Origin of the sequence: Flavobacterium magnum, from assembly GCF_003055625.1 — a bacterium.
Classification (GTDB): domain Bacteria; phylum Bacteroidota; class Bacteroidia; order Flavobacteriales; family Flavobacteriaceae; genus Flavobacterium; species Flavobacterium magnum.
This window is the reverse complement of sequence record NZ_CP028811.1, coordinates 2,595,219-2,652,889: the sequence shown is the minus strand read 5'-3', so window position 1 is coordinate 2,652,889 and position 57,671 is coordinate 2,595,219. Positions and strand designations below refer to the sequence as shown.

At 47.1% G+C, this 57,671-nt stretch carries 50 protein-coding genes and 1 tRNA gene (2 of these 51 cut by a window edge); 34 read left to right on the top strand and 17 right to left on the bottom strand.

What is annotated here, in order from left to right:
- A protein-coding gene (locus HYN48_RS11220) for an NADP-dependent glyceraldehyde-3-phosphate dehydrogenase (RefSeq protein ID WP_108371749.1) crosses the window boundary here: on the top strand, window positions 1-126 show its 3' end. Its footprint begins 1,506 nt before the window's first position; 126 of the gene's 1,632 nt are visible here — the last part of the coding sequence; its start codon lies beyond the left edge, outside the window; it ends in the stop codon at window positions 124-126.
- 130 nt (window positions 127-256) lie between these two features.
- On the opposite strand, the gene HYN48_RS11215 is transcribed toward HYN48_RS11220, so the two are convergent.
- The 5 genes from HYN48_RS11215 to HYN48_RS11195 all read right to left on the bottom strand — a co-directional run bounded on the left by HYN48_RS11215 (window position 257) and on the right by HYN48_RS11195 (window position 4,681).
- Window positions 257-649 carry a hypothetical protein gene (locus HYN48_RS11215; protein ID WP_108371747.1) on the bottom strand — a complete coding sequence of 131 codons (393 nt, stop codon included), beginning with the start codon at window positions 647-649 and terminating at the stop codon, window positions 257-259.
- A 31-nt stretch (window positions 650-680) separates the two neighbouring features.
- Entirely contained in the window at window positions 681-2,084 is a 1,404-nt protein-coding gene (locus HYN48_RS11210) for a sensor histidine kinase (RefSeq protein ID WP_108371745.1), read from the bottom strand.
- Window positions 2,085-2,096: 12 nt separating this feature from the next.
- Window positions 2,097-2,528, bottom strand: coding sequence for a response regulator (locus HYN48_RS11205; RefSeq protein WP_108373584.1), 432 nt, complete (start codon window positions 2,526-2,528; stop codon window positions 2,097-2,099).
- Between the two features lie 53 nt (window positions 2,529-2,581).
- Window positions 2,582-3,136 carry a helix-turn-helix domain-containing protein gene (locus HYN48_RS11200; RefSeq protein ID WP_108371742.1) on the bottom strand — a complete coding sequence of 185 codons (555 nt, stop codon included), beginning with the start codon at window positions 3,134-3,136 and terminating at the stop codon, window positions 2,582-2,584.
- A gap of 285 nt (window positions 3,137-3,421) precedes the next feature.
- Window positions 3,422-4,681, bottom strand: coding sequence for an NAD(P)/FAD-dependent oxidoreductase (locus HYN48_RS11195; RefSeq protein ID WP_108371739.1), 1,260 nt, complete (start codon window positions 4,679-4,681; stop codon window positions 3,422-3,424).
- 220 nt (window positions 4,682-4,901) lie between these two features.
- Between HYN48_RS11195 and HYN48_RS11190 the strand changes: the two genes are divergently transcribed.
- Window positions 4,902-9,305, top strand: coding sequence for a T9SS sorting signal type C domain-containing protein (locus HYN48_RS11190; RefSeq protein ID WP_108371737.1), 4,404 nt, complete (start codon window positions 4,902-4,904; stop codon window positions 9,303-9,305).
- A gap of 119 nt (window positions 9,306-9,424) precedes the next feature.
- Here the strand turns inward: HYN48_RS11190 and HYN48_RS11185 are convergent, their stop codons facing one another.
- The 3 genes from HYN48_RS11185 to HYN48_RS11175 form a co-directional block, all read right to left on the bottom strand.
- Window positions 9,425-10,963: a DEAD/DEAH box helicase gene (locus HYN48_RS11185; protein ID WP_108373581.1), complete on the bottom strand. Its 1,539-nt coding sequence runs from the start codon at window positions 10,961-10,963 to the stop codon at window positions 9,425-9,427.
- A 302-nt stretch (window positions 10,964-11,265) separates the two neighbouring features.
- The gene (locus HYN48_RS11180) at window positions 11,266-12,642 is read right to left on the bottom strand and encodes a GAF domain-containing sensor histidine kinase (protein ID WP_108371735.1); all 1,377 of its coding nucleotides are present in this window, start codon (window positions 12,640-12,642) and stop codon (window positions 11,266-11,268) included.
- A gap of 82 nt (window positions 12,643-12,724) precedes the next feature.
- Window positions 12,725-13,246, bottom strand: a complete 522-nt coding sequence (locus HYN48_RS11175; protein WP_108371733.1) for a DUF6155 family protein — start codon at window positions 13,244-13,246, stop codon at window positions 12,725-12,727.
- A 97-nt stretch (window positions 13,247-13,343) separates the two neighbouring features.
- Between HYN48_RS11175 and HYN48_RS11170 the strand changes: the two genes are divergently transcribed.
- The 3 genes from HYN48_RS11170 (at window position 13,344) to HYN48_RS11160 (ending at window position 17,148) form a co-directional block, all read left to right on the top strand.
- A complete protein-coding gene (locus tag HYN48_RS11170) occupies window positions 13,344-13,619 on the top strand; it encodes a DUF3817 domain-containing protein (protein ID WP_108371731.1) in 276 nt (91 codons plus the stop codon).
- Window positions 13,620-13,622: 3 nt separating this feature from the next.
- Window positions 13,623-14,915, top strand: coding sequence for a mechanosensitive ion channel family protein (locus tag HYN48_RS11165; RefSeq protein ID WP_108371729.1), 1,293 nt, complete (start codon window positions 13,623-13,625; stop codon window positions 14,913-14,915).
- Between the two features lie 67 nt (window positions 14,916-14,982).
- Entirely contained in the window at window positions 14,983-17,148 is a 2,166-nt protein-coding gene (locus HYN48_RS11160) for a M12 family metallo-peptidase (RefSeq protein WP_108371727.1), read from the top strand.
- Between the two features lie 58 nt (window positions 17,149-17,206).
- On the opposite strand, the gene HYN48_RS15300 is transcribed toward HYN48_RS11160, so the two are convergent.
- Complete coding sequence (locus HYN48_RS15300) at window positions 17,207-17,374, bottom strand: hypothetical protein (RefSeq protein ID WP_181248466.1); 168 nt, start codon at window positions 17,372-17,374, stop codon at window positions 17,207-17,209.
- A gap of 289 nt (window positions 17,375-17,663) precedes the next feature.
- On the opposite strand from HYN48_RS15300, the gene fumC reads away from it, so the two are divergent.
- Window positions 17,664-19,061, top strand: coding sequence for a class II fumarate hydratase (fumC, locus tag HYN48_RS11155; RefSeq protein WP_108371724.1), 1,398 nt, complete (start codon window positions 17,664-17,666; stop codon window positions 19,059-19,061).
- A gap of 91 nt (window positions 19,062-19,152) precedes the next feature.
- Here fumC and corA read toward each other — a convergent pair whose 3' ends face one another.
- Window positions 19,153-20,235, bottom strand: coding sequence for a magnesium/cobalt transporter CorA (corA, locus tag HYN48_RS11150; RefSeq protein WP_108371721.1), 1,083 nt, complete (start codon window positions 20,233-20,235; stop codon window positions 19,153-19,155).
- 68 nt (window positions 20,236-20,303) lie between these two features.
- Here corA and hutI point away from each other — a divergent pair, with 68 nt between their 5' ends.
- On the top strand, window positions 20,304-21,542 hold the full coding sequence (gene hutI / locus HYN48_RS11145; RefSeq protein ID WP_108373579.1) for an imidazolonepropionase: 1,239 nt from the start codon (window positions 20,304-20,306) through the stop codon (window positions 21,540-21,542).
- Between the two features lie 53 nt (window positions 21,543-21,595).
- Here the strand turns inward: hutI and HYN48_RS11140 are convergent, their stop codons facing one another.
- The gene (locus HYN48_RS11140; RefSeq protein ID WP_108371719.1) at window positions 21,596-22,486 is read right to left on the bottom strand and encodes a hypothetical protein; all 891 of its coding nucleotides are present in this window, start codon (window positions 22,484-22,486) and stop codon (window positions 21,596-21,598) included.
- A 134-nt stretch (window positions 22,487-22,620) separates the two neighbouring features.
- Here HYN48_RS11140 and HYN48_RS11135 point away from each other — a divergent pair, with 134 nt between their 5' ends.
- The gene (locus tag HYN48_RS11135; RefSeq protein ID WP_108371717.1) at window positions 22,621-23,664 is read left to right on the top strand and encodes a formimidoylglutamase; all 1,044 of its coding nucleotides are present in this window, start codon (window positions 22,621-22,623) and stop codon (window positions 23,662-23,664) included.
- A gap of 51 nt (window positions 23,665-23,715) precedes the next feature.
- Here the strand turns inward: HYN48_RS11135 and HYN48_RS11130 are convergent, their stop codons facing one another.
- The gene (locus HYN48_RS11130) at window positions 23,716-25,449 is read right to left on the bottom strand and encodes a DUF885 domain-containing protein (RefSeq protein ID WP_245945949.1); all 1,734 of its coding nucleotides are present in this window, start codon (window positions 25,447-25,449) and stop codon (window positions 23,716-23,718) included.
- 141 nt (window positions 25,450-25,590) lie between these two features.
- On the opposite strand from HYN48_RS11130, the gene porX reads away from it, so the two are divergent.
- From porX to HYN48_RS11060, 14 genes are all read left to right on the top strand, one after another.
- Window positions 25,591-27,141 carry a T9SS response regulator signal transducer PorX gene (gene porX, locus HYN48_RS11125; RefSeq protein WP_108371715.1) on the top strand — a complete coding sequence of 517 codons (1,551 nt, stop codon included), beginning with the start codon at window positions 25,591-25,593 and terminating at the stop codon, window positions 27,139-27,141.
- Between the two features lie 77 nt (window positions 27,142-27,218).
- On the top strand, window positions 27,219-27,626 hold the full coding sequence (tsaE, locus tag HYN48_RS11120; RefSeq protein WP_108371713.1) for a tRNA (adenosine(37)-N6)-threonylcarbamoyltransferase complex ATPase subunit type 1 TsaE: 408 nt from the start codon (window positions 27,219-27,221) through the stop codon (window positions 27,624-27,626).
- A gap of 196 nt (window positions 27,627-27,822) precedes the next feature.
- Window positions 27,823-29,016 (top strand): alanine dehydrogenase, encoded by a 1,194-nt coding sequence (locus tag HYN48_RS11115; RefSeq protein ID WP_108371711.1) that lies wholly within the window; start codon window positions 27,823-27,825, stop codon window positions 29,014-29,016.
- A 36-nt stretch (window positions 29,017-29,052) separates the two neighbouring features.
- The gene (locus tag HYN48_RS11110; RefSeq protein WP_108371709.1) at window positions 29,053-29,427 is read left to right on the top strand and encodes a DUF4258 domain-containing protein; all 375 of its coding nucleotides are present in this window, start codon (window positions 29,053-29,055) and stop codon (window positions 29,425-29,427) included.
- 60 nt (window positions 29,428-29,487) lie between these two features.
- Window positions 29,488-29,562: transfer RNA gene (locus HYN48_RS11105), tRNA-Val, on the top strand.
- Window positions 29,563-29,756: 194 nt separating this feature from the next.
- On the top strand, window positions 29,757-31,097 hold the full coding sequence (locus HYN48_RS11100) for a sigma-54-dependent transcriptional regulator (RefSeq protein WP_108371706.1): 1,341 nt from the start codon (window positions 29,757-29,759) through the stop codon (window positions 31,095-31,097).
- A gap of 165 nt (window positions 31,098-31,262) precedes the next feature.
- Entirely contained in the window at window positions 31,263-31,544 is a 282-nt protein-coding gene (locus HYN48_RS11095; RefSeq protein WP_108371704.1) for a DUF7674 family protein, read from the top strand.
- A 148-nt stretch (window positions 31,545-31,692) separates the two neighbouring features.
- The gene (kdpF, locus tag HYN48_RS11090) at window positions 31,693-31,770 is read left to right on the top strand and encodes a K(+)-transporting ATPase subunit F (protein WP_108373575.1); all 78 of its coding nucleotides are present in this window, start codon (window positions 31,693-31,695) and stop codon (window positions 31,768-31,770) included.
- A gap of 33 nt (window positions 31,771-31,803) precedes the next feature.
- Window positions 31,804-33,525, top strand: a complete 1,722-nt coding sequence (gene kdpA, locus HYN48_RS11085) for a potassium-transporting ATPase subunit KdpA (RefSeq protein ID WP_108371702.1) — start codon at window positions 31,804-31,806, stop codon at window positions 33,523-33,525.
- 9 nt (window positions 33,526-33,534) lie between these two features.
- Window positions 33,535-35,580 (top strand): potassium-transporting ATPase subunit KdpB, encoded by a 2,046-nt coding sequence (gene kdpB, locus HYN48_RS11080; protein ID WP_108371699.1) that lies wholly within the window; start codon window positions 33,535-33,537, stop codon window positions 35,578-35,580.
- A gap of 48 nt (window positions 35,581-35,628) precedes the next feature.
- The gene (locus HYN48_RS11075; protein WP_108371697.1) at window positions 35,629-36,183 is read left to right on the top strand and encodes a K(+)-transporting ATPase subunit C; all 555 of its coding nucleotides are present in this window, start codon (window positions 35,629-35,631) and stop codon (window positions 36,181-36,183) included.
- Window positions 36,184-36,212: 29 nt separating this feature from the next.
- Complete coding sequence (locus HYN48_RS11070) at window positions 36,213-37,295, top strand: porin (RefSeq protein ID WP_108371695.1); 1,083 nt, start codon at window positions 36,213-36,215, stop codon at window positions 37,293-37,295.
- On the top strand, window positions 37,295-38,425 hold the full coding sequence (locus tag HYN48_RS11065; RefSeq protein ID WP_181248465.1) for a sensor protein KdpD: 1,131 nt from the start codon (window positions 37,295-37,297) through the stop codon (window positions 38,423-38,425). Before HYN48_RS11070 ends, HYN48_RS11065 begins: the two co-directional genes overlap by 1 nt.
- A 79-nt stretch (window positions 38,426-38,504) precedes the next feature.
- Window positions 38,505-40,223: a sensor histidine kinase gene (locus tag HYN48_RS11060; protein ID WP_108371691.1), complete on the top strand. Its 1,719-nt coding sequence runs from the start codon at window positions 38,505-38,507 to the stop codon at window positions 40,221-40,223.
- Window positions 40,224-40,326: 103 nt separating this feature from the next.
- Here HYN48_RS11060 and HYN48_RS11055 read toward each other — a convergent pair whose 3' ends face one another.
- Window positions 40,327-40,770: a response regulator gene (locus HYN48_RS11055; protein WP_108371689.1), complete on the bottom strand. Its 444-nt coding sequence runs from the start codon at window positions 40,768-40,770 to the stop codon at window positions 40,327-40,329.
- Between the two features lie 307 nt (window positions 40,771-41,077).
- On the opposite strand from HYN48_RS11055, the gene HYN48_RS11050 reads away from it, so the two are divergent.
- From HYN48_RS11050 to lpxD, 4 genes are all read left to right on the top strand, one after another.
- The gene (locus HYN48_RS11050; RefSeq protein ID WP_108371686.1) at window positions 41,078-41,794 is read left to right on the top strand and encodes an energy transducer TonB; all 717 of its coding nucleotides are present in this window, start codon (window positions 41,078-41,080) and stop codon (window positions 41,792-41,794) included.
- Window positions 41,795-41,805: 11 nt separating this feature from the next.
- On the top strand, window positions 41,806-42,645 hold the full coding sequence (locus HYN48_RS11045; protein WP_108371684.1) for an endonuclease/exonuclease/phosphatase family protein: 840 nt from the start codon (window positions 41,806-41,808) through the stop codon (window positions 42,643-42,645).
- Window positions 42,645-43,193, top strand: coding sequence for a DUF1697 domain-containing protein (locus HYN48_RS11040; RefSeq protein WP_108371682.1), 549 nt, complete (start codon window positions 42,645-42,647; stop codon window positions 43,191-43,193). The genes HYN48_RS11045 and HYN48_RS11040 overlap by 1 nt, the downstream gene beginning before the upstream one ends.
- 106 nt (window positions 43,194-43,299) lie before the next feature.
- Window positions 43,300-44,298: a UDP-3-O-(3-hydroxymyristoyl)glucosamine N-acyltransferase gene (gene lpxD, locus HYN48_RS11035; RefSeq protein ID WP_108371680.1), complete on the top strand. Its 999-nt coding sequence runs from the start codon at window positions 43,300-43,302 to the stop codon at window positions 44,296-44,298.
- Between the two features lie 98 nt (window positions 44,299-44,396).
- Here the strand turns inward: lpxD and HYN48_RS11030 are convergent, their stop codons facing one another.
- Together HYN48_RS11030 and HYN48_RS11025 are read right to left on the bottom strand one after the other, a co-directional pair.
- Window positions 44,397-45,671 carry an inorganic phosphate transporter gene (locus HYN48_RS11030; RefSeq protein ID WP_108371678.1) on the bottom strand — a complete coding sequence of 425 codons (1,275 nt, stop codon included), beginning with the start codon at window positions 45,669-45,671 and terminating at the stop codon, window positions 44,397-44,399.
- Between the two features lie 18 nt (window positions 45,672-45,689).
- The gene (locus HYN48_RS11025) at window positions 45,690-46,334 is read right to left on the bottom strand and encodes a DUF47 domain-containing protein (RefSeq protein ID WP_108371676.1); all 645 of its coding nucleotides are present in this window, start codon (window positions 46,332-46,334) and stop codon (window positions 45,690-45,692) included.
- A gap of 174 nt (window positions 46,335-46,508) precedes the next feature.
- On the opposite strand from HYN48_RS11025, the gene HYN48_RS11020 reads away from it, so the two are divergent.
- The 8 genes from HYN48_RS11020 (at window position 46,509) to HYN48_RS10985 (ending at window position 55,456) form a co-directional block, all read left to right on the top strand.
- A complete protein-coding gene (locus HYN48_RS11020; RefSeq protein ID WP_108371675.1) occupies window positions 46,509-48,137 on the top strand; it encodes an acyl-CoA carboxylase subunit beta in 1,629 nt (542 codons plus the stop codon).
- A gap of 1 nt (window position 48,138) precedes the next feature.
- The gene (locus tag HYN48_RS11015; RefSeq protein ID WP_108371673.1) at window positions 48,139-49,770 is read left to right on the top strand and encodes a M1 family metallopeptidase; all 1,632 of its coding nucleotides are present in this window, start codon (window positions 48,139-48,141) and stop codon (window positions 49,768-49,770) included.
- A gap of 76 nt (window positions 49,771-49,846) precedes the next feature.
- Entirely contained in the window at window positions 49,847-50,245 is a 399-nt protein-coding gene (locus tag HYN48_RS11010; RefSeq protein WP_108371670.1) for a glyoxalase, read from the top strand.
- A 191-nt stretch (window positions 50,246-50,436) separates the two neighbouring features.
- A complete protein-coding gene (locus HYN48_RS11005; RefSeq protein ID WP_108371668.1) occupies window positions 50,437-51,150 on the top strand; it encodes an esterase family protein in 714 nt (237 codons plus the stop codon).
- A 21-nt stretch (window positions 51,151-51,171) separates the two neighbouring features.
- Complete coding sequence (locus HYN48_RS11000; RefSeq protein ID WP_108371665.1) at window positions 51,172-52,122, top strand: ATP-grasp domain-containing protein; 951 nt, start codon at window positions 51,172-51,174, stop codon at window positions 52,120-52,122.
- Between the two features lie 75 nt (window positions 52,123-52,197).
- Window positions 52,198-53,310, top strand: a complete 1,113-nt coding sequence (locus HYN48_RS10995) for a carboxylate-amine ligase (RefSeq protein WP_108371663.1) — start codon at window positions 52,198-52,200, stop codon at window positions 53,308-53,310.
- A 49-nt stretch (window positions 53,311-53,359) separates the two neighbouring features.
- Entirely contained in the window at window positions 53,360-54,190 is an 831-nt protein-coding gene (locus HYN48_RS10990) for a type 1 glutamine amidotransferase (protein ID WP_108371661.1), read from the top strand.
- A 69-nt stretch (window positions 54,191-54,259) separates the two neighbouring features.
- On the top strand, window positions 54,260-55,456 hold the full coding sequence (locus HYN48_RS10985; RefSeq protein WP_108371659.1) for a hypothetical protein: 1,197 nt from the start codon (window positions 54,260-54,262) through the stop codon (window positions 55,454-55,456).
- Window positions 55,457-55,523: 67 nt separating this feature from the next.
- On the opposite strand, the gene HYN48_RS10980 is transcribed toward HYN48_RS10985, so the two are convergent.
- Window positions 55,524-56,738, bottom strand: coding sequence for an ATP-grasp domain-containing protein (locus HYN48_RS10980; protein ID WP_108371657.1), 1,215 nt, complete (start codon window positions 56,736-56,738; stop codon window positions 55,524-55,526).
- 2 nt (window positions 56,739-56,740) lie between these two features.
- Window positions 56,741-57,671: the 3' portion of a leucyl aminopeptidase family protein gene (locus HYN48_RS10975; RefSeq protein WP_108371655.1), read on the bottom strand. Its footprint extends 500 nt past the window's final position; 931 of the gene's 1,431 nt are visible here — the last part of the coding sequence; its start codon lies off the right edge, out of view — the gene reads right to left on this strand; it ends in the stop codon at window positions 56,741-56,743.

Genomic DNA, 57,671 nt, shown 5'->3' with positions numbered 1-57,671 from the left:
GCGATCCGGTCATTTTCAATCCGATCGCTCGTAGCGTTCAAGATGACCGAAAACAATACACGCTTAATCAATGAGGTGGTTAACGAAGACAAGTCAAATTTCCTGAGTACGAAGTTTATCTTTTGAAATAAGACCTTGATTTCAAAAAGCAAAGCCATTCCGATGCGGAGTGGCTTTTCTGATATTCAAGTACAGTAAACTGTTTCTGATACAATTTCTATTTTACATAATATAAATTATAGTTCAGAATGATATATTATTTTTTTGAAAGCCTGAGCGTTTTCGGTATATCGGCGTTTTCACCATTTAATGTGAACGTCATTATGCCATCTTCAAGCGTTACGACCGCTGAGGCCAACGCTACGTTGTCTTTAAGCAACTGGATATGCCCTTTGTCATTTTGCACATATCCTGAAATCTTATAGTCAGTCGTGTTTTTTCTGGCCGGGTCCTGATAATTGAGTTCGCCGGTCAGAACTGTTTTTACCTGGCGTATGTCAAGCGTCATTCGTCCGAGACCAACTGCAGTATTTTTCGAATCGTAATGTCCTGTGAATACGGTTACTTTGGGTTTGCGTATTGTGGTAACATTCTGTGCATAATTGCTGCAGTAACAAAGGATTATGCCGATAATTAGTAATTTTTTCATGGTTTACTGCATTTTCTATTTTACAATAAATTTATTTCGGAAGATAAATGTGAAATGCAGCGCCTTCGTTTTCCTTTCCAAATGCGCTGATAAATCCGTTGTGGTTCTCGGCAATTTTTTTGCAGATAGCCAAACCCAGTCCGGTGCCTGAATATGTAAGTTCCGTTTCAAGCCGTCTGAACAGCATAAAAATATTTTCTGCATACTCCTGGCGAAAACCAATCCCATTGTCTGCAACCACAATTTTAATAAATCCGGAATCATTAATCTTTTTTCCATTCTTTGAGACATGTTCCGCGATGGGTTCCTGTGAAATGTTAATCTCAGGCGGGACGCCTTTTTTTGAATATTTGATTGAATTCGAGAGTAAATTTACAAAAAGCTGCTGTATCTGGAACGGGATGGCATCAATGACAGGCAGACTGCCGATGGTAATTACTGCTTTCTTTTCCTCTATGTCCAGCGAGAGCTCGTCAACCACTTCCCTCATCAAAAGGTTCAGGTCGATTTTTACGAAGGGCCGGTCGCCTTTTACGGCCCTCGAGTAATTGACCAGGTCGATCATCAGGTTCTGCATCCGATTGGCACACATCCTGATCCTTGCAAAGTAATTTTTACCCTGATCCGACAGATGCTGCGTTTCATTGCCGTCAAGCCTTGAAATAAACATCTGGATTTTACGCAGCGGTTCCTGCATGTCATGGCTTACGATGCTGTTAAATGACTCCAGTTCCGCATTGATCTGTACCAGCTTGAGGTTGTTTTCGCTGAGTGTCCGTGCAGACTTTTTAAGGCTCACCACATCGGCATTCATCTTGGCATACGCAAGCAGGAATACGACCAGGGACAATATGGCAAGGATGCCGGCAGTCCAGCTCGATTCGCTGATTTTATCACTGTGGTACTGCTCCTGCCCTCTTATTTTATATTGCTGGGTATTGATAAGTTTGTTGGTGAAATCCTGTAAATTGTCGCTATAAGTAATACTTTTTAACAAATTGAAATTCAATTTATTATTGTCATACTTCGTGTGAGCTACTGTCCGGAACGTATTTTCAAAAGCGCTATCCCAGCGGTGTAACAGCCCTGTCAGGCTGTCGATTCCGGAACTGAATTCAGGATTTTTCAGGCTAAGCTTCTGCAATCTGGAAATTCCGATCGCAAATGCTTCTTTTTCTAACTGGCGGTCCCTTAAATAAAGGCTGTCCCTACTGATGATGAAACTGCGTAAGGCCGATTCGTTTTTGTTTACCGCGGATGAGATATGCTCGAGTTCAAACCGGACCGCATTCGAATTTTCGATGGTTTTTACCGAATCGCTCAGATCGGTCATCTGGAAATAAAATTTCGTAGTAAGGTATCCGATGGCGATCACCAGTACGCAAAGCACAAGCCGGAGCAACATCTGGAATCGGAATATACCGGGAAATTTCATTGATATACATTGTTAAACGCTGTAAAAAAACGTTTCTTTATTGAGTCCTGACGTGTGAAACTGCCAATTCATGTTGACCACATCCTTGATCACTTTCTTGAGCTTCGAAAAATCATTGGGCTTCTTAATGTAAACGTTCGCACCCCCGATAAAAGTATCTTCTACATCTTTTTCGGATGACGAGGTGGAATAAATGGCAATGGAAACGTCCTTTAATTTTGGGTTTTCGCGAATTTCCTTAAGACAGTCGAACCCGGTTTTGCAGGGCATATTCAAATCCAGGAAAATGATATGCGGCAGAACGGTTTCGTCTGCTTCCAGATAATCGATGAGTTCCTTTCCGTCCTTAAAAGTGGTCAGCGTGCTGTTCATTTTCAATTCCTGGATCGCATCGCTGAAGAAATTCCTGTCATCCTCATCATCATCCGCGAGGATAATGTGCATTGGTGCTTTGTTGTCGATATACATAAGATTGGGGAAGTATGTTTTCGTATAAATTAACTGTTCATGCTTCGTCGGCGGTCGACGATCCTCTTAAACATTGAGGGAGTGAGTCCGGTTACTTTCTTGAATTGGGCAGAAAGATAAGCGACGCTGCTGTAATTCAGTTTATATGAGATTTCTGTTAACGTAAGCCCATCTTCAATGATCAGCTTTTTAGCCCTTTCAATTTTCTGGATAATGATAAAATTCTCAATTGAGGTGTACGTATATTCAGAAAATATGTTGGCAATGTAGCCGTAGCTCAGGTTAAGCTGGTCTGACAGGTAATTTGAAATGGTAGACAACGGCAATTTGTCCTTCTCATAAATCATCTCAATTATCGTATCCTTAATACGTTGCACGAGCTGGCTTTTCTGATTGTTTATGATCTCTATACCGTAATGCGCAAGAGACTGCTGCAGTTCAGCGAGGTCTTCATCAGAAATATTATCAATAAGTTCTATCTCACCGAATTCCAGCAGGTTATACTTCAATCCGAGTTTCCCTATCTGTTCCTGCATGATGACGCGGCACGCCATATTGATATCATATTTGATGTACAGTTTCATTAAAAAGCAAGTTTTAGGTTAAATAGACGGTTAAATATAGCAAAAAATTGTAAAAACGTCGTTGAATATTTTAAGAAATTTAACATTAAACTTCTCACTAATTTGAGGTTGGAAATGTTTCTACTCCACAAAAAAAAGGAGTTGATTCGGATACAAACTCCTTTTTTTAGTCACTTCGAAAAATCGTAGTGAGGAAAAATATAATCGCTTCGACAGGCCAAAATTAATTAGAAAACAGCCATCGTTTGTTTATACAATTTCGGATAAATGTTACAGGATTCCCACTTACTGTTTTTTATCGGGTCGTATAATCATACGCAATGACTGGTCTTTTGAAAAATAAGCAACCATCCAGTTATAGAAAGTCTGCAGCCTGTTCCGGTAGCTGATCAGGGAAATCAGGTGTATAAAAAGCCATGCGAGCCACGCAATAAAACCGTTAAGATGAATTTTCGGTTTCGGGATGTCGACTACCGCCTTGTTCTTACCGATGATGGCCATCGAGCCTTTGTCATTGTATGCAAACGACTTTAAGGATTGCGACTGCAGCATCGACTTAAAATTTTTAGCAAGGGTTCTCCCCTGCTGTATTGCCACCTGCGCCACCTGCGGATGTCCTTCAGGAAAGTTCTCGTCGCTGGTTTGCAGGCAGGTATCACCTATGGCGTAAATGTTATCCGTACCGGCAACCTTATTGTATTGATCAACCACGAGCCGTTTACCGCGGCCATAGCTTTCGGCAGGAATACCCTCAAACTGTCTGGCACTGACGCCCGCCGCCCAAATCAGGTTTTTGGTTTGTATCGTTTCGCCGTTTCCGAAAAAAACAGTGTCATCCTGATAATCGGTAACACGGGTGTGCAGTTTCACCACAACGCCCAGTTTTGTGAGTGCTTCCAGCGTATCCTGCTGCGACTTGACGCTCATGGGTGACAACAGCGCATCGCCGCCGTCAACCAGATATACGTTACTTGCCGTAGTGGCCAGTTCAGGATATTCTTTAAGTAATATGCTTCGGCGCATTTCCGCAAACATTCCGGATACCTCCACCCCTGTAGGCCCACCTCCAGCAACAACAATGGTCAATAGTTTTCTACGTTTACGAATGTCCTTACAACTTGAGGCTTTTTCGATATTCTTCAGCAGGGTGTTGCGCATTTCGATGGCGTCATTCAGCGTTTTCATCGGAATGGCATTTTTCTTCACATTTTCCATTCCAAAGTAATTCGTCTCGGCGCCGGTTGCGAAAACCAAAGCGTCGTAACGCAGTTCCCCATTGTTCAAAATGACCTTATTTTCAGACGGAACAACACTTTGCAGTTCGCCAAACCGGAACTGGAGGTTTTTCTTCCCTGCGAAAAACTTACGGAAAGGATAGCTGATGCTTGAAGGCTCGAGGAAAGCCGTGGCAACCTGATAGATCAGCGGCGGGAAAAAATTATAATTGTTCTTATCTACGAGGGTCACCTTTATCTGTTTGTGATTCGCGAGTTCATTACACAGGTTTATCCCCGCGAATCCGCCACCAATTACGACAATTTCCATAGTATATACGCCTTTTTTTAAGCACCTTAAATTTACGTATTTTTATTCGTCCAATTCCTTCAGATTACAGATTCTATCCGATTTTAAGAAAACTTTAGCGTAACTGCCCCGGGATTAAAATACGGCATCTGCCCTATTTCGTTCACCGGGGCCGTACCTTAATTTTGACCGATGCAGTAGATGCCAGGCGCGTTGCTGTCAAAATATAAAAGGGGAAATCATGAAAAAAAATTTACATCTCTACCAGGCAGCGCTGATCCTGATTTGCTGCCTCTTCCTGCAGCCGTTGCGCGCACAATCGGCCGGATTCGACTCGTCTTTTATTGTACTGAGCATCAACAATGGTGGGAACGCGTATTACGATCTTCAGGGAAATACAGGAAATCCCGATTTTGAAGGCGCCGCACTGGGCACGTTCTGTGAAGGCAGTGCAGGCCTCGTGCTCAAAGGGGCAGAACACAATGTGTACAAATGCGGCGGTTGTGACTTGAGCAGTACACGGTTGTATTATCGGATTTATCCTGCAGGAGGCAGTCCGGGTGCCTTTATTTCGAACAATATAGGGTTTGCATCAGGCGGCGCCAATGGTTGCGGCGGCGCCAATCAGCAATGGGCTGTAACAGGTTATAGCACAAATCTTTTGTCCGGACTCACACCCGGAAACTACATTATGGAGGTCTATTCTGACGCGACGGTAAGCTGCTCGGGAGGAACCGTTTATGCAGGCAATTTTGGAAACAATTTCAAAGCAGCTTTTACCGTAAACGGCGTGGTCAATTATTACGCGGATAATGATAATGACGGATTTGGGAACTATTATGCGCAACAGTCGTCATGCATTGGTGCGCCGATTGGATATGTCTCAAACGCAACAGACTGCAATGACAACCAAATCCAATATCTTGATGCCGACGGCGACGGATTCGGTTCCCTGACACAGGTCGCCTGCGGCTTGGCCAATAACGTGGATTGCAATGACAACCAATTGCAATACCTTGATACTGACGGCGATGGTTTCGGTGCCAATATTATGGTCGCCTGTGGCGTAACCAATAATTCGGATTGCAATGACAACCAACTGCAATACCTTGATGCCGACGGCGATGGATTCGGTTCCACGACACAGGTCGCCTGCGGCTTGGCAAATAACGTGGATTGCAATGACAACCAATTACAATACCTTGATGCTGACGGCGATGGGTTCGGTGCCAATATTATGGTCGCCTGTGGCGTAACCAACAATTCGGATTGCAATGACAATCAGATCCAATATCTTGATGCCGACGGCGACGGATTCGGCTCACTCATACAGGTCGCCTGCGGCTTGGTAAACAACGTGGATTGCAACGACAACCAATTGCAATATCTTGATGCTGACGGCGACGGTTTCGGTGCCAACATTATGGTCGCCTGTGGCGTAATTAACAATTCGGATTGCAATGACAACCAACTGCAATATTTTGATGCCGACGGCGATGGATTCGGCTCCACGACACAGGTCGCCTGCGGCTTGGTAAACAACGTGGATTGCAACGACAACCAATTGCAATATCTTGATGCTGACGGCGACGGTTTCGGTGCCAACATTATGGTCGCCTGTGGCGTAATTAACAATTCGGATTGCAATGACAACCAACTGCAATATTTTGATGCCGACGGCGATGGATTCGGCTCCACGACACAGGTCGCCTGCGGCTTGGCAAACAACGTGGATTGCAATGACAACCAATTGCAATACCTTGATACCGACGGCGACGGTTTCGGTGCCAACATTATGGTCGCCTGTGGTGTAACCAACAATTCGGATTGCAATGACAATCAGATCCAATATCTTGATGCCGACGGCGACGGATTCGGCTCACTCACACAGGTCGCCTGCGGCTTGGTAAACAACGTGGATTGCGACGACAACCAATTGCAGTATCTTGATACCGATGGCGACGGCTTCGGTGCCAATATTATGGTCGCATGCGGCGTAACCAACAACTCAGATTGCAATGACAACCAACTGCAATATCTTGATGCCGACGGCGACGGCTTCGGTTCCACGACACAGGTCGCCTGTGGCTTGGCAAATAACGTCGATTGCGATGACAACCAATTGCAGTATCTTGATACCGATGGCGATGGCTTCGGTGCCAATATTATGGTCGCCTGTGGCGTAACCAACAATTCGGATTGCAATGACAATCAACTGCAATATTTTGACGCCGACGGCGACGGCTTCGGTTCCACGACACAGGTCGCCTGCGGCTTGGTAAACAACGTGGATTGCAACGACAACCAATTGCAATACCTCGATGCTGACGGCGATGGCTTCGGTGCCAATATTATGGTCGCCTGTGGGGTAACCAACAATTCGGATTGCAACGACAACCAACTACAATATCTTGATGCCGACGGCGACGGCTTCGGTTCCCTGACACAGGTAGCCTGTGGCTTGGTAAACAACGTGGATTGCAATGACAACCAATTGCAATATCTTGATACCGACGGCGACGGCTTCGGTGCCAATATTATGGTGGCCTGCGGCGTAACCAACAATTCGGATTGCAATGACAACCAACTGCAATATCTTGATGCCGACGGCGACGGCTTCGGTTCCAGGACACAGATAGCCTGTGGCTTGGTAAACAACGTGGATTGCAACGACAACCAATTGCAGTATCTTGATACCGACGGCGACGGTTTCGGCGCCAATATTATGGTCGCCTGTGGCGTAACCAACAATTCAGATTGCAATGACAACCAACTGCGCTACGCTGATATTGACGGTGATGGATACGGCTCCATGCTAAAAGTCGCCTGTGGCGGCGTTACAGACAATACCGATTGCAATGACGGCGATATGATGGTCTGGCAAAGCAATCCGTTGTATATCGATACTGACGGGGACGGCTTTGACGGCGGCTCGGAAACCGTATGCTACGGCGCCTTGATTCCGGCCTCATACATGGAGACGACCAATGGCTTTGATTGTAATGACGCCAACAGCAATGTCAATCCCGGCGTATTTGAGATCATGGACAACGGAATCGATGACGACTGCAACGGGATGACTGACGCTGTCCCTTATTGTACCGTAGCGACGACCTGGGACGGCAGCAACTGGAGCAATAATTATCCGGTAGCCGACCAACCGGCAATCATTGCAGGGAATTTTACCGCATCCGCAGATTTACAGGCGTGCTCGCTTACCATCACCGGCAATGCCCAGGTAACGGTATTGGGCGGCGCCGACTTCAAAATTACCGGAGCAGTGAGCGTAAACGCAGGTTCTTCGCTCACATTCGAAAACAATGCCAATCTAATTCAGACGGACAATACCACAAACACAGGGAGCATCAAAATCAAAAGAAACACAAACATGCGGCGTTTGGACTACACCTACTGGTCATCTCCCGTTGCGGCGCAAAACCTGCTTGCATTTTCTCCGGTGACCGTTACCAACCGTTTCATGACAATTGACGAACAAACGAACTCCTTTGTGACACAAAACCCTGCGATTACCCAGTTTGCAGCGGCAAAGGGCTACGTCATTAGGGCCCCGAACAATTTCCCTGCCACTCCGACCGCTTTCACAGGCATCTTCAATGGCGTGCCGCATAATGGAGATGTGACTATCGGGGCGACCATGAACGGTCAGGGTTATAACCTGATTGGAAACCCCTACCCTTCGCCAGTTGACGCGAACGCATTCCTCGCCGAAAATCCCGGAACCCTTTATTTCTGGACACATAGGAATCAGGATGCCGCTTCGGGTGAAAATTATGCCACTTACACGATAGTGGGTGGAACAGCTTCGGCGTCAGGCAGTGTCGAACCTAACGGAACGATACAGGTGGGCCAGGGATTTATCTTCCGTCCTGTGACACCGGGTACTGTGGCTTTCCGGAATGCAATGCGGAGTGGGAATAATCAAAACCAGTTCTTCAGGGAAGCGGGAATCGAAAAACATCGCATTTGGCTTAACCTCTCGGAAGGGGAAACGCCTTCAAACCAGATTCTTATTGCGTATGCCACGGCAGCCACCCAGGAGGCAGACGCAGCAATGGACGCACTAATGGTTCCGTCAACTCACAGTTTTGTGTCTAACCTGATTGACGGGGAAAATTATGTCATCCAGGCGCGTGCCCTGCCTTTTGAAAATACCGACGAGGTGCCTTTGGCTTTCCAGGCCGCACAGCCGGGAACATACACCTTCTCCATCGACCATGTGGACGGCCTATTCACGCAAGGACAGGAAATCTATATCAAGGACTATCTCACGGGAACGGTGTACAACCTCGGGGCGTCACCGTACAGCTTTGCTTCGGCCGCCGGCGTTTTTGCCAGCCGTTTCAGCATCGTGTACCAAAATGCACCGTTGGCAACCGAAAATCTAATTCCTTTGGTTGATCATATCGTTGTATTTAAAACGCAGCATGGACTAAGCATCCAGTCAGCCAACGCTCCGATAGCGACGGTCAGGGTGTTCGACGTCCGGGGCCGGCTTGTGGCGGAGAAAGTACAGGTCAACGGTTCCTTAACCACGATTGATGACCTCGCCGCAGAGCAGCAAGTATTGTTGGTTCAGGTGACGGACGTCAACCACCATTCGGTAACCAAAAAAGTAGTGTACTAAAATCAGGATAAATCTAAAATCGCTGAACGCGCCTTCCATTTGGGAGGCGTTTTCTGTTTGTATTGGCAGCGCGTTGCCGACTTCAGTTGATTCGGTCTGGAATTTTATTGCATCGTAAGTCAATCTGATTCCCTGAAAATCTTTTCCCTGTATTTTTTGCCGATGAGCAGCAAGAGTTTCTGTTTATAATCGTCAGTGAGCCATTCCCGGTAATTCTTACTGCAATGGCTCAGGCAATTGGAGTATTTACGGATGCGGAATTCCACATCCTCGTCCAATTCACGGCTGAGCTGCCGCGCTTCCTGGAGCGTCTCGGTATTGTCCACACACATCGCCGCATGCTGTTCAAGGGATTTCTCCAGCACCGTTTTCGAGCGCAGGTTTTGCTTCAGTGCCAATTTGTGTTCTTCCTCAACGTCAAAGTCGATGTGTGGCGTATTGGCAAATTTGGCGCGTAAGGCCAGTGGCATCGTGTACCTGAAATTCATTTCGATGTCGGCATCGTCACGCAGATTCTCCAGATAAAACTCGGGCGCCTTGAATATGTGCTGCCAATTTACCGGATCGCTCCACAACCCGAACCGTGCCGCGTTATTTCCTAAGTCGATCACGGTAAATTCATCCTTGTTATCCAGTTTTCGCGAGCCTCGGCCAATCATCTGAAAATACAGCGTCAGCGACTTTGTAGCGCGGTTCAGGATAATCGACTCGACCGTGGGCTCGTCAAATCCGGTAGTTAAAATCCCAACCGATGTTAAAATCGCGTCAGGTGTTTCATTGAACCATTTCAGGATGTCCTTCCGTTCCTCGGCACTGCTGGTATTGTCGAGGTGCCTGATGCCAAATCCGGCATTCTTGAAGGTCTCGTAAACATATAAAGACGTGTGGATGCCGTTGTTGAAAATCAAGGTTTTCTTTCCCAATGATTTTTCGGTGTAGGCATGCAACAGTTTCTCCTGCATGACCATATTCGAATACAGCTCGTCAGACGATTTTACGGTGTAATCCCCGTTGATACCGACTTTGAGTGACGTAAGCCCCACATCGTAAGTGTAGGTTGTGGCTTTGGCCAGGAAACCCTTCTCGATTAGCGACGCTATGGTATCTCCGACGATCAGTTCGTCGTAATTTTCATTCATCGGCAGCCTGATGTTCGAACTCAGCGGTGTCGCGGTCACGCCCAAAATAAATGACTTTTTGAACGAACTCAGCAGCTTGCGGAACGAATTGTAATGTGCCTCATCAATGATCACAAGGCCCACATTGTCGATGTGGAGCAGCTCGTCATTGAGGCGGTTCTTCAGCGTTTCCACCATCGCCACAAAGCAGGAATATTCGCCCTGGTCCGGCAGTTCCTTGATCTTGCTGTTGATGACTTTGTTTTTTACCCCGAAACCGCTGAGCATTTTAGATGTCTGCCGACACAACTCAATGCGGTGCGTGAGCACAACGACCTTCTTATCGTGTTTCGCCAGGTAGCGGCGCACGATTTCCGAGAAGATTACCGTTTTCCCGCCGCCCGTAGGCAATTGGTACAACAGGTGGTAATCCGGCGGCGTGTTGTCCATGCGGTCAAAAATGAGGTCGATATCACCTTTTTGGTAGGCATACAGCTCCTTTTTTCCGACAACTTCGTAATCAGATTCGTTGTGTTTCATAGTTTTCCGGACGGAAATTTTCAATTTTTGCAAAAGTACGGCTAAAAACAGGTTTACGGGCATTATTAAAAGTTAATTTAATAATTTATAATTTCCGGCAGTTGCCGACAGTAAAAAACATCATGGCAACCCCTGCGGGCCGGGCTGTACGCTGCAATCTTTCGGCACCTTCACTTCGCTGCGCTTGTTGCAGGCGCCAAAAGGATTTCCGCTGCCATCCCTGTTGCGTCAGTGGCAAATCCAACTGCTGTTGTGTTTGGGAATTTCTGTGAGCCAGGCAGCGCTTGCGATTGTCCGCCGCCTTAGGCCTGCTGCGATGCTTTTACGGCCTGCGCCCGATCGGGAATGCAGATTTCGAAACGGGCACCCACATTCAGATCTCCGAATGCTTTTACAGTCCCGTGGTGGTTCGTGACGATTTTTCTGACAATGGTTAGTCCGATGCCGGTACCTGCGACCATATCCTCACTGGATAAACGTTGGAACAAGGTGAAAATCCGGTCGCTGTACGCGTTGTCAAACCCGATCCCGTTGTCACTGAACTCAATCCGGAAATAGGGACTGCCCTGCTCCGCTTCGACATACTCGAGGCTGATGATGATGTGCGGCGTGACGTTTTTCCTTGAAAATTTCAGCGCATTTGAAAGCAGGTTGTAGAACAATTGGTGGAATTGGAAGCCAATGACAAACAAGCGGCCGTCATTCCGGACTTCAATCCGGGCGCCCCTGGCTTCAATCTCATCCCGCAAGTCTTCAATGGCGGGATTGAAAACCAGGCTGAGTGTGGTTTCTTCAAAAGCGCATGAGGGTACGGCGGTTCGCGAATATTGAAGCAGGTCCTGGATTAGCCGCTGCATTCTTTCAGCCGATGTCCTTATTTTTTGCAAATGTTCGGCTCCTTTCACCGATAGTTTCGCCATTTCCCTTTCCTGCAGGATGGATACGAACGTCTGTATTTTACGCAGCGGTTCCTGTAAATCGTGGCTGGTGATGTAGGCGAACGACTCCAATTCCTTATTGATCTGTTCCAACTCGGCATTTTTCGCCGAAATTTCGCGGATACGCTCCATCGCCTGAACCTGAAGTTCTCCCTGAAGCCGTACCCTGTCGTCCTTGATCAGTTTGTTTTTACCTCTGAGCAACTTGTTGGCCAGGCCCAGCTCGGTGTACATCCTCCGCGTCTTAAGCAGTTCGCTCACCTGTCCCGAGAGAATCCTGAGGGCATCGGTTTGCTGGTCGCTGAGTTTCCGCGGAACCACGTCCAGCACGCAGACGGTCCCCAATGTATAGCCTTCAGCTGTCGTAAAAGGCGCGCCGGCATAGAACCGGATGTTCGGGTTTTCAGTCACAAGTGGATTGGCAGCGAATCTGGGATCAATGGCGGCATCTTCTACGACCATAACCTCGTCGGGAATACGTATTGTATGCTCACAAAAGGCAATCTCACGTGGCGTTCCCTTAAAATCCGTCCCGACCTTCGCTTTGAACCATTGCCAGTTTTCATCGACAAATGTCACAAGCGAAACCGGCGTACCGCAAATGGCTGCGGCAAGCTTCGCGATGTCGTCGTATTCCTTTTCATTCAGTGTATCGGCGATGTGGTAGCTCTGCAGCGCCAGGAGCCTGTTCTTTTCGTAATCTGATAACTTGTTTTCCAATTCGTCCACTGTCGTTTTCAATCTATAAATATAATACGAAACATCGGATATATGCTAAGTCTGGGGCATTTGGTGAAAAATTCTCGGATTTATGCCCATTGGCTCAATCCATAAACTCCATCGCCTCGGCCAGCCTTTCCATTTCATATCGGTTTTCCCACCGCTGCCGGCTTGTCTCTGCAGCAACCGCAAGCAGCCTTTCCCTGAATTGCGGCAGGATGCCGTTGGCTGCCACATGTTTCACCGCCTGTTCGTATGCGGTCTGGATGCTTTTGTAAAAAGAGGCGTATTTCATTTCGCGTTTTGCTGAGTAGCGTTGCGCCGTTTCTATCGTGAAAAGCATCACATCGGCAATTGCTGACGCGTCGACACCGAGAACCAGGAAATGCTTGATGTATTTCTGGGCCACAGAGCGGCGAAGCTTGGCACGTTTCGATTTTAACGGAAAATACTCGTTGCCGATTTTCGCTTTCGCAGCAGCGATCAGTTTCTCTTCCCTGGGGTTGAACACGAAATCGTAGTATGTCTTGACTTCGGGAAATTTCTCATAGAGTTCTGCAAACTGGGCTTCGAGCTGTTCCTTGGTCAGGCTGTTCAGGTATTTTTTAAGGTCGCGTTTGCTCATATCTTATTGTGAAACTTAACGGTAATTGTATCCATTCATGTAAGTTTAATACTTAATTTTGTCCCGGCTTGCGCCATCATCCTAAATATACAAATAAATGCTTAAATTATTTAAGGCCATCGCAATCCTTGAAGGGATTTCTTATCTGGTGCTGTTCGCCAACATGCTTTTCGTTAAAAACAACAACCCGGAATTGTATCATACCCTGCTATTCCCGATCGGCATGGCCCACGGTGTACTGTTCATATCGTACATCATCCTCGCCATTATGCTTAAAATCGAACTGGAATGGCCGATGAAGAAGTTTGTCATAATCGGGATCGCTTCACTATTGCCTTTCGGCACTTTTTACATAGACAAGAAATACCTTTAGGCCATGTATAAGGTCATGGAAAATATTTTTGGCTGGGCATATACGTTGCTGAAATCGTGGCATGTCAATGAGACATTCGCGTCTTATCTGAGCCTTTTATTCGACCTGTTGCTACTGTATTTCCTGGCATATGCTATTTATTTCGGTTTCCGTTTTGTACTGGTCCGCCTGATGATTGTCGTCGCGCGCCGCACCAAAACCCGTTTTGACGATCTGCTTGTATCGAATAAAACCGCAAAGTACATCGCTTACCTGATCCCGTTGTTATTTGTTTATAAATCGGTGCCGATCATCTTCAGAAATTTTGATTACTGGGAACCGATTTTCGGTAAGCTGGTCAAAATGTACATCGTGTTGCTCGTCTTATGGATTATCCGCAGCATCTTCAACGCGTTGCGCGATTACCTAAAACTGATCCCAAGATACAGTGACAAGCCTATCGACAGTTACATCCAGGTGATTATGATTGTGCTGTGGACTTTCGGGATAACGGCCATTTTCCTCTCGTTATTCAACCTCTCCTTTAAGACACTACTGGGGACTTTCGGGGCCATTTCTGCCATTGTGATCCTGATTTTCCGCGATACGATTTTGGGATTTGTGGCGAGCATACAGGTTTCAGTCAATGATATGGTGCGCATCGGCGACTGGATTACGATGGACAAATTTGGCGCAGACGGCGATGTAATCGAAATCAACCTGGCCACCGTAAAAGTGCGCAATTTTGACAAAACCACCACAACAATCCCCACGTACAGCCTGATTTCAGATTCTTTCAGGAACTGGCGCGGCATGCTCAGCTCAGACGGCAGGCGCATCAAGCGGCACATCCTGATCAAGGCATCGAGTATCCGTTTTTTACATCCAGGGGAATTGGCCGACCTTCAAAAGATAGAGCTCATTGCGCAATACATCGACCAGCGGCAGACCGACATCAACAAATTCAATACGTCGCGCCAGGTCGACAAATCACTGCTGATCAACGGACGCAATATGACCAATTTCGGCCTTTTCCGAAAATATGTCACACAGTACCTGCAGCATTATCCAGGGCTCAACAAGGAAATGATCCTGCTCTGCCGCCAGTTACAGCCGACACCGCATGGCATCCCGCTGGAAATATACACCTTCTCTAGCGACAAGCGTTTCGAGAATTATGAATACATTATGGCGGATATATTTGATCATATTTTCGCGTCGGTGCGGTATTTCGGGTTGGCGATTTATGAGATGCATTCCGATGCAGAGGAAAACGCCCCCATCACAAGCAACTTTTCCAACCGTACGGAATCTTAAAGAGGCGAATACTCGTAATTACCTAGTAATCTGAATATTTTATACATTTGGCACGTAAATCATCAATATGAAAAAAACTTTACTCCTCCTGTTGACCGGTTTTTCTGTTTTTTCCCAAACCGGAAAAGTCGCTGAGCGTATATTGGAACTCGATAAGCAGCGCGTTTCGTTCACGCACTATCAACCGTTTACGGTCAACCCGAATCCTGTTTCCAACGAATACGAAAAAACAGTTGACAATGCTGTGATTGCCACTTTGGACCAGTCGGTTGCCAATAAGATATTTACTGAAAACAAAGATTATATTACACTCGACGTACCGTATAATAACAAAATCATTACACTTTCACTGTATAAGGCAGAGGTGCTCGCCGAAGGATTTGAGCTGCGCACCAGTGGCGCCCCGGAAGTAAAGCAGCCGGTTGAAACGGGCCATTTTTATCGCGGCATCATCAAAGGCGACAGCCACTCCCTCGTATCATTCAATTTTTTCAATGGCCAGATGAACGGTATCATTTCGGGCCGTGAGTTCCGCAATCTTGTTGTGAACCGACTCAACATCAAGGGCAACGCTTTGGATTATATCATCTATTCCGATGCAAAGCTTAAGATTGACAACAGTTTTACGTGTGCTGTCGACGAAAAGTCTGCTGCGAACTCCGGCGAGCCGCAACAAAGGTCTGCGTTGTCGAATCGCTGCGTAAGCGTATATTTTGAAATAGACTATGACATGTTTCTGGCCAACGGCAGTGACGTGGCCCAAACCAATGTCTGGATGGCCTCAGCATTCAACAATGTCCAGACTTTATATAACAACGATGGGATCAGCGTGGCGATAAAATCAGTTTATGTATGGACCACACCCGACCCATACCAGGGCGATGCTTCGTGGCAATACCTGCAGCAGTTTCACGCACAAAGGCCGGTTTTTAATGGTGATGTCGGGCAATTGGTGGGCATTGACAGCGGACTCGGTGGTGTCGCCGCCGTAATTGATGGTTTGTGCTCAGACAATAATTACAGTTATTCCGACGTATATTTCGATTTCAACACCGTACCCGTAATGTCCTGGACCATAGAGGTGATCACGCATGAGCTCGGCCACCTTTTGGGATCGCCGCACACACACGGCTGTTATTGGAACGGCGATTTCACCGCAATTGATGGCTGCGCCACCACGGCAAATCCGGCCTATGCAGAAGGCAATTGTCCTGTCGGCGAAGTACCGCTGCCGGAGGTGGGCGGTACGATTATGAGTTATTGCCACCTCGTTGACGGCGTCGGCATAAACTTCGCCAACGGTTTCGGACCGCAGCCTGCTGCAAGAATCCTTCAGAATGTAAACAATTCAGGCTGTCTGAGCAGCGACTGCATCGATACCTGCATTTCACAGGTTTATAATCTCGAGGTAACCAACGTCAGCTACACAGCTGCAATGGCCTCATGGACTGACGCCGATGTGACGAATTCAAGCTGGGAAATGGCGCTAAGCACCTATCCCTATGAATCCGTAAACTGGACGCCAATCACTTCGAATCCTTACATGATTACCGGTCTTCTACCCAACACCTCGTACACGGTTTGCGTAAGAAGCACCTGTCCGTCCGGACTTGAGGCCGCACCAAAATGTTACTATTTCACGACGGCAGCTGACTTCTGCGCCGGACAACCTTTCACCGATTCCGGCGGGCCCGACAACAATTATTCTAATTACGAGGATTGGGTCAGGACAGTGTTTCCGACCAATCCAAACGACAAAATTAAGGTGACGTTCGACAGCATTGCAATTGAAGACGGCTGGGACTACCTGTATATTTTCAACGGGCCCAATGTTGAATCACCTGTACTGGCCTCGATTACGGGATTTGACGTGGTGGGACCGTTTGAATCAACCGATGCCAGCGGCGCATTGACGTTCCAGTTTGAAGCCGATACCAATACCACGCTCGCGGGCTGGCAGGGTGCATTCAGCTGCCTGAATCTCAATACGCCCGAAAATGGTCTGATCGATTACTCCTATTTCCCGAACCCGACTACGGGCATCCTTAGCATCCAGTCCAAAAATGAGATTCAATCTATAGCCGTTTACAGCCTCGACGGCAAATTGCTGGATGAGATCCGCGCCAAACAATTTGATGCCAAAATGGACTTGTCGTCTTACGCCGCAGGTACTTATGTTTGTAAACTGCAGTTTGCGCAGACTTCGACCTCTTTCAAGGTGGTCAGAAAATAAATAGATACCAACAAAAAAAGGTCCGCAATGCGGACCTTTTTTATTGAAACAAACGCCATTAAGCGCGCCCCAATCTCTTAGCGGCCTTTTTTTCCTTTGCCATCTCATACAATGCACCGCCAACCCAGTAAAATACAAAGCTGATCAGGAACATCATCAGCCAGAAGCCGATTGTCAGGACGGTTAAGAATGCTAAAAAGCCTAAATACTGTTGAAATTCAAACATGTTTTCCGGAATTTATGAATTCATGCCAAAGGTAAATGATTAATGTTTACGCGCCAATAAAACAGGATAAATATTTTTTTAAAACGGCTTTAATGGCTAAATTTGGCGAGGCTTTTCAGGAGCTTTTTCCTGCTGTCCGCTGTATCTTTTTTAGCGGTAATCGCGAATCGGCTGTAGAAAGAAGTACCGCCAACCGCTAAAAAAGGATGCCGCTTCCATCAGGGCTAGGCTTCCGGCGCAACGGGAAACCCTGAGCTCCGAAATTTTGCAACATTGTAATTTATATAAAATGGACTACAGAATAGAGAAAGACACTATGGGTGAGGTTAAAGTGCCTGCCGATAAATACTGGGGCGCGCAAACCGAACGTTCCAGGAATAATTTCAAGATCGGCGCTTCAGCGTCAATGCCTCTCGAGATCGTTCGCGGATTCGCCTACCTCAAAAAAGCTGCAGCTTACGCAAATCACGATCTCGGGGTCCTGTCAAAAGAAAAGCGCGACGCCATCGGACAGGTTTGTGATGAAATCCTTGAAGGCAAACTCGATGACCAGTTTCCGCTTGTAATCTGGCAAACCGGTTCCGGGACGCAAAGCAACATGAACGTGAACGAGGTCATTGCGAACCGCGCGCAAGTTTTGGCGGGTTTTAGGATTGGTGAAGGCGAAGCGGTCGTAAAAGCCAATGACGACGTCAACAAATCGCAGTCGTCAAACGACACCTTCCCTACCGGCATGCACATCGCAGCGTATAAGGCCGCAGTCGAAATCACGATCCCGGGTGTAGAGAAACTCAAAGCCACATTGGATGCTAAGGCGAAAGAGTTCATGAATGTCGTTAAAATTGGACGCACCCACCTCATGGATGCCACACCGCTTACCCTCGGCCAGGAAATTTCAGGTTATGCTGCGCAGCTGGGCTACGGACTGAAAGCGCTAAAGAATACGCTTTCCCACTTGTCAGAACTCGCTTTAGGAGGCACCGCCGTGGGTACAGGGCTCAACACGCCTGAAGGTTACGACGTGAAAGTCGCGCAGTACATCGCTGAATTCACCGGACATCCTTTTGTTACAGCGCCGAATAAGTTCGAGGCATTGGCTTCACATGATGCCATTGTGGAAGCACATGGCGCACTGAAACAACTCGCAGTGTCACTCAATAAGATAGCGAATGATGTACGGATGCTGGCTTCAGGGCCACGTTCGGGCATCGGCGAAATACTGATTCCTGAAAATGAACCCGGCTCGTCTATCATGCCCGGAAAAGTAAACCCCACGCAATGTGAGGCTCTTACCATGGTCTGCGCACAGGTAATGGGCAATGACGTGGCGATTTCGGTCGGTGGTATGCAAGGCCATTATGAACTGAATGTTTTCAAACCGGTCATGGCGGCAAATTTCCTGCAGTCGGCCAGGCTTTTAGGAGATGCCTGCGTGTCATTCGATGCGCATTGCGCCCAGGGAATCGAACCGAATTATACGCGCATCAAAGAACTGGTAGACAATTCGCTGATGCTTGTTACAGCTTTAAATACCAAAATCGGATATTATAAAGCGGCTGAAATTGCACAAACCGCACATAAAAACGGTACAACTTTAAAAGATGAAGCGGTGCGTTTGGGTTATGTTTCTGCTGAAGATTTTGATGCCTGGGTCAAACCCGAAGACATGGTGGGTAGCCTGAAATAATCGCAAATGCAATGGACATATAAAGCTGTCGCGGTCTGCGGCAGCTTTTTTTTGCTCATAAAGCACGTATTTTATCGGGTCAATCCGATAATCAAAACCACTTTTTACGCCGGAAATAGTACACCATAAAAACCACTGTCACGAACATCACACCCAGAACAATGAAATAGCCGTTTTTTGTCTTCAGCTCCGGCATGTTTTCGAAATTCATCCCATACACGCCCACAATAAAAGTCAATGGCATAAAAATCACGGAGAAAATAGTGAGCGTCTTCATGATCTGGTTCATCTTCTGTGCCTGCGAGGAATAAAAAATGTTCGAAGCGCTTTCGAGGTTATTCATGTCGTATTCGATCTGTTCGAGAATTTCGAGTGTTTTCTGATGTAATCGCGCGAAAAACGTATAATTGGACTTCTCGATCCCATCAAACTCGTCATCGTCCTTTATGCTCTTTAACGTGTACAGCGCGTCGCGTAGCGGCAGGATTGCGCGTTTGAGGTAATTCAGGTTTTCGCGCTGGTGCTCAATCATACCAAGGAATTCAGCGCGGTGTGACTTTTGCGCTTCGATGAGCAGCTTTTCAATATCGAATTCGTAATTTTCAATCGTAATGAAGAAATTTTCAATGATTGCGTCCAGCATCAGGTACAGCAAATAATCATTTTTCTTCTTCCTGACAATACCGCCGCCTGTGCGGATGCGCTCACGGATGTGCGCAAAGAAATCGCTTTTCCGTTCCTGGAAAGAAACGATCAGGTTATCCGTAAGAAAAAAACTAACCTGCTCAATTCTAATACTTTTAGCGTCCTGTTCCTCCAGTATCGATTTAATGCTAAAAAACAGCATGTCGTCATATTCCTCAATCTTAGCGCGGCGAAGCACATTGAGGACATCGCTGATCATAAAGGGTTCGATCTGCAATACGTCACCAATCTCACGGATCAATTCCGTATCATGCAGCCCATGGATGTTCAGCCATTTGACATCGTGCTGCTGCTGAGGGTCTTCGCATTCCTTGCGAAGGCGGTCTATCGTAACATTCTTATATTCTTCAAAGCCCTCTTCGTCGTATACAAAAAGTTGCATTTCGACTGGGTCCGACTTATAACTGCCTGTGTATTCGTAAAAATTTTGCTGGACTTTCCTGACCTTACTGTACTTGATTCGTTTCAACGGCGATAAATTTTACATAAAGATAGGAGTTTTTGAATTTCCAATTTACATTTACCGAAAATTCAATTATGCAAACCCTGCTTAACAATATCAGCCAGTTATTACAGGTTCGGGACACCCACATCGACAAGGTTTCCGGCGCCGAAATGGCACATTTGCCGCTATTGGAAAATGCCTGGCTACTCATTGAACATGGGCTCATTAAGGATTTCGGATTGATGGAAGATATTCCGGATTTTGGGATGCTGAAGAAAATCGACTGCAGCGGCCGCGTGGTGTTGCCAACGTGGTGCGACAGCCATACCCACCTGGTGTATGCGGGAAACCGCGTCCGGGAATTCGTGGATCGTATCAACGGCTTAACCTACGAGGAGATTGCTAAGCGCGGTGGCGGCATCCTGAATTCGGCTAAAATACTCAACGAAACGCCCGAAGATGATATTTATGAACAATCGGTTTTGAGGCTTGAAGAAGTGATGCGTCAGGGCACCGGCGCCATTGAGATCAAGTCGGGCTACGGACTTACAACGGAAGGGGAATTGAAGATGCTTAGGGTTATAAAAAGGCTGAAAGACAATTTTCCCGTTGCCATTAAAGCAACATTCCTTGGGGCGCACGCCTTTCCAGCCGAATTTAAAAGCGACCATACTGCTTATATTGATCTGATTATTGACGAAATGCTCCCTGCAATCGTAAAAGAAAACCTCGCCGATTACATCGATGCGTTTCTCGAAACCGGTTACTTTTCTGTCGAAGAAGCCGAGCGGATCATGAGCGCCGGAAAGAAATACGGACTCCCGGCCAAAATCCATGTGAATCAATTTACGGCCATCAGCGGGATTGCTGCCTGCGTAAAGCACGGCGCGCTTTCGGTGGATCATCTCGAAATCGTCACCGATGAGGATATTGAAGTACTTAAAGGATCTGAAACCATGCCGGTTGCGCTTCCCTCCTGCTCTTTCTTTATCAGCATTCCATACACGCCTGCTCGGAAAATGATTGCAGCCGGACTTCCGCTTGCGCTTGCAACTGATTTCAATCCGGGGACAACCCCTTCCGGTAACATGAACCTCGTGGTGGCGACTGCCTGCATCAAAATGAAGATGACACCCGAAGAGGCGATCAATGCCGCGACAATCAACGGTGCTTACGCGATGGGACTCGCACAGACGCATGGCAGCATCACCAGGGGGAAAACTGCCAGCCTGATCATCACCAAACCGATATCTACGTATTATCAATTGCCATATGCCTTCGGGAGCAATTTGATTGAAGATGTACTGATTCAGGGTGAATTACTGTCATAAAAAAAGAGCCCGTTAAGGCTCTTTCTGATTTGAATCAATAATTAACGGAAAATTTATTTGAGCGTAAAGCTTGTTTTTGATACCAATTCGCCTTTGTCAAAGATATTTACGAAATAACTTCCTTTGGCAAAATCCTTACCGTTGCCGTCAAGGTATTCACACACATCGACCGCCTGGTTGTTGTAAGGCACTACGGTGGTAAAACTGTAAGTCAGCGTCATGTCCCCGAAGGTTTCGGTTTTCTTATCGCCAATCACATTGTTCTTGCTGTCAATAATCTGAACATAATACGTTTTATCGCCTGATTTCGCGATGGCGTTAGCCGCAACGGCGAAGCACACTTTAAGTTTGTCTGCGCGACTCGCACGCTCTGTTTCAATTTGTTTTCCTGAGCTTCTTTGTTTAATGGCCTGCGTACGAAGGTTCATTACAACGAGCTTAGACCCTTTTTCGACGGTTTTCGCGAGATTCTCATTTTGGACGACCAAGGTGTCATTGAACTTCTTCTGCTGTCCAAGTGCGACGACTGTGCTGTCTCTTTGTACGGTAAGCGTTTCGTTTTGCTTTTTCAATTCCTCATTCTCGGCAACCAGCTTTTTCATGTTGGCCTGAAGCGTATTGTACTGATCGCGGTACTTGCGCAACGATGCCGCGTCACCTTTGGATTTTTGCAGGTCGGCAATCAGGTTTACGACTTTTTCGCGCTCGGCTATCAGTTCGTCAGAAACCTCTGTTTTATCCTTGATGGCCTGTTCGTAGGTGTTTTTCACAATCGCAAGTGAATCCAGCAGATTGTCTTTTTCTGACTTCACCGTGGTGACCTCAGTTTCAAGTTTCCTCGCATCGGTTGTCATCTTAAAAATATAAGCGAGACTACCCAATAACAACAGGGCTAAAACGACAACAACTGCCTTTAAGGATGAATTACTTCTTTGATTTTCCATAAGAGCTTTTTTTTGGTTTTTATAATCATTTTCTGCTTTTTAAGCCTAACAAATTTAAAATATTATCGTTCCTTTCCACCGAAATTAACGTAAGTTTATAGTTTTATGTTATTTTTGAAACTTAAATTTTTGTGATGGAAAAACTGATTCCTTTTACCATTTCTGATCTGGCGAAGGTGACCAATTTCAGGAGTGGGGAAATCAAATTCGGGGAGAAGATGCATACGGTACCTGTAGGCGCTGACCCCGAAAAGTTCATGAAAGGCTGCGAAGCGAAATATGTACTTTTCGGTATTCCTGAAGATATCGGGGTGCGGGCGAATTACGGCAGGCCCGGCGCAGCATCCGCCTGGCAAAGCGCCGTGAGCAGTATCGCAAACATTCAGCACAATCGTTTCTGTAAAGGCAGCCGGATTCTGGTCTTGGGCGCGCTGGATGTTAAATCGGAAATGGCCGAAGTAGAAAACCTTGACTTCAATATACTCGAAGACCGCGTAAAACTCAGCGCCGTCGTCAGCCGGATTGACAAGGAAGTGGCCCACATCATTTTTACCATTATCAAGGCAGGGAAAACCCCGATCGTTATTGGGGGCGGGCACAATAACGCCTACGGCAATATCAAAGGAGCGGCACTGGCATTCGGGAAACCGGTCAATGCGGTGAACTTTGATGCCCATTCTGATTTCAGGATCCTCGAGGGAAGGCATAGCGGCAACGGCTTTTCATATGCTTACGAAGAGGGCTTTCTCAGGAAATATTTTATTTTCGGGCTGCATGAAAGTTACACGTCCAAAAATGTACTCGATATCATCAAGAAAATTGAGGACCGGGTGCGCTATAATACCTATGACGAAGTAAAGATCCGGAAGCAAAAGGATTTTGAGATGGAAATGTTCAACGCACTGAACTTCATCAGGAACGACCGATTCGGGATTGAAATCGATCTGGACGCGCTGCCCAACATCGCAAGCAGCGCCATGACAATGAGCGGTTATTCGATTGAAGAAACGCGGCTGTTTGTGAGCTACTTTGCGAAGAGCCCGAATGCTGCCTACCTGCACATCTGCGAGGGCGCACCAGACCTGGGCGAAGATAAGAACAAGCACCTGATCGGAAAATTAATCGGGTATCTCGTTACCGACTTTATTAAGGCGAATTATGAGGTTATTGAAAATTGATCCGGACTGACCGGCGTATTGACCGGTATGCTGATTAAAAAATAACTGCGCTTATCTCTTGTCGACCATCAGCTCGCGAATGTATTTCACCGGAGCACTTCCGAAACTAAGGAACTTTGAGTGGAAATCCTTCAGGCTGAATTTCGCTCCGAGTTGTTTTTTGTAATCCGTACGAAGCTCGCAAATTTCAGAAAATCCTGAAAAATATGAGCAAAGCTGTACCTGCGTCAACGTGACACGTCGCCACTTCCCTTCTGCTTCAGCCTGTTGCTGAAATGCTTCATGTGTCAACAGATCCATAGCCTGTTGCTTGCCCAGATTTTTAGTATGCACCCCGATATCGAGGATTGTGTTGCAGGTACTCCGCAGGTTCCATTTATAGTACATCAGCCACATTTCATCAGAGTTGGCGTAACCGTTTTCAAGCATCATCAACTCGGCATAAACGGCCCAACCCTCCACCATCGCGCCATTTCCGGCTATCGACTTGATCAGGCTTGGAGATTGGTTGCTGTACACCAGTTGTGTATAATGACCCGGGATCGCTTCATGGATATTCAGAATTTGCAGGATATAGTCATTGTACTCACGCAGGTAACTTTCAGCCTGCTCGGCGCTCCAACCTGAAAGCGACCCAACATTATAATAGGTCTTTGCATTTTTATCGTAGGGTCCGGGTGCCGAGATCGACGCACCCGCCACACCCGCCATGTAATCAGGCTCCTTACGTACCTCGAGTGGTTTCGAAGGATCAATATACAAAAGGTCCTTCTGTTTGATAAACGCCAGCAGTTCGGGCAATTGCTTTTCAATGGCCTGCTGGAAAAGTTCCGGTTTGGTGTGCTGCAGTGAAATCCGGTCAATCACCATGCGGATTAGCTGTTTTTTGTCGGATGGCTTTGGCGTACTTCCCAAATATTTTGGCCAGAGTTTTTCGGCAATCACAAGCATCTTGCGATGCAACTCGTTTTTGTGCGCCACCGCCTTGTCATACATTTCCGAAGGCGTATATGCGGATTGGATGTCGAATTCAAACTTCTTGTCATACAACGTTTTGCCGAGCCTGAAATCCCGTGGTGCCGGATTTTTCAATTGCCTGAGCCAGTCGATATAGTCCTTGATCGCACGGACTGCAATGGCGCTTTTACGCGCTATCGCCTCTTTTTCATTTGCCGACAGGCCGGATTTCCGGAGTGCTTCCGGAAGGTCTTTTTCAAAAACCGACAAACCGCCCGTATTTTGCGCGATGGCCAGTTCCGTATGTTCAATGGTTGGATTCCTGATGTTTTGTTTTGCCGAGGCATAATAGGCGGGCACCTCTTCCAGTTTGCGGCTGATGTTCCGTAATCTCACCGACAAAGGCTCATACGTGCCGTTCAGTATTTCAGCGAACGGACCGCTTATGTTGTATTCCGAAGGGTTCCATTCCCACGACTTCATTTCATTGATTTCAAAAATGAAGGACTGCAGCATATTCTGTACCATCTTATAGTCAGTGAAGTTCGCCGGATCGAGTGTTTTCGGGTCGTATCGCGCTAAAGAATCCAGATTATCCTTTGCAAACGCGAGCTGTTTCGCGCGCATGCCGGCATCGTTGACCACCAGTATACCATCGTATTTGTGGAAACCACTTGACGCTGCAAAATTCGGAAAATGCTGCCAGAGTGCATCGACGAAGTTTTTCTTATACTGCTCAAACGCGGTATTCGGCTCTGACGATTTTTCTTTCGCACAGGACGCCAGAAGTACTAGTGAAAACGCCGCAATGTATATTTTTCTGATCATAGTTGACATGAATGGTTCGCTTTGTAAAGATACGTTTTTGAGGAAACGATTGTAGGAATTGCCGCGTTTAACTTTACAATAGTTTTAAGAAAACCCCGTTCAAGAAATGTTAAATTGCGGAACATTTAGAAACAACCAAGCATGGACCAGATTAAAATTTTATGGGTTGACGACGAGATCGATTTGTTGAAACCACACATCCTTTTCCTCGAGAAAAAAAATTATCATGTAACCACATGCAACAATGGCCGCGATGCCGTCGATATTTTTGAAGATGGCAATTTTGACATCGTGTTCCTTGATGAAAATATGCCCGGAATGAGCGGACTTGAGACGTTGCAGGAAATCAAGGAAAAAAAGTCTTCTACCCCGGTGATCATGATTACCAAAAGTGAGGAAGAATACATCATGGAGGAGGCCATCGGATCAAAAATTGCAGATTACCTGATCAAGCCTGTGAATCCGAACCAGATCCTGCTGAGCCTTAAGAAAAATCTGGACAACTCGCGCCTGGTCTCTGAGAAGACGACATTGGATTACCAGAAGGAATTCCGCAAAATTGCGATGGAACTCGCGATGGTCAATACGTATGAGGACTGGATTGAATTGTACAAAAAGCTGCTGTTCTGGGAAATCGAGCTTGAAGACATTCAGGACCAGAACATGATCCAGATTCTCGAATCACAAAAAACGGAGGCCAACAGCCAGTTCGGTAAATTCATTGAACGCAATTATGAGGATTGGTTTGCCCCCAAGGCCGACAGGCCTGTGATGTCACATACCTTATTCAGGGAATTGGTCGTGCCGGAACTCAAAAAGAAAGAACAGGTACTTTTCGTCGTCATCGACAACCTGCGTTATGACCAATGGAAGGCCTTCGAGGGCGTGGTGGCCAATTACTATAAGCTCGAGAAGGAGACGCCGTATTTTGCGATGCTGCCGACGGCCACACAATACGCGCGAAATGCCATCTTTTCAGGACTATTGCCGGTCGAGATGGAAAAACAGTACCCCCAATATTGGAAAAACGACGTGGAAGATGGCGGGAAAAATCTTTACGAAGCGGAATTCCTGAGTGAGCAGCTGCGCAAATTGGGCATGAATTTAAAGCAGGATTACTTCAAGATCACCAACCTTGCGGGTGGAAAAAAACTCGTGGAAAATTTCAAAGCGCTAAAATCCAACGATTTGGTTACGGTAGTCTACAATTTTGTTGACATGCTTTCCCATGCGAAGACAGAAATGGACGTGGTGAAGGAATTGGCCTCAGACGACAAAGCGTATCGCTCGCTGACGCTGAGTTGGTTCCGGAACTCACCGCTGTTGGAAATCATCCAGCAGGCACAGAAGATTGGCTTCAAGCTGATCATTACCACTGATCATGGCACCATCAATGTCAAGAACCCCTCGAAAGTCATTGGCGACAAGAACACCAGCCTGAACCTGCGTTACAAAACGGGCCGCAGCCTTACCTATGAGGACCGCGACGTCTATGCGGTCAAAGACCCGAAAAGTATCGGGCTTCCTGCGATAAACATGAGCAGTTCGTACATCTTCGCAAAGAATGACCTGTTCCTGGCGTACGTCAACAATTACAACCATTACGTAAGCTATTACCGCAATACCTACCAGCACGGCGGCATCTCCCTTGAAGAAATGATTGTGCCGTTCCTGGTTTTCAATCCCAAATAATTTATTTACAATTTAAGGTTTAAAGTGTAGTTTTGCCATGCACAACGTACAACTTTAAACCTTAAACTTTTTTGCAATTGGAAATTATCTTTTCCCTCGACGAAATTGGCCAGGCGGCGCAGCAGGTGCTGGCGCGCAATCCCAATAAGGTAATACTTTTTAACGGCAGTATGGGTGCCGGAAAGACCACCCTGATCAAATCGCTCGCCAGGCAACTGGGCGTTACCGGTGCCACGAGCAGTCCGACCTTTTCGCTTGTCAATGAATATGAAGCGGCAGATGGTCATAAAGTTTTTCATTTTGATGTATACCGTCTGAAAAGCGAGTCGGAAGCCTATGATATGGGTATGGACGATTACCTGTATTCGGGTGAATGGTGCTTTATTGAGTGGGCCGAGAAAATCCCGACGCTGGTGCCCCAGCAACATTCCGTGATCACCATCAGCGTGCTGGGCGACGGGACCAGAAGGCTCGTTTTGGCGTAATTCGGGTTGGACCTTCCATGGAACAGGCCCCCCGCGCGAGGGAGCGAAGCAGGGTGCCGTGCACCGCGTAGCGCCCGACGGCGTAGCCTGCCGAGCCGACGCGCCCAAAAATACTCATGAATTGATACCGGATTGCAAATCATGGTTGGCAAATGCCAACTTTTTTATAAATTAGGCAAAAAATATCCAAAGCCCTATGTCACTCACGCCGTTTACCAGGCAACAATTGCTGCCGCAGGAAGAGAAACTGGAAATCACCAGGCACAAAAGTGAACTTTTTATCGGTATCCCGAAAGAGACCAGTTTCCAGGAACGGCGGATCTGCCTGACACCCGACGGCGTGAATTCACTGACCTCGCATGGCCATCGCGTGATGATTGAGGCCGGTGCCGGACTCAGCTCCGGGTATTCCGATAAGGAGTACAGCGACGCGGGTGCTGAAGTGACGCAGGATACCAGGAAAGTGTTCGGGTGTCCGATGGTGCTTAAAGTCGAACCGCCCACTACGAGTGAGATTGATATGATGTTGCCGCAGTCGACACTTATTTCAGCCATACAGCTGAAGACCCGAAAGGCCAATTATTTTGATGCTTTGGCCAAAAAAAAGATTACCGCGCTGGCTTTTGAATTTATCAAGGACGATGACGGCTCCTACCCTGCCGTAAAATCGCTCAGCGAAATTGCCGGAACGGCGTCCGTACTTATCGCGGCCGAGCTGATGATCAATGACGAAATCGGGAAAGGCCTGCTGTTCGGGAATATTACCGGCGTCCCTCCTACCGATGTTGTGATCCTTGGCGCGGGAACCGTGGGGGAATTTGCAGCGAAAACTGCCATCGGGCTGGGCGCCAGCGTTAAGGTGTTCGACAACTCGATAACAAAATTACGCCGGCTCCAAAACAATTTGAATTACCGCATCTTCACGTCCACCATCCAGCAGAAAGCGTTGCTCAAGGCATTGAGACGCTGTGACGTGGCCATCGGTGCGATGCGCGGCAAGGACCGTTGCCCCGTGGTGGTCAGCGAAGACACGGTAGCGCACATGAAAAAAGGCGCCGTGATCGTGGACGTGAGCATTGATACGGGCGGCTGCTTTGAAACCTCGGAAATCACGACACATGAAAATCCGACTTTCGTCAAACACGATGTCGTGCATTATTGTGTACCCAATATTCCGTCGCGCTATTCAAAGACCGCATCGTTGTCGATCAGCAACATCATTACGCCTTACCTGATACAGATTGCCGAGGATGGTGGTCCCGAAAGTGCCATCCGGTGCAACAGCGGCCTCAAACACGGGGTGTATTTCTACCATGGCATCCTGACCAATAAGGCAATTGGCGACTGGTTTGGGATTGCGCACAGCGACATCAATTTAATTGTGTTTTAACGCAAATCCGTTTACCTTTGCCGAAATAATTCTCCTATGAAATTTTATGTCCGCCTGGCCTATTACCTGAGTGGCTTCGCAATCGGAATGATTTTCCTTTTTTTTATCCTTAACGGCAAAGACACAAGTTGCAGCTACTTCCCGAATGCCCGCGTGCTGAAGCACCTGCGCGAAGTCCCTTTTAAATATTCGGATCTGGCAAAGCAGAAGTTGTCTGAAAAATGGGTTGATACCGCCGATGTGCGCAAAACCCTGACGTACGGTGATGTCGATTTTGACCGCAGCAACATTAAATTGAAAAAAGGCAAGCTGTATACGATACAGGGCAAGAATGCCAAAGGTGAGCCTATCACGCTGGAAGTCATTAATTTTGACACGCGCGCGGAATTGCGCGACATTAAAAAAGAATAATATTTGCCGAATTCCCTTGCAGATATGAATACTAAGCTTATATTTGCAGTCTCGAATAGAGGGCGATTAGCTCAGTTGGTTCAGAGCATCTGGTTTACACCCAGAGGGTCGGGGGTTCGAATCCCTCATCGCCCACAAGTTTTAAAACGCACGGTTTCAAAAATCCGATACATCTTACGATTTATCGGATTTTTTGCTTTTTGGCCACCCTCTCGCGTTGATTGCGGCGCCAGAATGTCGTATAAAAAACTGAAGCCCGCCGTATAAAGATTTTACAAAATGTAGCGTCCATATAACTAAAACCGTAAGTTTGCTTAAAATTTCGAGGTTTGAAAAACATCCTTATTATCGACGACGAGGAAAAACTGCGCGGTTTATTGGCCCGCATCGTCACGTCCGAGGGTTTTAACGTAACAGAGGCACCCGATCTCAAAAGCGGATTCCGCAAACTGGAGCAAAATGATTTCGATGTAGTCCTCTGCGATGTAAAACTTCCTGACGGCAATGGCGTGGAGTTCCTTCAGAAAATAAAGGCCGCATTCCCGCTGACAGAAGTGATTCTGCTTACAGCATTCGGCAAGATTTCAGATGGCGTACAGGCCATGAAAAACGGCGCATTCGACTATATTGTTAAGGGCGACGACAACGACAAGATCATTCCGCTGTTGTATAAAGCCCTGGAAAAATCGGCCTTGCAGAAAAAAGTGATCCATCTTGAAAAACGGATTGCCGATAAATATTCGTTTGACACAATCATCGGAAAATCAAAAGCCATCGAGCAGGTTCTGGAACTCGCCCGGAAAGTGGCCCGCACCGATTCGACCGTACTTCTCACCGGCGAGACAGGGACAGGTAAGGAAGTTTTCGCGCAGGCCATTCACGAAAACAGCAACCGCAGCGGAAAATCCTTCGTGGCATTAAACTGCAGCACGTTTAGTAAGGAACTGCTCGAGAGCGAACTTTTCGGTTACAGGCAGGGCGCCTTTACAGGTGCTTTGAAAGACCGTAAGGGTTTTATCGAGCAGGCCAACGGCGGAACCCTATTTCTTGATGAGATCGGCGAAATGCCACTTGAATTGCAGTCGAAACTGCTGCGGGTTTTAGAAACCAATGAATATATCCCTGTGGGCGATACGGTGCCGAGAAAATCTGATTTCCGATTGATCGCTGCAACCAACCGCGATTTAAAGTCAGAAAGCGATGCCAACAGGTTCCGGTCCGATTTATATTTCAGGCTTAACATTTTCGGGATCCATCTTCCTGCGTTGCGTGAGCGCGTCAAGGATATTGCAGCATTGACGCATTATTTCTGCGGGCAATTTTCAGCTAAGACCAATAAAAAGTCACTGTTTGCAGACGATAGCTTTATCGGGAAACTTGAAGCCTATCATTGGCCCGGCAACGTCCGGGAACTTAAAAACGTCATAGAGCGTTCGGTGATCCTGACCGATGGGGAGCTTTTGCTGCCGGACGTATTGCCGTATGAGATTCAGTTTCCTTCCGACAAGGCCAATAAATCGGTGTCGGCGTTTTCGCTGGCAAGCGTAGAAAAATTACAAATACAGAAGGTTTTCAATTATGCGAAAGGCAATAAGGCTGAAACGGCCCGGCTGCTTGAAATCGGCATCGCCACCTTGTACCGCAAACTCGAAGAATATGATATTCGATAATGCATCTTATTGAATTGAGAAAAGCCTATCATTTTGATAGGCTTTTTTTGTGTTGTGTATTTGGCACATGATCGACATTCTCAATGATGGCGGGCAATTGCGGTTGCCGATACGCTTTAGGAATGGATTTGGCTATGACCGCGGGAAATAATAAAAATCATTCCAATGAGAAATCAGGTCACTACCGTTTACAAACAGGCCGAACGGCTTGCAGAGATTACCAAACATTCCATCATCAGCGGAAACGTCGCGAGGGCAAAAAAAATACTTGCCTTTGCAGACCGCCTTTTGATTGGGGGCAACACGGAAACCCGACGTGTGATTGCCAGTGTGTATGTCCATTCCGTCTCCAGCTTCCTGGAAGCGAGAAACTGCCGCATATCGAACCTTTTCCCCAACGCGCTCAGGCTGGAATATGTCAGCCAGGTGAATACTTCCGGGGTGTAAATGCAACGCCCTTCCGCATTTGCCATTTTGAAATACCAACAAATAAAAACGATATCATGTTACCTACAATTATCCTACTGGCGCTGGGCGTCCTGCTCTTCGCCATTTGTTTTAAATCGATTGACTTCTTTGAAAAAATGTAAAAACCATGACTGCACTCTTTATTATCGCCGTAGCCGTCTTCGCCTATCTGATCTACGTCTTAATCAAACCCGAAAAATTTTAATCTGATGAGAAATCATCTTAACCCTTTTTATTTATGAATACAGAAATCCTTGGTGTGTTCAGTATTTTCATCATCACGATTGTGCTGGCAATTCCTCTGGGAAAATATTTGGCAAAGGTCTTTTCGGGTGACAAAACCTTACTGGACCCGCTTTTCAATCCGATTGAAAAACTGATTTTTAAAGTAAGCAGCATCAATGCTTCTGAAGAAATGAACTGGAAACAGCATCTGAAAGCCATGCTCGGCGTCAACTTTTTTTGGTTCCTCATTTGCTTTATGGTATTGCTTTTCCAGGGTTCACTGCCTCTGAATCCGGACAACAATCCCTCAATGACAGCTGATTTGGCTTTTAACACCGCCATTTCATTCCTGGTCAACTGTAACCTTCAGCATTACTCCGGCGAAACGGGCGTGTCTTACCTCTCGCAACTGATGCTGATGTTCCTTCAATTCGTTTCTGCGGGTGTCGGAATTGCCGCCGCTGTGATGGTATTTAATGCAATGAAGGAGCGTACTACAGAAAAACTTGGAAATTTCTACAACTATTTTGTGAAGAGCTGTACACGAATCCTGCTGCCGTTATCGGCCTTGGTTGCCATAGTGCTCGTGTTTGGCGGTACGCCAATGACTTTTGAAGGCAAAGACAGGATTACCTCGCTGCAGGGCGATACGGTTGAAGTCTCGCGCGGGCCTGCCGCAGCATTCATCGGTATCAAGCACATAGGCACGAATGGAGGCGGCTTTTTCGGGGCAAACTCGGCGCATCCTTTTGAAAACCCAACCTACCTCACCAATGCGGTTGAGCTGTGGGCGCAGATGATCATTCCGTTTGCCATGATTTTTGCACTTGGATACTACCTGAGGAAACGAAAATTATCCTGGATAATATTCGGTGTCATGACGGCCGGTTTCCTTTTATTGGTGATTCCGACGATGAATGCTGAACTCGCGGGCAACCCGGCCATTGAAAAAATGGGCATTACCCAGTCGACCGGCGCCATGGAAGGGAAAGAAGTGCGTTTCGGTCCGGCAGTTTCAGGTTTCTGGAGCATTGCCACCACGGTAATTTCCACGGGATCGGTCAACAGTATGCACGACAGCGCCATGCCCATGTCCGGGACGATGCAGTTACTGGCCATGATGGTCAATTGCTTCTACGGGGGCTGTGGCGTAGGGTTTCTGAACTTCTATATTTTCATCATACTGGCCGTTTTCATTTCAGGGCTTATGGTAGGGCGAACACCCGAATTCCTCGGAAAGAAAATCGAAGCCCGGGAAGTCAAAATTGCGGCCTTCATAGCCATTCTGCACCCTTTGTTGATTCTCGCCGGAACCGCTTTGGCTTCCTATTTCGCGGCCAACGATACTGCTATGGGATACTGGTTCAGCGGGAACGCTACCGGCTGGCTTAACAATCCCGGCAACCATGGATTTTCCGAAATGTTGTACGAATACACATCAAGTGCCGCCAACAATGGCAGCGGATTTGAAGGCCTTGGCGACAACAATCCGTTTTGGAACATCACCACGGGCATCGTACTGTTGTTATCAAGATTCCTGCCGATTATCGGTCCGCTCGCAATCGCCGGATTACTTGCCCGTAAAAAATACATACCCGAAAGTGCCGGGACGCTGAAAACCGACACGACAATATTCGGCGTCATGGTGTTCGCGGTAATCGCAATTATCGCCGCCTTATCGTTTTTCCCGGCTTTGGCGCTTGGCCCGCTGGCTGAGTATTTTACATTAAAATAATTTATCACAATGAACAACAATAAATCCAATTCATTATTTGAAAGTAAACAGGTTAAGGACGCGCTGTTGCAGTCTTTTGTAAAGCTGAATCCGAAACTGATGTTCAGGAATCCGGTGATGTTCACCGTCGAGATCGGCACGGCGATCATGCTGGTGGTATGTGTCTCGATCCTGATGGGAGCCGGCGACCAGGGCAGTTTTGGCTACAATTTCTTAATTTTCATGATACTATTCGCCACGCTGCTCTTTGCCAACTTTGCCGAAGCCATTGCCGAGGCGCGGGGAAAAGCGCAGGCCGACAGCTTGAGGAAGACGCGTGAAGAAACGCCTGCAAGGCAGCTATTGCCCGACGGTGAAATCCGATTGGTGAGCTCTTCCGCGCTCAAAAAAGGAGACGTGTTCTTATGTGAGGCCGGTGATACGATTGCGACCGACGGTACGATTATAGAGGGACTCGCAACAATTGACGAAAGTGCCATAACGGGCGAAAGTGCGCCGGTGATACGAGAATCCGGGGGCGACAAATCGTCTGTGACCGGTGGAACCAAAGTACTCTCCGACAGGATTAAAGTCGTCGTGTCTTCTGAACCCGGGGAAAGCTTTCTAGACAAAATGATCGCTCTGGTCGAAGGTGCAAGCCGCCAGAAAACGCCAAATGAAATCGCATTGACGATTTTGCTCGCGGCCTTTACGCTCATTTTCGTCATTGTCTGCGTGACCCTGAAACCTTTTGCTGACTATGCCAATGCGCCCATTACGATTGCAGCATTCATCTCGCTGTTCGTCTGTCTGATTCCTACGACAATTGGCGGATTACTCTCAGCAATAGGCATTGCAGGGATGGATCGGGCCCTGCGCGCCAATGTCATTACCAAATCAGGTAAGGCGGTTGAAACGGCGGGCGATATAGACGTACTGCTTCTGGATAAAACGGGTACGATAACCATCGGAAACAGGAAAGCAACCCACTTTTACCCATCTGAAGGGGTTGCGTTTGCTGACTTCGTCGAATCGGCCATGCTGAGTTCGCTCGCGGACGACACACCCGAGGGGAAAAGCATTATTGAACTCGGCTACACCGTCGACAATGACATCAAAGCATCCATGAACCCCTCTGACATTGCCGAGACGATCAAGTTCACAGCAGAAACACGAACCAGTGGTGTGATCCTGAAAAATGGCACCAACATCCGAAAAGGGGCACAGGACGCTGCCAAAAGCATTGCGGCGCAGGCGGGGAATGATTTTCCGACCGATACCCAAGCGAAGGTGGTCGAAATTTCGTCAAATGGAGGAACGCCGCTCGTCGTGATTAAAAACGGCAGGATACAGGGCGTCATCGAACTCCAGGACATTATCAAGACCGGTATGAAAGAGCGCTTCGACCGACTCAGGAAAATGGGCGTCAAAACCGTCATGGTAACCGGTGACAATCCGTTGACGGCCCGGTTTATTGCAGAGAAAGCCGGGGTTGATGATTTTATCGCTGAAGCAAAACCTGAGGATAAAATGAATTACATCAAGGCAGAGCAGCAAAATGGTAAACTGGTCGCGATGATGGGCGATGGCACCAATGACGCACCCGCGTTGGCACAGGCCGACGTAGGCGTTGCAATGAACAGCGGGACTCAGGCGGCAAAAGAAGCCGGAAATATGGTTGACCTTGATAACGATCCCACCAAGCTGATTGAGATTGTCGAGATTGGAAAACAACTGTTGATGACCAGGGGAACGCTCACCACATTCTCGATCGCCAATGATGTCGCCAAGTATTTTGCGATAGTACCCGCATTGTTTATTACAGCGATACCCGCTTTGGAAGGATTGAACATCATGCACCTGCACAGCCCGGAGAGCGCAATCTTATCTGCTGTTATCTTCAATGCGATCATTATTCCGATACTCATTCCGCTGGCATTACGCGGTGTCAATTACAAGCCGATCGGCGCCAGCGCAATTTTAAAAAGAAACCTGTTGATTTATGGGCTCGGTGGCTTGATCATTCCGTTCATCGGGATAAAACTCATTGACCTGTTCGTAACCTTATTTATGTAATCAGTCCGGCTTGGCACCCACAGCAATCCGGAGCAATAAAAAAAACAAATGAAAAATATACTTTCCATCATTAAACTGACGGCCGTCCTGCTGATCCTCTTCGCCGTCCTGTATCCTTTGGCTATTTATGGTGTTGCACAATGTACGCCTGACCAGGGAAAAGGAAAAACGCTGTCCGTCAACGGCAAAGTCGTCGGCTATCAAAACATTGGGCAAAAATTCGACAAGTCGGTTTACTTCTGGGGACGGCCTTCAGCGGTAGATTACAATGCCGCCGGTAGTGCCGGAAGCAATAAAGGGCCATCAAATCCGGACTACCTGGCATTGGTTCAAAAGCGCATCGATACGTTCCTGATCGTACATCCGTACCTTGAGCTGTCGGAAATACCATCGGATATCGTCACGGCCTCAGGAAGCGGGCTTGATCCAAATATTTCACCGCAGGCCGCACGGATCCAGGTACAGCGCGTTGCAAAAGCGCGCCAACTGCCCGCCGGAAAAGTACGGCAACTGGTCGAAAGCAGAATAATCAAACCCACCCTAATGGGAACTGAAACGGTGAATGTGCTCGAGCTCAATATGGCGCTCGACCGACTCAAATAGCCAAATAATCATCTATAAATTTACGCACTATGAAAAAAATATCTTTTGCTGCAATCTGTTTTTTTTGGTTTGCAGGCACCCAGGCACAGGAAGTTACAACTACCCAAAGCCCCGTCACTTTTTCAGGGTATTTGGAAACCTATTACAGTTATGATTTGGGTGAACCCGAGGACCATACCAGGCCAGGCTTCATATACAGCCACAACCGCCACAACGAGCTGAATGTCAATATCGGTTTCGTAAAGGCCAACTATTTAAAGGATAACGTACGCGGAAACCTGGCACTTATGGCAGGCACGTACGCCCAACACAATCTTGCCGCGGAGCAGGATTTGTTGAAAAATGTTTTTGAGGCGAATGTTGGCGTCAGGCTTTCGCAACATCATAATTTGTGGGTAGATGCAGGTATTATGCCTGCGCATATCGGTTTTGAAAGCGCAGTGGGAAAAGACTGTCCGACGCTCACAAGAAGTATCCTTGCCGATAATTCACCTTATTACGAAGCCGGTGTGAAATTGGGCTATACTTCCAAAACGGAAAGATGGTACCTCGCGGTCATGTACCTCAATGGATGGCAGCGGATTCAAAAAATTGATGGCAACCAAACGCCGGCTTTCGGTTCCCAGGTTACCTACAGGCCAAACGCCGGCACAATGCTGAACTGGAGTACCTATGTTGGAAATGAACAACCTGACTCGATAAGGAAATGGCGCTACTTCAACAACTTTTACGGCTTGTTCAGAGTCACCGAAAAGGTAAACCTTACCGCCGGTTTCGACATCGGGATGCAGCAAACAGCTTATGGAAGCAGCGATTATGATGTATGGTATTCACCGGTTCTCATTGCCCGGTACAAACCCACCGACAAAATCCAGCTGGCAGCCAGGGCAGAATATTATCAGGATCAGAAAGGTGTCATCATCGCGACGGGCACACCGGATGGTTTCAGGACGTACGGATTTTCAGCCAATTTCGATTATTTGCCTGCAAGCAATGTGATGTTCCGGATAGAAGCGCGAACTTTGAACAGCAGGGATGAAATTTTTCTAGATAACAACAATCCCACAGATAAAAATGTTTTTTTAACCACAGCGCTGGCAATTTCATTTTGATGGATGGTAAAGAACATAATGCACAGCACTTCCTGGATTTGATCCAAAAGTCCCGCAAAGGAAAGTTTAAAGTCTACATCGGCATGAGTGCCGGTGTGGGCAAAACTTTTCGTATGCTTCAGGAGGCGCACAGCTTACTTAAAAACGGGATCGATGTCAAAATTGGCTACATCGAAACCCACAACAGGAAAGAAACACAGGAACTGCTTTACGGTCTGCCTGTGGTTCCGAGGAGGACGCTTTTTTACAAAGGCAAACAACTGGAGGAGATGGATGTACAGGCGATAATCAACCTCCGCCCGGAAGTCGTGATTGTCGATGAACTGGCCCACAGCAATATCGAAGGAAGCAAAAATGAAAAACGCTGGCAGGATGTATTTGAAATCCTCGATGCCGGGATAAACGTGATTTCAGCCGTAAACATCCAGCACATCGAAAGCCTGAACGAAGATGTGAAGTTCATTACAAATGTAGTGGTACAGGAACGCATCCCGGACGATGTTTTGCGTCAGGCCGACGAAGTGGTCAATATAGACCTGACATCCGATGAGCTGATCACGAGACTTAAGGAAGGTAAGATTTATACGGCAGACAAAATTCCGACCGCCCTGAATAATTTCTTTAAATCAGAACAAATATTGCAGCTGCGCGAACTCGCGTTAAAGGAAGTCGCTGGCCAGGTCGTGCGGAAGGTGGAAAATGAGCTGCCAAGGGGCATCGCGCTCAGGCACGAAAGACTACTGGCGTGTATCAGCTCTAATGACCGGACCGCTAAAATCGTGATCCGGAAAACGGCACGGCTCGCCACGTATTACAACAGCCGTTGGTATGTGCTCTACGTGGAAACGCCTCAAGAAAACAGTGACAAGATCGCTTTAGACAAACAGCGCCATCTCATTAACAATTACAAACTTGCGACACAGCTTGGCGCAGAAGTAATCAGAATCGAAAGAAATCACGTTACCGATGGCATTCTTGACATTACCCGGGAAAAAGAAATCACGACGGTATGCATCGGCAAGCCGCATCTCAGTTTATTTAAAGTAATTTTGTCGACAAACATTTTCAAAAAACTGCTCAATAATCTGTCTTCATCAAATATCGATCTTGTCATATTGTCATCATCGTGAGCACTTTCTTCGGGCAGTGATTCGATTGGATAATATTGAAAGATTTATAGCATAGGCCAAAAACAGCAAAAATGTACTTATGAAAATTAAAACCAAACTGAACCTGGGCGTAGGATTATTGTTTGTGATGATACTCCTGCTGGCGCTTGTAAGTGCCTTTTATATTTTTTCGATAAAGAAGGATACCGAAAGCATCCTGAAAGCCAACTACAATACGCTTGAATATTCCAGGAATATGCTGCTGGCACTTGATCGTATCACCGCTGCCGAGGGGAATTCGATAGCCGATTTTGAATCCAATTTGTCAAAACAGGTTCTTAACATCACGGAAACCGGAGAAGACAGGGTAACCCATGAGCTCAAACGCAGTTTTACCTCATTGAAAGCGGATCGCCGCAATGAGAAACTGAAAAGTAAAATCCGGCAGGACATATTCGAAATCATGAGACTCAATATGATCGCAATCAAAAAGAAGAGCGATATTGCCCGGACGACCGCCGAAACCGGAAACCTGATGATTGCCTCTACCGGGGCGTTCTGCTTCCTTATTGCGTTCAGTTTGCTTATCAACCTTCCCAACAACATCGCGAATCCGATCAGGGAACTCACGGAGAGCATCCGGCAGATTGCCAACAAGAACTATTCTGAGCGGGTAAATTTCATGAACCATAACGAATTCGGTGACCTCGCGCGGTCATTCAATACCATGGCATTAAAGCTTCAGGAATACCACAACAGCAATCTTTACAAACTGTCTTTTGAGAAGAAGCGTCTCGAAACCTTGATTAACAATATGCACGATCCCATCCTGGGATTGGACAACGACGGCATCATTTTGTTTGCCAACGACGAGGCGTTAAAAATTATGGGGGTGAAATCTGAGGATGTCATAGGAAAACGGGCTGCGGCTTTGGCTTTAACCAACGACCTGCTGAAATCGCTTATCGGCAATCAGTCCCACAACGACAGGCCGCACATGATGAAAATTTTTTACGAAGGAAAAGAGAGCTATTTTGAAAAAGAAACAGTAAGCATCACGATAACGCCGACGGGAGAATACGAGGCCATCGATATTGGCGAGGTCATTATCCTCAGGAATATCACCATCTTCAAGGAGCTCGATTTTGCGAAGACCAACTTTATCGCGACAGTGTCACACGAATTGAAAACACCAATCGCCTCGATTAAACTAAGCCTCCAGCTTTTGGAAAATAAGGAAACCGGCGTAATAAATGAGGGCCAGAAACAACTAATCGACAGCATTAAAGAGGACAGCCAGCGGTTATTAAAAATTACAGGCGAACTGCTTGAGCTGTCGCAACTGGAAACCGGGAACATCCAACTCAATATCGAGCACAGTAACCCTTATAAAATTATTGAATACGCTACCGGCGCAGTCAGGAAGGAAGCAGCACAAAAGCAGATTGAAATTCGGATTGCTGCGGAAGAAGGGCTGCCCGAAATAAAAGCGGACGGTGAAAAAACAGCTTGGGTACTTATTAATTTTCTAACTAATGCCATTCGGTATTCATCAGAAAACAGCCAGATCGAAGTACAATTGAAAAAAGAAAATAACCAGCTTACCTTCCGCGTCGCCGACACCGGGAAAGGCATCGACAGCCGATACAAGACAAAGGTATTTGATAAATATTTCCAGGTTCCGGGAAGCCAGAAATCCGGTACGGGACTCGGACTGGCAATCAGCAGGGAATTCATCGAGGCGCAAAACGGTACAATCGGTGTCGACAGTGAGTTGGGACTCGGCAGCACGTTTTACTTTAGATTACCAACAGTTTAAGAATTTCCATCAGGCAGACTGTCTTTCTAACTGATATCACCGGGACAAGTTTAGTGAAGCCACCCACGCAGGTTCAATCACATGATCTCGATCGACGTCACTGTTATATCAACCTGAAACTTCTTGATTCCGGGCGCAATGTGAGCCAGTCCATATCCAAAATGGTATTGATGAGGGTCCTGAGATTTTCCATTGAACACGGTTTCACCGCATAAAAAGTGGCGCCCAGATGCTGGGCCTTGCGGATGGTTTCAGGATTGTCTGAAGTAGTGTACACGACAATATTGAGCTGTTTAAGTTTCGCCTGTTTCCTGATTTGCTCGAGGCATTCAAAACCATCTTTTACCGGCATGTTCAAATCAAGGAATACCAGGTGCGGCAGCGGCGGGTTGTCTAGCAGATCCATAAGTTTCTTCCCATTTTCGACTTCTGTTAGCACGATCGAATTGTCGGCCGAGCGCAGGATATCTGAGAAAATCATCCGGTCATCCTCGTCATCATCGACCATAAAAATATGCCTTGCCGTGTGGGTGTTTTGCGATACCATAGCTGTATATTTTTGTTGCCAAAAACACAAGACAAGAATTCACGGATTTCCAGCGGTCATAAAATACAGCCCTTCGAAAATCGATAAACCATCGAATTATATTCGTGTAACGGTTAATCTGCCAAAGGTAGCATTAAAAAAGGCACGGTGAAAACATTGACCAATCTTTAATCGTTTCTTTTCCAGAAATTTACATGCCTGCGTATTTTTTTCACTCTATTTCCATTACATGAAATGCATAAAACATCGGCTTTAAGTTTTGGCTATGAATTTTTAAAAGTTAATTTTGAATGCAAATCCCTGCACTATGTTGAAAAAAATACTGTCATTGGCCATGCTGCTGTCTGTGCTCTGCGCAAGCGCCCAGGAAAGAGTTTATAAGGACAGAAACAATAAGGCGACCACGGCCGATTTGGCCGAAAGCTACGAAATCAGTACATTCAACAACGACAAGACACTGCAAACGATCAGGACCTTCCGTATGGACAATTCCCTGATCAGTGAGTCAAGTCTCGCTATCCGTGAAGACGGCGTCATGCCGCAGGGAAAGGCGACACTCTACAATCCCGATGGCAGTGTGGCCTGGTTTGCCAACTATGCTAACGGAAACCTCGATGGCGAATCGAAAACCTTCTGGCCGGGCGGCGCATTGAAACGCGACGAGACTTACTCGGCCGGGAAAATGCTCAGCGGGACCTGTTATGATGTCAATGGCGAGGAAATTCCCTACTTTCCAAGGGAAAAACGCCCTGAATATCCGGGAGGCATGACCGAAGCTTACAAATTTATCGCCAATAATTTCCAGGTCCGGGGCACCAAATCCGGCACCATTTATCTTACCTTCGTCGTCGAGAAAGACGGTTCGGTGGCAGACATTGAGATCAAGAAGGGCGTAGGAAAGCGCCTGGACCAGGAGGCCGTACGCGTCCTGAAAAGCATGCCCAAATGGATTCCCGGCACCCAGGAAGGCGTAGCGGTGAGAACCAGTTTTGCACTTCCGATTAAAATTGCCGAACAACCCTAAACAACCAAACCATGAACACCATACAAAAAACGTTCCTTTTATTGCTGCTTTCGCTGTCGGCTTTCGGCCAAAACCTAAAGGTGATGACCTACAACCTGCGTTTCGACAATCCGGCTGATGGGGAAAACCGCTGGGACCTGCGCAAAGAATTCCTCTGCAGACAGATTCAATTTTACAGTCCGGATTTCATTGGTACACAGGAAGTTAAGCTGCACCAGTTGAAGTATATTGACAGCACCATGACGCATTACAGCTATATCGGGATTGGTCGCGACAGCTCGCCCACCGGCGGTGAGTACAGCGCGATTTTTTACAATTCGACCAAATTCCGGGTCGTGAAGCACTCCACGTTTTGGCTCTCGGAAACGCCGGGTGAAGTGTCCAAAGGATGGGACGCAATGTTTGAAAGGATTTGTACTTACGGACTTTTTGAAAATATCAAAACCAGGCAGCGTTTTTACGTATTCAATACCCATTTCGACCATGTGGGGGAACTGGCGCGCACCAACAGCGCCAAACTGATCGTGAGTAAGATCAACGCCATCAACACCGAAAATGTTCCTGTAATCGTTACAGGTGATTTCAACAGCGAGATTAAAAGCACAGCATACCGATTCCTCTCCTCGTGGATGAATGATTCAAAAGTCATCAGCGAAGAACTTCCGTTCGGGCCGTCAGGTACCTTTAATAATTTTGAATTCAACAAGCCGGTCACGCTTTTGATAGATTATATTTTTACAAGCAAGGACAACATTGCGGTCACCAAATATGGGGTGCTCAGCGACTCCAAGGACTGCAAATATCCGTCGGACCACCTACCGGTATACGTCGAGCTTTTTCTAAAGAAGTAATGGGTACGTTTATCGCCTTACTGCGCGGCATCAATGTCAGCGGACAAAAGTTAATCAAAATGGAGGCGCTTAGACAGGCACTCGCCGCGCTTCACCTTCAAAATATACAGACGTATATCCAAAGCGGAAATGTTGTCTTTCAAAGCGACACGTGCGAGCCGGGTTTGTTGGAACAGCAGATTTCGGAACAGATTCTCGCGGAGTTTGGTTTTGAAGTTCCGGTGATGGTCCTGACATTGGAAGACCTGGAATTTGTGTGGCAACACAATCCATTTGCCGGGGAAGCACTGCCCGACGACACCCAGCCTTATGTCGCCATCCTTGCTGGAATGCCTTTGCCGGATCGCCTGCAAATCCTGCTGGCTATTGATTTTGAGCCGGACAGGCTGGTCGTTGTGAACCGGTTCATTTACCTCCGTTACCACCACGGTGCCGGTACCACAAAGCTCACAAATGCGGTGATTGAGAATAAGCTCAAAATGCGTGCGACATCAAGGAACTGGAAAACAATTCGGAAACTTATTGAAATGGCGAAGAATCACGGCTAATTTGAAATATTGGCTGTTAATCCGTTAAAAAAATAAAATACATAACCAATATTTGGAAAAACCACATTAAAAGGCTTTATTTGACCTTAACATCAAACCTTTGCCCATGAAAACCTTCAGCATCCAGGAAATTAATGAAATTTTAAAAGGAGAACTGGTTGGGGATACCACTTGCCGCATAACCGCTCCCGAGCAGCTTGATGCCGCCTCTGAAACTGAGATTTCTTTTATCGGGAATAAAAAATACGAACGTTGCTGGGCCGGGTCCAAGGCTTGTGCCGCTGTGGTCAATAAAGACATCACGATTGAGCCCGGAGATAACAGGGCATTCATTAAGGTGGGCAACGCCGATCTGGCCATGTCGCAGGTACTTGACCTCTTTGCCCCTCCCCTTCCTGAATTCGATCACGACATCCATCCGTCCGCGGTAGTCGATGTATCGGCGACAATTGGAAACGGTTCCCGTATCGGGGCGGGCTGCTATATCGGAAAGAATGTCAAAATTGGCGACCATTCCACCATTTACCCGAATGTCACGATTTTGGATGAGTCCAGTATAGGAAATCATACGACAATCTGGTCCGGAAGTGTGATACGCGAGCGTTGCCATATCGGACACCACTGCATCATCCATCCCAATGCGACGATCGGGGCCGACGGCTTCGGTTTTAGGCCTTGTGCCGAACGAGGATTGGTAAAAATCCCGCAAATAGGCAATGTGATTATTGGCAATGGCGTTGAAATCGGTGCAAATTCCTGTGTTGATAGGGGTAAATTCAGCTCGACCGTTCTGGGAGATGGCTGTAAAATTGACAACCTGGTACAAATCGGACACAACAGCAAACTGGGACGTTTTTGCATCATGGCCGGCAACAGCGGACTCGCAGGTTCTGTCACACTGGGTGATGGCGTCATTATCGGCGGAAGCGCTTCGATCAAGGACCATGTCACCATTGGCAGCGGCGCGACAGTCGGCGCGGGCTCTGGGGTTACAGGCGACATAGAGCCCGGAAAGGTCATGCTCGGCTATCCTGCTGTAGAGGCTCGGGATGCGTTAAAACAGTGGGCCATCTTAAAACGATTGGTAAAAGAATCTTCGAGATAGCGTAGTTATACCTTACGGAATCTCACAGTGTGCACCGTATCTTAAAATAAAAAAGTCCCGGATTTAGGGACTTTTTTATTGAATTCATTTTGCAATCGTTAGATAAAGATACTGAGCAAGTAGTATACAATCGCGGCCAGAATCGCTGAAATCGGAATGGTGAGGATCCATGCCCAAACCAGACTGACCGTTACGCCCCAGCGCACTGCGGAAATCCTTTTGGTAAGGCCCACCCCGATAATAGAACCGGTGATTGTATGTGTGGTGCTTACGGGAATCTTCAGGTGTTCGGTAAAATACAATGTCAGGGCTCCGGCGGTTTCTGCAGCAACGCCTTCAAATGAGGTTACTTTGGTGATTTTAGACCCCATCGTCTTGACGATTTTCCAGCCGCCGCTCAGGGTTCCGGCTGCAATCGCGGAGTAGCACGCTAACGGGATCCACTCGGGCATATTCGAACCGTTTCCATCCTCATCCGGTAAGATGACATTGAGCCAATCCGGCATTGTTTCGCCCGTATGTGTGTGAACGTAAACCGCTACCGCCGCAGCGATGATTCCCATAACTTTCTGTGAATCGTTACCGCCATGTCCGAGGCTAAAGGCCGCAGACGAAAGCAGCTGCATTTTCTTCAGCCAAAATTCTGACTGTGTATGGTTCAGCCTGCTGAAAAACAGGCAAAAGATACTGATCGTAAAGATGATGAATCCAACAAGGAACCATTTGATGTTGTGCTGTTCGAGTGCCACACTCCAGAAGTGGGAATCGAATCTCGGTTTGTCGATCTTGTCGTAATATTTAATCTGTCCTTCAATAAACCAAAATGTCAGTGCCATTAATCCTACGGTAAACAACTTTGGCAACGCCCGTTTTTTATAGGAATGCAATAGCCAGAGCGAAATCAGGTAAGAGACCAGCGCACCGAGTAAAGGCGCCAGCACGATGAATGCGATAATAATCAGTACGCCCGACGGCAAACCGCCATCCTTTCCTGCCTTGTACCACGATACGACGCCGATTCCGGCGTGCGCAATGGCCGCGCCCGCGAAGCCCCCGATCAGCGTATGGGACGAACTTGACGGAATACCCTGCCACCACGTAAATAAATTCCATATGATGGCCGCAATGACCCCAGCGAGGATCACCGTAAGATTGATTTCCATGGTATTGGCTGTTTTAGCCACGGTGTCGGCGACGCCAAATCCAAAAACCCAGTACGCCAGGAAGTTGAAAAACGCAGCCCATATCACCGCCTGAAAAGGAGTAAGCACCTTTGTAGCCACAACAGTGGCAATGGCGTTAGCGGCATCGTGAAAACCATTGATGTAATCAAAAATAAGGGCTAAAACGATGATGATGATTAATAACGTCATGTGTGTATGGGTCAGTCCTTATGAATGTTTTACCGCGATGGATTCGAGTACGTTTGAAGCGCTCTTACACCGGTCAGCCGCCGATTCCAGTACGGAAAGCACTTCCTTGTATTTGATGATATTCTTTGCGTCGGTTTCATTTTCAAACAGGTCGGCCACGGCTTTATCATAAACCATATCCGATTTATTTTCAAGCTTGTTGATCCGGGCGCAGGCATCGGTAATTTTCTTAATTTTCTTCAGGTCGCGCAGTTCCTTCACCGCAGCGTCAATGTTCTGGCAAGCTTCAAGATTGATCTCGGTGAGTTTGCGGATGGATTTTGTAATTTTCTCTATGTGGTACAAACGCATCCTGCTTGAGGCACCGTAAATATTCCCGGCGATATTGTCAATTGCCTTGGTCAGCGCGTAAATGTCTTCACGGTCAAAAGGCGTAATAAAATTCTTGCTCAGTTCGAGGTTGATTTTCCGGGTGATTTCCTCCCCTGTCTGTTCGAGTTCCTCAATCTTCATGAAATGCTCGTGGCGGTCCGCCGGAGCCATATTGACCACCTCATGCAACGTACTTGCCATCAGGATCATGTTTGAAGTCGCTTTCTCAAATAATGGAAAGAATTTTTTATCTTTCGGGACTAAAAACTGGAAGAAATTATTTATCGTCATAAGATGTTAAATTAACGTTGCAAATGTATCTGGCTAATGTTAAGTTAATGTTAAGTAAACATTAACCATTTAACCGTTTGCCGTTTCGGCTTCATATTGAACCATTCTTTCCAATTCCAATCGTTTTCGTAATTTAGCATACCTTACAATAACACTTCACAAACCAAATTCCTGATGGATATCAATTTCAATAAGAACGAAGACCATAACAGGCTGCTGCTGTCTGATTTAAAGCAGCAACTCGCCAAAGTCAAATTGGGTGGCGGCGAAAAGCGAATCGAAAAATTACACGCCGAGGGCAAGATGACGGCCCGTGAACGCATCGATTACCTCCTCGACGCTAAGGCAAACAACATTGAAATCGCAGCGTTTGCGGGTGATGGCATGTACGCCGAGCATGGCGGATGCCCTTCGGGTGGTGTGGTCGTCAAAATGGGTTACATCAAAGGGAAACAATGCATTGTCGTAGCCAACGATGCGACCGTGAAAGCCGGCGCCTGGTTTCCGATCACCGGAAAGAAAAACCTTCGTGCACAGGAAATCGCCATTGAAAACCGCTTACCTATTATATATCTTGTCGACAGCGCCGGGGTGTATCTGCCGATGCAGGACGAGATTTTTCCGGACAAAGAGCACTTCGGGCGTATATTCCGGAACAATGCCGTGATGAGCAGCATGGGCATCACACAGATTGCAGCCGTTATGGGAAGCTGTGTAGCAGGAGGCGCTTACCTCCCGATTATGAGTGACGAGGCGCTGATTGTCGACAAAACAGGCAGTATTTTCCTTGCGGGAAGTTACCTCGTTAAAGCGGCTATCGGTGAGAGCATAGACAATGAAACACTTGGAGGCGCGACGACACATTGCGAGATTTCAGGCGTAACCGATTACAAGGCGAAAGATGATAAGGATGCTTTGGACAGGATCAAGAATATCGTTTCCAAGATAGGCGATTTTGAAAAAGCGGGTTTCAACCGTGACAAACCTGCAAAACCCGCAAAAGACGAAAACGAGATTTATGGCATTCTGCCCAAGGCACGAAACGAGCAGTACGACATGATGGAGATCATCGAGCGACTGGTGGACAATTCCGAGTTCGAAGCGTACAAGGACGGCTACGGGCAAACCATCATCACGGGGTATGCGCGCATTGACGGCTGGGCGGTAGGGATTGTAGCCAACCAGCGTAAGGTTGTAAAATCCAAAAAAGGGGAAATGCAGTTTGGCGGCGTGATCTACTCCGATTCAGCAGATAAAGCTACGCGCTTTATTGCCAATTGCAACCAGAAGAAAATTCCGTTGGTTTTCATACAGGATGTGACCGGCTTTATGGTGGGTTCAAAATCGGAACATGGCGGTATTATTAAGGATGGGGCGAAGATGGTAAATGCGGTATCCAATTCGGTTGTACCTAAATTTACAGTAATCGTAGGGAATTCTTATGGTGCCGGAAATTATGCCATGTGCGGCAAAGCATACGATCCGAGGTTGATTTTTGCGTGGCCAAGCGCCGAACTGGCCGTCATGGGCGGCACGCAGGCAGCCAAAGTTTTGATGCAGATCGAAGCTTCCTCATTAAAATCAAAAGGGGAAGTCGTGGACGAAAAGAAAGAACAGGAATTGTTCGATAAAATCAAGGCGCGCTATGATGCCCAGGTCTCGCCTTATTACGCAGCTTCAAGGATCTGGACCGACGCCATCATCGACCCGATTGATACACGTACCTGGATTTCCATGGGCATTGAGGCGGCAAATCATGCGCCGATACAAAAACCTTTTAACCTTGGTGTGATCCAGACTTAATATGATGAAGGGATTTGCTGCAGCTTTATTGATGATGGCCGTTGCCAAAGGCTTTTCACAGGAAACCTTTTCGAGAAAAGATTCGCTGCAGGGCGGTATGCGCTCTGAACGCAGCTGTTTCGATATCCGGCGTTACGACATCAATCTACGGGTTATCCCTTCGCAGAAATCCATTCGCGGATTCAACGACATTGCATTCAGGGTTGTAGAAAACACGTCGAGGATCCAGATCGATTTGTTCGGGAATATGCAGGTCGACAGTATTGTCTGGGATTCGAACCGACTCCAATTCAAAAGGGATTTCAACGCAGTCTTCATCGACTTCCCGACACCACTGGCAAAGGATTCGGACCAAAAGATCACTTTCTATTATTCCGGCAACCCGATTGTGGCCCAACGCGCGCCCTGGGACGGCGGATTTGTATTCTCAAAAGACACGGCAGGAAAAGACTGGATCGCTACAGCTGTACAGGGAACGGGGGCCAGCCTGTGGTATCCGTGCAAGGATTCCCAAACGGATGAGCCGGACAACGGCGTAACCATCAAATTAGCTGTTCCCAATGGCCTGATGGGCGTGTCAAACGGGCGGTTTACAGGATCACAGGATTTGAATGACGGATACACGCGCTGGGACTGGGAAGTCAAAAACCCGATCAATACTTACGGGATCTCGCTCAATATCGGCGATTATGTGCATTTCGGCGAAAACTATAAAGGCCTCGACCTGGACTACTATGTGTTGCGCGACAACGAGCAAAAAGCCCGGAAGCAGTTCGAACAGGTCAAGCCGATGATGGACTGCTTCCAGAGTAAATTTGGCCCCTACCCTTTCACGACTGATGGATATAAGCTCGTCGAAACACCTTATCTGGGCATGGAGCACCAAAGCGCCGTGGCATACGGGAATAAGTATAAGTCAGGTTATCTGGGCCGGGATTTGTCTGGCACCGGTATCGGACTTACGTTTGACTTCATCATCATCCATGAAAGCGGTCACGAATGGTTCGGAAACAGCATCACAGCCGCAGACATCGCCGACATGTGGATTCATGAGGGGTTTACCAATTACAGCGAAGCCGTTTATATCGAATGCACGCTTGGCGCTGAAAAAGCGATGGAATACCTGAACGGACTCAAAGCCAATATTGAAAACAAGTCGGCTGTCATAGGGCATTTCGGCGTCAATAACGAAGGCTCGGGCGATATGTATCCGAAAGGTGCCTGGCTTGTGAATACCATCCGGAGCATGGTAAATGATGACGAAAAATGGTGGAAAATGCTTTTGGAGTATTCGACTACCTTTCGCCATAAAATCATTACTACCGAAATGGTCGAACAGTTTTTCAGCCAGAAAAGCGGTTTTAACCTGAAACCCGTTTTTGACCAGTACCTGCGCTATACCAAATATCCGATACTGCAACTGCGCAAACACCGCAATAGGCTGCAATACCGCTGGCAGACGGATGTCAGCGATTTCGAGATGCCATTTGAACTGAAATTTAACGACAGCGGGAAGACCATCCGGATTGAAGGAAGCAACCGCTGGACGACATCCAAATTCAGGATTCATACAATCGATAGCGTCAGTATTCCCACTGAGCGTTTTCTCATTACCGTCAATCGCCTCGACTGACGGTTGATAAGTTATTCATAACTACGGATTTTTGGTTTTCGCCGCTGCTTCATTAATTCCTAACTTTAAAAGAAAAATGAGCGCAAGAGACCAATTCCTGACCGCATTCCGGGGTGAAATGCAGGGAACCGTAAACGCACAATCATCGGCCGATGAATTTTTCCAGAACGAAACCCTCCGGCCGGTATTGAAGCTTCAGAATGATTTATTCATCGAGGTGTTCAGGAACTACATCGCCAAAAGCAAAACCGACTTCTATCATTTTAACGTCGAAAAAAAACTTCATTTTATCGAGCACAGCATACAGCGGGACATCAAATTCCGGAACGCGCTCAAGGGAATGGTCATTGCGCTGTTTACCGTTGAGGAGTATACGCGATACATCCGCAATTCATCTGATTTGAATAAGCGCATGATGTCAATGCTCATCGACCGACTGAAAAGCCAGGTGCAGCTTTTTGAATTGCAGCTGTGAGCTACACTAAGGCGCAGTTGCTTCTTTTTTTATTGCCGAAACTTTAAATCGAAGTTGATTTTTCCCGTTTAAATGGAATTTTACTAATCTTTCATAAATATTAATCCGATTGTGATAATAATCGTTTGGCATTAGTGAAAACGTTATGATTCTTATTTATTTTCACTATAATTGTTAAACAAAACACTTATATGAAAGAAGAATATTTTAAATGGTATTCGCCCAATCTGAGCCGCGACATCGAGATGCTTGTTTTCGGGCATGCGGGCTATCCGGTGATCCTCTTTCCGACGTCAATGGGCAGCTACCATGAAAACCGCGACCAGGGCCTCATTGAATCTGCGCGTTGGTATATCGAACAGGGGCTCATCCAGATTTTCTGCCCGGGCAGTATCGATAAGGACAGTTTCTACAACAAAAAGATCCACCCGGTACACCGCATCCAGAACCACGGCTGGTATGATAAAATGATTTGCCACGAAATCGTCGAGCGGGTGAGGAACAACACGCCGTCAGGCAAGGTCGTGACGGCGGGTTGCAGCTTCGGCGGATACCATGCGGCCAATTTTGCCTTCAGGCATCCGGGTTATGTGAGCCATATGTTCTCTATGAGCGGTGCCTTCAGCATTAAAAGTTTTATGGACGGTTTTCACAATGACGACGTGTTTTTCAATAGTCCTGAAGACTACCTGTACGGACTTAACGACCACGAGTTATGGAACATGGACATCGTATTGGGGACATCAAACTTGGATGTCTGCCTCGATTCAAACCTGCAACTGAGTAAGGTCCTGAGCAGCCGCGAAGTCGACCACTGGCTCGATATCCGTCGCGACAGGCAACATGACTGGCCGGTCTGGCGCGAGATGTTTCCGCATTATTTATCAAGAATCAAATTTACATAACATAAATCAGGACAGATTACCATGAAAAAAATCGGGATTTTATTCGGGATGGAAGATACCTTCCCGCAAGCATTCATTGACAGGGTGAATTCGAAAGCTGAAAAAAATATCGTGGCCGAAGCGGTTTCCATCGACAAGGTGGTACAGAACAAGGGCGGCGAATATGCGGTAATTATCGACCGTATCTCACAGGACGTCCCTTTTTACAGGGCCTATCTTAAGAATGCGGCGCTGACAGGCACGAATGTCATCAACAACCCTTTTTGGTGGAGTGCCGATGACAAGTTCTTTAACAACTGCCTTGCTGATACACTGGGCGTACCCTTGCCAAACACGGTAATTTTGCCGTCTGCGGAGCACCCGACAGACACTACGGCAAAATCATTCCGGAACCTTGCTTACCCTATGGATTGGGAAAGCATATTCAACTACATCGGTTTTCCGGCTTACATGAAACCATACGCGGGCGGCGGATGGAAAAACGTATACCGCCTCGAAAATAAGGACGAGTTTTGGGAAAAGCATCGTGAAACCGGCCAGCTCGTGATGTTATTACAGGAAGAGATTGTGTTCGAATCCTATTTCCGGGTGTACTGCCTTGGTAGGAAAGCGGTGCGGATCATGCCGTACGAACCGAGAAACCCGCACCATCTGCGCTACGTTGTCGACAATCCGGTAACCGATAAGAAACTGCTCGCAACCATAAAAGACTACACATTGAGGCTGTGCAACGGATTAGGCTATGATTTCAATACAGTTGAGTTTGCCGTACGTGACGGGATTCCATATGCGATTGATTTCGGAAACCCGGCGCCCGATGCCGAATACACTTCAGTAGGCCAGGAAAATTTCGAATGGGTTGTTGAAGAAGCCGCTAAAATGGCGATTGCGGCAGCCAAAAAACACAAAGACGGCCAGATGAATCTCACCTGGGGCACCTTTATAAAAGACGCTGCGGCTGCGGCAAAATAAGTTGAGAAAACCGGCAGGCAAGGAATTGGAATCCCAGATTTTATCAATTAAAATGATTCATTTACAACACATCTAATGAAAGCAAAACTACCCGTTTTTACGCTTGGGGTTGAAGAAGAATACCAGATTATCGATCCTGAATCGAGGGATTTACGCTCGCATCTCTCGAAAATCGTCGACGGTGCCAAAATCATCCTTAACGAGCAGGTCAAGGCAGAAATGCACCAATCGGTTGTGGAGGTGGGAACAAACATCTGTAAAACCGTCCAGGAAGCCAGGGAAGAAATCCTGCACCTGCGTGGAAAGATTGTTGAACTGGCGCACAAGCAAAATCTTGTGGTCGGTGGGGCGGGGACACACCCGTTTTCGCGTTGGCAGGACCAGCCGATTACTGACGATCCACGTTACCATAACATCGTCAACGAACTGCAGGACGCCGCACGCTCCAACCTGATTTTCGGTATGCATTGCCATGTGGGCATTGCCAACCGCGAAATCGGCCTGCAACTGATGAACCAGGCATGTTATTTCCTGCCGCATATTTTTGCGCTTTCCACAAATTCGCCGTTTTGGGAAGGACGAAAGACCGGCTACAAGTCATTCCGAACCAAGGTATTTGACAAGTTCCCGCGTACGGGTCTTCCGGAATATTTCGATTCGGTGTCGGCTTACGACAACTACCTTGAAACGCTGGTCAAGACCAATTGTATTGACAATCCAAAGAAAATCTGGTGGGATTTACGGCTGCATCCTTTCTATGACACGATCGAGTTCCGCATCTGCGACATGAGCCTGACCGTTGAGGAGACTATGTGCATCGTCGCGCTGATACAGGCCATCGTGGCAAAGCTTTACAAATTGACGATGCAGAACACGAGTTTCAATATTTACCGATTGGCGCTGATCCGTGAGAATAAGTTCCGTGCAGCGCGCTATGGAATTGACAACCATATGATTGACTTCGGGCTGCAGAAAGAAGTGGAAACGAAAATGCTGATACAGGAACTACTCGAGTTCGTCGATGACGTCGTCGATGAGCTGGGTTCGCGCGAAGACATCCAATATGTTCACCAGATTATGGCCAATGGTACCGGCGCCGATAAGCAGCTTGCCGTTTTCGAGCAACATCATGGAGATCTCACGAAAGTGGTCGATTTTATTACCTCGGAATTTACAAAAGGATTGTAGCCATATTCATATCTTTGCAATTATTTGACCATTTCATAACAGAGGAAGCATGACGGACCAGACCATCAAAATTGCCATATTGGATATGTATAACGGCGAGCCCAACCAGGGAATGCGCTGCATTATCGACATCATCAGCCGCTTCAGTAATATTGTCACTTTTAAGGTTTTCGATGTACGTGGAAAATGTGAAATCCCCGACGTCAGGAAATTTGATATTTATATTTCGACGGGCGGACCCGGAAATCCTTTGGAAGGAGACGGAATCTGGGACAGGAAATACTACGAACTGATTGACGCACTGACACTTTGGAACAAGGAAAATGATGTAAAAAAACACGTGTTGTTCGTTTGCCATTCGTTCCAGATGGCATGCAAGCACTTCAAACTCGCGGAAATCACGAAGCGAAAATCAACGTCATTCGGTATCATGTCAGTGCATAAAACCCAGGACGGCATTGATGATCCGCTTTTTGATGGTTTGCCGAACCCCTATTATGCCGTCGATTCCAGGGATTACCAGGTCGTTCAACCCAAACTAGAGGTATTCTCTGAAAACGGCGCGCAGATTCTTTCGCTTGAAAAGATCCGCGACCATGTGGATTATGAAAGGGCCATCATGGCAGTACGGTTTACGCCTTATTTTGTTGGGACGCAATTCCATCCTGAAGCCGATCCGATCAGTTACATATCCAATCTCAAAAGCAGGGAACGCCGTGAAAAAATCATCGCGCTCAAAGGCAAAACGAAGTTTCGCGACATGCTCGAGGATTTACTGGATGAGGATAAGATCTACAAGACAAACGAGACTGTTATCCCTAATTTCCTGAGGATGGCAATCAATGATTTGATGCGCAACAAGAAGATACTTTCTAACTAGGCGCAGGCTCCAGAATGCGTATAATGTCATTGTTGCAAAAATCTAATACCTGACCCTGAACTTTTCAATATGATTCCAAAGTACCGCAAAGCATTTAACGAAGCCTTTTCAGTTGAAAAATACCAGGCATTCCAGGAAGATATTGCTGCCGATTTTAGTTACATGCCCACCTTCCGCATGGCAGAAACGCCGTTTTTTATCTCGGACGACCTGAAGGCGCAGCTCCTCGAAGGTTGTGATGAGGTAATCAGGCTCATTCAGCGTGACGATTTTAAGAAACTGACCGAAAAGGCATTGGAATTGAATATGAAAGTGCCAAACGAAGACGAACATACCACATTCCTGGCAATTGATTTCGGGATTTGTGAAGAGGACGGCGAAGTCGTGCCAAAACTTATTGAAGTGCAGGGCTTCCCATCTTTATTCAATTACCAGCCGGCGCTGTATCAGAAATTCGTCAATCATTATCCTTTCCTTACTGAATTGACACCGTTTCTCAATGGACTCTCACACACCGATTATCAAAAAGTTCTGGACGACGTCATCCTAAATGGGCATCCAAAGGAAAACGTGATTTTACTTGAAATTGAACCGGAAAAACAAAATACAAAAATCGACTTTTATTATTGCCGGCGCGACCTGGGCATTCCAATCGTCTGTGTCACCGATTTGATTAAGGAAGGGCGCCAACTTTTCTACGTGAGTGATTCAGGTGAAAAAATTCAGGTGAAAAGGATTTACAATCGTGTAATCTTTGACGAATTGGAATCGCGGAAGGACCTGGCAATGAAGTTTAGTTTCTCTGATGATCTGGACATTGAATGGGCCGGCCATCCGAATTGGTTTTTCCGAATCAGCAAATTCATATTGCCATTACTGAAGGGAAAATATTTCATTGAAACTACTTTACTCAGCGATTTAAAAGAAATACCACAGGACCTTGAAAATTACGTTCTTAAGCCGTTGTTTTCCTTTTCCGGCAGCGGGGTGATTTTCCATGTGAAAAAGGAAGACATCGAAACAGTCGTCGAGAAAGACCTGTACATCTTACAGAGAAAAGTCAATTATATCCCCATCATTCAGTCGCCCGATGGCAAGGTAAAAACAGAAGTCCGCATGCTGTATGTCTGGAAAAAAGGCGACCCCGCCCCTACACCATTATGCAATCTCGCCCGGCTGAGCCGTGGTGAAATGATCGGTGTTAAATTCAACAAGGATAAGGACTGGGTTGGCGGCAGCATCGGCCTGTTCGAAAAAGACAGCTGATCGGGTTGATTTCGAATGAATGTACAGACGAGGCGTCTATTAAAAAAACGCCAAGAATTTCCCGCGATTAATGCAGTTTCTTAATTTCGGCCTGTGCCGCCACTGCTGCGTAGTCGTGTACAAGCCTGTCCGCATAGTCGTCCAGTAATTCCAGCACGCGGTTCGGCTTATCCGAATTCACAATCAGTCCGGCATGGTATTCCAAAGGCACCTGGAAACATACTTCCTCGTCGGAGAATGGCGATAAGTCGGGTTTTTCAAATTTGGACAATGTCAATACAATACCCGCATATTCCTTACGTACCTTCGGGAGCTTGTAAGCGGTTTCCCTAACCAGTGCATCTTCAATTTTCGCCCATTCCTTCCACAGGTTGATTCCGGATGCAGCCGCCACCATTTCGGCAAGGTGCGCTCCTCCAACCCTTGAGGACGTCTCCAGGAAGTAAATTTTTCCGTCATCTTTGCATTTGATGTATTCCGAATGCGCCGCACCATGTTTCAGGCCAAAGCCTTTAATCACCTGCTCATTGCACTTTTTTATCGCTTTATCATCCTCTGATCCATAGACAATATTGGCACTGCGGAAAATCCCGCCGCCCTGCGAAATCTCCATCGGGGTAGCCAGGTATTTGGAGGTCATACTGAACACAATCTTACCGTTTACAATCAGGCTGTCGCAATGGTACACGTCGCCCGGGCGAAACTGCTCTACAAGATATTTGAAACGGTTATTGCCCATCTCATTGATATGCATCCAAAGGGACTCCTTGTCATGAATCTTGATAATCCCTGAAGCGGAAGCTTCTGAACGCGGTTTCAACACCCATGGCGGCGCCACCGTATCGGCGAAGGTATTGATGTCATGGTCGTTAAACAGTGAACAGAAATTCGGATTCGAGATCCCGCAGCTTTTGGCACGCATGCGCATGGCGAGCTTGTCACGGAAATACCGGCCTGTGGTTTGCCCCATTCCCTGGATCCTCAGGTGTTCCCGCAGGTACGTCGCTTTTTCGACATCGAAATCGTCAAGCGCAACAATACCGTCAATTTTGTTGCTTTTCATCAGGCCCTGTACGCCCAGGAGCAAGTGTTCCATGTTCCAGTCCGTATCCTGGCCGTCCATATAAAACACTTCGTCAAGGTGTTCAAAGGGCCATGGCTTGTCGCGGAGTTTATCCGATGTTACCAGGAAAACCGTGTTGCCAAGCTGCTTCAGCTCAATCATAAAATCGGATCCCTTGAAATAATTGGAAATGCAAATGAAGGTCCTGTTGTCAGCCATAACTATAGATTTTCAATAAATTTAGTCAATAATTGCACGCCAAATGCGGTAGCATGTTTCGTTTTCGCAAATTCGTCATCCCCGAATGCCACACCCGCAACGTCTAGGTGCGCCCAGGCCGTATGGCCTGCCGTAAAAAATTCAAGGAATTTTGCCGCACTGATCGCCCCTGCAACAGGCTTTCCGCTGAAATTCTTCACATCAGCAACCTCACTTTCAATATCCTGCCTGTAGGCTTCCCAAAGCGGTAACGGCCAGACACGTTCGCCAACGTCATCACCTGCCTGCTGCAATTGTTTGGATAAGGACTCATTGTTCGTAAACAGCGCGCCGCATTCATACCCGAAAGTTGCTACGCTGCTTCCGGTTAAGGTGGCGATGTCGACAATGTAGTCAGGTTTATAGTTCTTTGTGAGGTACGACAATCCGTCGGCGAGAATCAGCCGTCCTTCGGCATCGGTATCAATGATTTCAATGCTGTGCCCACTGTAACTCCTGATTACATCGGCCGGCAAAAATGACATATTTCCGACCGCATTTTCGCACGCGGGTACGATTGCCGTAACTTTGGCGTCAAGCTTCAGGTCGGAAACCAGCTGCATGGCGCCCAAGACAGCTGCGCCACCCGCCATGTCGGATTTCATATGCAGCATCCCGGCTGTTTTGATATTGAGTCCGCCGGTATCGAAAGTGATTCCCTTGCCCACCAGTCCGATATGCTTCATGCCGTTAGTCAGGTTGTCCGGCGTGTATTCCATAATAATGAACTGCGGCTCCCTTGCACTGCCCTGCGCCACGGCTAAAAACGCATCCAGCCCAAGTTGGACGCAGGTTTGCCGATCGAATACAGTAGTCTTGAACCCGTACTTCTCTCCGGCCTCCATGGCCCATTTGGCCAGGTATTGCGGCGTGGCGACGTTCGGGGGCAGGTCT

Bases quoted from the DNA above. Each gene is read 5' to 3' on its own strand.
- HYN48_RS10990 (WP_108371661.1), top strand. From the start codon at position 53,360: ATGACGGACCAGACCATCAAAATTGCCATATTGGATATGTATAACGGC.
- kdpF (WP_108373575.1), top strand. From the start codon at position 31,693: ATGACTGCACTCTTTATTATCGCCGTAGCCGTCTTCGCCTATCTGATC.
- HYN48_RS11070 (WP_108371695.1), top strand. From the start codon at position 36,213: ATGAAAAAAATATCTTTTGCTGCAATCTGTTTTTTTTGGTTTGCAGGC.
- HYN48_RS10980 (WP_108371657.1), bottom strand. From the start codon at position 56,738: ATGGCTGACAACAGGACCTTCATTTGCATTTCCAATTATTTCAAGGGA.
- HYN48_RS11195 (WP_108371739.1), bottom strand. From the start codon at position 4,681: ATGGAAATTGTCGTAATTGGTGGCGGATTCGCGGGGATAAACCTGTGT.
- HYN48_RS11190 (WP_108371737.1), top strand. From the start codon at position 4,902: ATGAAAAAAAATTTACATCTCTACCAGGCAGCGCTGATCCTGATTTGC.
- HYN48_RS11045 (WP_108371684.1), top strand. From the start codon at position 41,806: ATGAACACCATACAAAAAACGTTCCTTTTATTGCTGCTTTCGCTGTCG.
- HYN48_RS11110 (WP_108371709.1), top strand. From the start codon at position 29,053: ATGAAATTTTATGTCCGCCTGGCCTATTACCTGAGTGGCTTCGCAATC.
- HYN48_RS11160 (WP_108371727.1), top strand. From the start codon at position 14,983: ATGAAAAAAACTTTACTCCTCCTGTTGACCGGTTTTTCTGTTTTTTCC.
- HYN48_RS11210 (WP_108371745.1), bottom strand. From the start codon at position 2,084: ATGAAATTTCCCGGTATATTCCGATTCCAGATGTTGCTCCGGCTTGTG.
- HYN48_RS11010 (WP_108371670.1), top strand. From the start codon at position 49,847: ATGAGCGCAAGAGACCAATTCCTGACCGCATTCCGGGGTGAAATGCAG.
- kdpA (WP_108371702.1), top strand. From the start codon at position 31,804: ATGAATACAGAAATCCTTGGTGTGTTCAGTATTTTCATCATCACGATT.
- HYN48_RS11055 (WP_108371689.1), bottom strand. From the start codon at position 40,770: ATGGTATCGCAAAACACCCACACGGCAAGGCATATTTTTATGGTCGAT.
- hutI (WP_108373579.1), top strand. From the start codon at position 20,304: ATGCAAACCCTGCTTAACAATATCAGCCAGTTATTACAGGTTCGGGAC.
- HYN48_RS11015 (WP_108371673.1), top strand. From the start codon at position 48,139: ATGATGAAGGGATTTGCTGCAGCTTTATTGATGATGGCCGTTGCCAAA.
- HYN48_RS11000 (WP_108371665.1), top strand. From the start codon at position 51,172: ATGAAAAAAATCGGGATTTTATTCGGGATGGAAGATACCTTCCCGCAA.
- HYN48_RS11135 (WP_108371717.1), top strand. From the start codon at position 22,621: ATGGAAAAACTGATTCCTTTTACCATTTCTGATCTGGCGAAGGTGACC.
- HYN48_RS11095 (WP_108371704.1), top strand. From the start codon at position 31,263: ATGAGAAATCAGGTCACTACCGTTTACAAACAGGCCGAACGGCTTGCA.
- HYN48_RS10995 (WP_108371663.1), top strand. From the start codon at position 52,198: ATGAAAGCAAAACTACCCGTTTTTACGCTTGGGGTTGAAGAAGAATAC.
- HYN48_RS11200 (WP_108371742.1), bottom strand. From the start codon at position 3,136: ATGAAACTGTACATCAAATATGATATCAATATGGCGTGCCGCGTCATC.
- HYN48_RS11205 (WP_108373584.1), bottom strand. From the start codon at position 2,528: ATGCACATTATCCTCGCGGATGATGATGAGGATGACAGGAATTTCTTC.
- HYN48_RS15300 (WP_181248466.1), bottom strand. From the start codon at position 17,374: ATGTTTGAATTTCAACAGTATTTAGGCTTTTTAGCATTCTTAACCGTC.
- HYN48_RS11130 (WP_245945949.1), bottom strand. From the start codon at position 25,449: ATGATCAGAAAAATATACATTGCGGCGTTTTCACTAGTACTTCTGGCG.
- HYN48_RS11050 (WP_108371686.1), top strand. From the start codon at position 41,078: ATGTTGAAAAAAATACTGTCATTGGCCATGCTGCTGTCTGTGCTCTGC.
- HYN48_RS11165 (WP_108371729.1), top strand. From the start codon at position 13,623: ATGTATAAGGTCATGGAAAATATTTTTGGCTGGGCATATACGTTGCTG.
- HYN48_RS11030 (WP_108371678.1), bottom strand. From the start codon at position 45,671: ATGACGTTATTAATCATCATCATCGTTTTAGCCCTTATTTTTGATTAC.
- porX (WP_108371715.1), top strand. From the start codon at position 25,591: ATGGACCAGATTAAAATTTTATGGGTTGACGACGAGATCGATTTGTTG.
- lpxD (WP_108371680.1), top strand. From the start codon at position 43,300: ATGAAAACCTTCAGCATCCAGGAAATTAATGAAATTTTAAAAGGAGAA.
- HYN48_RS11020 (WP_108371675.1), top strand. From the start codon at position 46,509: ATGGATATCAATTTCAATAAGAACGAAGACCATAACAGGCTGCTGCTG.
- HYN48_RS11060 (WP_108371691.1), top strand. From the start codon at position 38,505: ATGAAAATTAAAACCAAACTGAACCTGGGCGTAGGATTATTGTTTGTG.
- HYN48_RS11175 (WP_108371733.1), bottom strand. From the start codon at position 13,246: ATGAGCAAACGCGACCTTAAAAAATACCTGAACAGCCTGACCAAGGAA.
- HYN48_RS10985 (WP_108371659.1), top strand. From the start codon at position 54,260: ATGATTCCAAAGTACCGCAAAGCATTTAACGAAGCCTTTTCAGTTGAA.
- HYN48_RS11025 (WP_108371676.1), bottom strand. From the start codon at position 46,334: ATGACGATAAATAATTTCTTCCAGTTTTTAGTCCCGAAAGATAAAAAA.
- kdpB (WP_108371699.1), top strand. From the start codon at position 33,535: ATGAACAACAATAAATCCAATTCATTATTTGAAAGTAAACAGGTTAAG.
- HYN48_RS11170 (WP_108371731.1), top strand. From the start codon at position 13,344: ATGCTTAAATTATTTAAGGCCATCGCAATCCTTGAAGGGATTTCTTAT.
- HYN48_RS11215 (WP_108371747.1), bottom strand. From the start codon at position 649: ATGAAAAAATTACTAATTATCGGCATAATCCTTTGTTACTGCAGCAAT.
- HYN48_RS11140 (WP_108371719.1), bottom strand. From the start codon at position 22,486: ATGGAAAATCAAAGAAGTAATTCATCCTTAAAGGCAGTTGTTGTCGTT.
- HYN48_RS11065 (WP_181248465.1), top strand. From the start codon at position 37,295: ATGGATGGTAAAGAACATAATGCACAGCACTTCCTGGATTTGATCCAA.
- HYN48_RS11115 (WP_108371711.1), top strand. From the start codon at position 27,823: ATGTCACTCACGCCGTTTACCAGGCAACAATTGCTGCCGCAGGAAGAG.
- HYN48_RS11040 (WP_108371682.1), top strand. From the start codon at position 42,645: ATGGGTACGTTTATCGCCTTACTGCGCGGCATCAATGTCAGCGGACAA.
- HYN48_RS11075 (WP_108371697.1), top strand. From the start codon at position 35,629: ATGAAAAATATACTTTCCATCATTAAACTGACGGCCGTCCTGCTGATC.
- fumC (WP_108371724.1), top strand. From the start codon at position 17,664: ATGGACTACAGAATAGAGAAAGACACTATGGGTGAGGTTAAAGTGCCT.
- HYN48_RS11185 (WP_108373581.1), bottom strand. From the start codon at position 10,963: ATGAAACACAACGAATCTGATTACGAAGTTGTCGGAAAAAAGGAGCTG.
- HYN48_RS11005 (WP_108371668.1), top strand. From the start codon at position 50,437: ATGAAAGAAGAATATTTTAAATGGTATTCGCCCAATCTGAGCCGCGAC.